This is a genomic window from Methylobacterium sp. Gmos3 (assembly GCF_056430985.1).
The window spans coordinates 55,298-108,622 of record NZ_JBWJYL010000004.1 but is presented as its reverse complement, the minus strand read 5'-3'; the positions used below and the strand labels follow the sequence as shown (position 1 = coordinate 108,622).

General features: G+C 68.8%; 60 protein-coding genes (2 of these 60 only partly in view). 38 read left to right on the top strand and 22 right to left on the bottom strand.

What is annotated here, in order from left to right; translation table 11 throughout:
- A protein-coding gene (locus ACS5Q7_RS09460) for an alpha/beta fold hydrolase (RefSeq protein ID WP_478339076.1) crosses the window boundary here: on the bottom strand, positions 1-908 show its 5' portion. Its footprint begins 91 nt before the window's first position; the window shows 908 of its 999 coding nt (coding positions 1-908); its start codon is at positions 906-908; its stop codon lies beyond the left edge, outside the window.
- Positions 909-982: 74 nt separating this feature from the next.
- On the opposite strand from ACS5Q7_RS09460, the gene ACS5Q7_RS09455 reads away from it, so the two are divergent.
- Positions 983-1,453, top strand: coding sequence for a hypothetical protein (locus tag ACS5Q7_RS09455; protein WP_478339075.1), 471 nt, complete (start codon positions 983-985; stop codon positions 1,451-1,453).
- 9 nt (positions 1,454-1,462) lie between these two features.
- A complete protein-coding gene (kdsA, locus tag ACS5Q7_RS09450) occupies positions 1,463-2,308 on the top strand; it encodes a 3-deoxy-8-phosphooctulonate synthase (RefSeq protein WP_478339074.1) in 846 nt (281 codons plus the stop codon).
- Between the two features lie 206 nt (positions 2,309-2,514).
- On the opposite strand, the gene ACS5Q7_RS09445 is transcribed toward kdsA, so the two are convergent.
- Positions 2,515-3,186 (bottom strand): class I SAM-dependent methyltransferase, encoded by a 672-nt coding sequence (locus ACS5Q7_RS09445; RefSeq protein ID WP_478339073.1) that lies wholly within the window; start codon positions 3,184-3,186, stop codon positions 2,515-2,517.
- A 75-nt stretch (positions 3,187-3,261) separates the two neighbouring features.
- Entirely contained in the window at positions 3,262-3,519 is a 258-nt protein-coding gene (locus ACS5Q7_RS09440) for a hypothetical protein (protein ID WP_478339072.1), read from the bottom strand.
- 296 nt (positions 3,520-3,815) lie between these two features.
- Between ACS5Q7_RS09440 and ACS5Q7_RS09435 the strand changes: the two genes are divergently transcribed.
- Positions 3,816-4,124: a hypothetical protein gene (locus tag ACS5Q7_RS09435; protein ID WP_478339071.1), complete on the top strand. Its 309-nt coding sequence runs from the start codon at positions 3,816-3,818 to the stop codon at positions 4,122-4,124.
- 63 nt (positions 4,125-4,187) lie between these two features.
- Here the strand turns inward: ACS5Q7_RS09435 and queF are convergent, their stop codons facing one another.
- A complete protein-coding gene (queF, locus tag ACS5Q7_RS09430) occupies positions 4,188-4,640 on the bottom strand; it encodes a preQ(1) synthase (protein ID WP_478339070.1) in 453 nt (150 codons plus the stop codon).
- Between the two features lie 202 nt (positions 4,641-4,842).
- On the opposite strand from queF, the gene eno reads away from it, so the two are divergent.
- The 8 genes from eno (at position 4,843) to lpdA (ending at position 13,096) form a co-directional block, all read left to right on the top strand.
- The gene (gene eno / locus ACS5Q7_RS09425; protein WP_478339069.1) at positions 4,843-6,132 is read left to right on the top strand and encodes a phosphopyruvate hydratase; all 1,290 of its coding nucleotides are present in this window, start codon (positions 4,843-4,845) and stop codon (positions 6,130-6,132) included.
- A 104-nt stretch (positions 6,133-6,236) separates the two neighbouring features.
- Positions 6,237-6,548 (top strand): FtsB family cell division protein, encoded by a 312-nt coding sequence (locus ACS5Q7_RS09420; RefSeq protein WP_478339068.1) that lies wholly within the window; start codon positions 6,237-6,239, stop codon positions 6,546-6,548.
- Between the two features lie 167 nt (positions 6,549-6,715).
- Positions 6,716-7,780, top strand: coding sequence for a pyruvate dehydrogenase (acetyl-transferring) E1 component subunit alpha (gene pdhA / locus ACS5Q7_RS09415; RefSeq protein WP_478339067.1), 1,065 nt, complete (start codon positions 6,716-6,718; stop codon positions 7,778-7,780).
- 56 nt (positions 7,781-7,836) lie between these two features.
- Positions 7,837-9,276 (top strand): pyruvate dehydrogenase complex E1 component subunit beta, encoded by a 1,440-nt coding sequence (locus ACS5Q7_RS09410; RefSeq protein WP_478339066.1) that lies wholly within the window; start codon positions 7,837-7,839, stop codon positions 9,274-9,276.
- 69 nt (positions 9,277-9,345) lie between these two features.
- Positions 9,346-9,621 carry a DUF5076 domain-containing protein gene (locus ACS5Q7_RS09405; protein ID WP_342164985.1) on the top strand — a complete coding sequence of 92 codons (276 nt, stop codon included), beginning with the start codon at positions 9,346-9,348 and terminating at the stop codon, positions 9,619-9,621.
- Between the two features lie 11 nt (positions 9,622-9,632).
- Positions 9,633-10,217: a Uma2 family endonuclease gene (locus ACS5Q7_RS09400; protein ID WP_478339065.1), complete on the top strand. Its 585-nt coding sequence runs from the start codon at positions 9,633-9,635 to the stop codon at positions 10,215-10,217.
- 2 nt (positions 10,218-10,219) lie between these two features.
- Positions 10,220-11,644, top strand: a complete 1,425-nt coding sequence (locus ACS5Q7_RS09395) for a pyruvate dehydrogenase complex dihydrolipoamide acetyltransferase (RefSeq protein WP_478339064.1) — start codon at positions 10,220-10,222, stop codon at positions 11,642-11,644.
- A 12-nt stretch (positions 11,645-11,656) separates the two neighbouring features.
- Positions 11,657-13,096 (top strand): dihydrolipoyl dehydrogenase, encoded by a 1,440-nt coding sequence (gene lpdA, locus ACS5Q7_RS09390; protein WP_478339063.1) that lies wholly within the window; start codon positions 11,657-11,659, stop codon positions 13,094-13,096.
- 56 nt (positions 13,097-13,152) lie between these two features.
- Here lpdA and ACS5Q7_RS09385 read toward each other — a convergent pair whose 3' ends face one another.
- Together ACS5Q7_RS09385 and ACS5Q7_RS09380 are read right to left on the bottom strand one after the other, a co-directional pair.
- On the bottom strand, positions 13,153-13,431 hold the full coding sequence (locus ACS5Q7_RS09385; RefSeq protein ID WP_478339062.1) for a hypothetical protein: 279 nt from the start codon (positions 13,429-13,431) through the stop codon (positions 13,153-13,155).
- A gap of 75 nt (positions 13,432-13,506) precedes the next feature.
- Entirely contained in the window at positions 13,507-13,710 is a 204-nt protein-coding gene (locus ACS5Q7_RS09380) for a hypothetical protein (protein WP_478339061.1), read from the bottom strand.
- 137 nt (positions 13,711-13,847) lie between these two features.
- Here ACS5Q7_RS09380 and ACS5Q7_RS09375 point away from each other — a divergent pair, with 137 nt between their 5' ends.
- Complete coding sequence (locus ACS5Q7_RS09375) at positions 13,848-14,807, top strand: threo-3-hydroxy-L-aspartate ammonia-lyase (RefSeq protein WP_478339060.1); 960 nt, start codon at positions 13,848-13,850, stop codon at positions 14,805-14,807.
- A 100-nt stretch (positions 14,808-14,907) separates the two neighbouring features.
- Positions 14,908-15,285 carry a HesB/IscA family protein gene (locus ACS5Q7_RS09370; RefSeq protein WP_478339059.1) on the top strand — a complete coding sequence of 126 codons (378 nt, stop codon included), beginning with the start codon at positions 14,908-14,910 and terminating at the stop codon, positions 15,283-15,285.
- 16 nt (positions 15,286-15,301) lie between these two features.
- On the opposite strand, the gene ACS5Q7_RS09365 is transcribed toward ACS5Q7_RS09370, so the two are convergent.
- Positions 15,302-16,360, bottom strand: coding sequence for a GGDEF domain-containing protein (locus ACS5Q7_RS09365; protein ID WP_478339058.1), 1,059 nt, complete (start codon positions 16,358-16,360; stop codon positions 15,302-15,304).
- A gap of 208 nt (positions 16,361-16,568) precedes the next feature.
- The gene (locus tag ACS5Q7_RS09360) at positions 16,569-18,083 is read right to left on the bottom strand and encodes a DEAD/DEAH box helicase (protein WP_478339057.1); all 1,515 of its coding nucleotides are present in this window, start codon (positions 18,081-18,083) and stop codon (positions 16,569-16,571) included.
- Between the two features lie 586 nt (positions 18,084-18,669).
- On the opposite strand from ACS5Q7_RS09360, the gene ACS5Q7_RS09355 reads away from it, so the two are divergent.
- Both ACS5Q7_RS09355 and ACS5Q7_RS09350 read left to right on the top strand, forming a co-directional pair.
- Positions 18,670-19,563: an outer membrane protein gene (locus ACS5Q7_RS09355; RefSeq protein ID WP_478339056.1), complete on the top strand. Its 894-nt coding sequence runs from the start codon at positions 18,670-18,672 to the stop codon at positions 19,561-19,563.
- Positions 19,564-19,737: 174 nt separating this feature from the next.
- Positions 19,738-20,229, top strand: coding sequence for a PRC-barrel domain-containing protein (locus ACS5Q7_RS09350; RefSeq protein WP_478339055.1), 492 nt, complete (start codon positions 19,738-19,740; stop codon positions 20,227-20,229).
- 60 nt (positions 20,230-20,289) lie between these two features.
- Here the strand turns inward: ACS5Q7_RS09350 and parE are convergent, their stop codons facing one another.
- A complete protein-coding gene (gene parE / locus ACS5Q7_RS09345) occupies positions 20,290-22,344 on the bottom strand; it encodes a DNA topoisomerase IV subunit B (RefSeq protein WP_478339054.1) in 2,055 nt (684 codons plus the stop codon).
- Positions 22,345-22,632: 288 nt separating this feature from the next.
- On the opposite strand from parE, the gene ACS5Q7_RS09340 reads away from it, so the two are divergent.
- Positions 22,633-22,818, top strand: a complete 186-nt coding sequence (locus ACS5Q7_RS09340; protein ID WP_478339053.1) for a hypothetical protein — start codon at positions 22,633-22,635, stop codon at positions 22,816-22,818.
- 19 nt (positions 22,819-22,837) lie between these two features.
- Here ACS5Q7_RS09340 and topA read toward each other — a convergent pair whose 3' ends face one another.
- From topA to ACS5Q7_RS09325, 3 genes are all read right to left on the bottom strand, one after another.
- Positions 22,838-25,507, bottom strand: coding sequence for a type I DNA topoisomerase (topA, locus tag ACS5Q7_RS09335; RefSeq protein WP_478339052.1), 2,670 nt, complete (start codon positions 25,505-25,507; stop codon positions 22,838-22,840).
- Between the two features lie 303 nt (positions 25,508-25,810).
- On the bottom strand, positions 25,811-26,731 hold the full coding sequence (locus ACS5Q7_RS09330; RefSeq protein ID WP_478339051.1) for a molybdopterin-dependent oxidoreductase: 921 nt from the start codon (positions 26,729-26,731) through the stop codon (positions 25,811-25,813).
- Positions 26,728-27,609, bottom strand: coding sequence for a cytochrome b/b6 domain-containing protein (locus ACS5Q7_RS09325; protein ID WP_478339050.1), 882 nt, complete (start codon positions 27,607-27,609; stop codon positions 26,728-26,730). Before ACS5Q7_RS09325 ends, ACS5Q7_RS09330 begins: the two co-directional genes overlap by 4 nt.
- A 153-nt stretch (positions 27,610-27,762) precedes the next feature.
- On the opposite strand from ACS5Q7_RS09325, the gene ACS5Q7_RS09320 reads away from it, so the two are divergent.
- The 4 genes from ACS5Q7_RS09320 to ACS5Q7_RS09305 all read left to right on the top strand — a co-directional run bounded on the left by ACS5Q7_RS09320 (position 27,763) and on the right by ACS5Q7_RS09305 (position 30,577).
- Complete coding sequence (locus tag ACS5Q7_RS09320) at positions 27,763-28,716, top strand: aspartate carbamoyltransferase catalytic subunit (RefSeq protein WP_478339049.1); 954 nt, start codon at positions 27,763-27,765, stop codon at positions 28,714-28,716.
- A 132-nt stretch (positions 28,717-28,848) separates the two neighbouring features.
- Entirely contained in the window at positions 28,849-29,172 is a 324-nt protein-coding gene (locus ACS5Q7_RS09315; protein ID WP_478339048.1) for a phosphoribosyl-ATP diphosphatase, read from the top strand.
- The gene (gene coaA / locus ACS5Q7_RS09310; protein WP_478339047.1) at positions 29,169-30,140 is read left to right on the top strand and encodes a type I pantothenate kinase; all 972 of its coding nucleotides are present in this window, start codon (positions 29,169-29,171) and stop codon (positions 30,138-30,140) included. The genes ACS5Q7_RS09315 and coaA overlap by 4 nt, the downstream gene beginning before the upstream one ends.
- A 113-nt stretch (positions 30,141-30,253) precedes the next feature.
- Entirely contained in the window at positions 30,254-30,577 is a 324-nt protein-coding gene (locus tag ACS5Q7_RS09305) for a hypothetical protein (RefSeq protein ID WP_478339046.1), read from the top strand.
- A gap of 15 nt (positions 30,578-30,592) precedes the next feature.
- Here the strand turns inward: ACS5Q7_RS09305 and ACS5Q7_RS09300 are convergent, their stop codons facing one another.
- A complete protein-coding gene (locus ACS5Q7_RS09300; protein ID WP_478339045.1) occupies positions 30,593-30,808 on the bottom strand; it encodes a hypothetical protein in 216 nt (71 codons plus the stop codon).
- 229 nt (positions 30,809-31,037) lie between these two features.
- Between ACS5Q7_RS09300 and ACS5Q7_RS09295 the strand changes: the two genes are divergently transcribed.
- Positions 31,038-31,181 carry a hypothetical protein gene (locus tag ACS5Q7_RS09295; protein WP_478339044.1) on the top strand — a complete coding sequence of 48 codons (144 nt, stop codon included), beginning with the start codon at positions 31,038-31,040 and terminating at the stop codon, positions 31,179-31,181.
- A 39-nt stretch (positions 31,182-31,220) separates the two neighbouring features.
- Here the strand turns inward: ACS5Q7_RS09295 and ACS5Q7_RS09290 are convergent, their stop codons facing one another.
- Together ACS5Q7_RS09290 and serA are read right to left on the bottom strand one after the other, a co-directional pair.
- Complete coding sequence (locus tag ACS5Q7_RS09290; RefSeq protein WP_478339388.1) at positions 31,221-31,652, bottom strand: hypothetical protein; 432 nt, start codon at positions 31,650-31,652, stop codon at positions 31,221-31,223.
- A gap of 130 nt (positions 31,653-31,782) precedes the next feature.
- On the bottom strand, positions 31,783-33,048 hold the full coding sequence (serA, locus tag ACS5Q7_RS09285) for a phosphoglycerate dehydrogenase (protein WP_478339043.1): 1,266 nt from the start codon (positions 33,046-33,048) through the stop codon (positions 31,783-31,785).
- Between the two features lie 250 nt (positions 33,049-33,298).
- Here serA and ACS5Q7_RS09280 point away from each other — a divergent pair, with 250 nt between their 5' ends.
- From ACS5Q7_RS09280 to trpB, 9 genes are all read left to right on the top strand, one after another.
- Complete coding sequence (locus tag ACS5Q7_RS09280; RefSeq protein ID WP_478339042.1) at positions 33,299-34,147, top strand: transglutaminase-like domain-containing protein; 849 nt, start codon at positions 33,299-33,301, stop codon at positions 34,145-34,147.
- A 271-nt stretch (positions 34,148-34,418) separates the two neighbouring features.
- A complete protein-coding gene (rpsA, locus tag ACS5Q7_RS09275) occupies positions 34,419-36,134 on the top strand; it encodes a 30S ribosomal protein S1 (protein WP_478339041.1) in 1,716 nt (571 codons plus the stop codon).
- Positions 36,135-36,285: 151 nt separating this feature from the next.
- The gene (locus tag ACS5Q7_RS09270; protein ID WP_478339040.1) at positions 36,286-36,564 is read left to right on the top strand and encodes a type II toxin-antitoxin system RelE/ParE family toxin; all 279 of its coding nucleotides are present in this window, start codon (positions 36,286-36,288) and stop codon (positions 36,562-36,564) included.
- Positions 36,564-36,875: a HigA family addiction module antitoxin gene (locus tag ACS5Q7_RS09265; RefSeq protein ID WP_463849683.1), complete on the top strand. Its 312-nt coding sequence runs from the start codon at positions 36,564-36,566 to the stop codon at positions 36,873-36,875. Before ACS5Q7_RS09270 ends, ACS5Q7_RS09265 begins: the two co-directional genes overlap by 1 nt.
- 207 nt (positions 36,876-37,082) lie before the next feature.
- Positions 37,083-38,048, top strand: coding sequence for a signal peptide peptidase SppA (sppA, locus tag ACS5Q7_RS09260; RefSeq protein WP_478339039.1), 966 nt, complete (start codon positions 37,083-37,085; stop codon positions 38,046-38,048).
- Positions 38,049-38,105: 57 nt separating this feature from the next.
- On the top strand, positions 38,106-38,414 hold the full coding sequence (locus ACS5Q7_RS09255; protein WP_478339038.1) for an integration host factor subunit beta: 309 nt from the start codon (positions 38,106-38,108) through the stop codon (positions 38,412-38,414).
- Positions 38,415-38,431: 17 nt separating this feature from the next.
- Positions 38,432-38,800: a LapA family protein gene (locus tag ACS5Q7_RS09250; RefSeq protein WP_478339037.1), complete on the top strand. Its 369-nt coding sequence runs from the start codon at positions 38,432-38,434 to the stop codon at positions 38,798-38,800.
- A gap of 33 nt (positions 38,801-38,833) precedes the next feature.
- Complete coding sequence (locus tag ACS5Q7_RS09245; RefSeq protein WP_478339036.1) at positions 38,834-39,475, top strand: phosphoribosylanthranilate isomerase; 642 nt, start codon at positions 38,834-38,836, stop codon at positions 39,473-39,475.
- A gap of 164 nt (positions 39,476-39,639) precedes the next feature.
- Complete coding sequence (trpB, locus tag ACS5Q7_RS09240) at positions 39,640-40,881, top strand: tryptophan synthase subunit beta (RefSeq protein ID WP_478339035.1); 1,242 nt, start codon at positions 39,640-39,642, stop codon at positions 40,879-40,881.
- Between the two features lie 88 nt (positions 40,882-40,969).
- Here the strand turns inward: trpB and ACS5Q7_RS09235 are convergent, their stop codons facing one another.
- The 4 genes from ACS5Q7_RS09235 to ACS5Q7_RS09220 form a co-directional block, all read right to left on the bottom strand.
- Positions 40,970-41,506 carry a ComEA family DNA-binding protein gene (locus tag ACS5Q7_RS09235; protein WP_478339034.1) on the bottom strand — a complete coding sequence of 179 codons (537 nt, stop codon included), beginning with the start codon at positions 41,504-41,506 and terminating at the stop codon, positions 40,970-40,972.
- Between the two features lie 359 nt (positions 41,507-41,865).
- On the bottom strand, positions 41,866-42,588 hold the full coding sequence (locus ACS5Q7_RS09230) for an RlmE family RNA methyltransferase (RefSeq protein ID WP_478339033.1): 723 nt from the start codon (positions 42,586-42,588) through the stop codon (positions 41,866-41,868).
- Positions 42,589-42,609: 21 nt separating this feature from the next.
- Positions 42,610-43,689: a Ppx/GppA phosphatase family protein gene (locus tag ACS5Q7_RS09225; protein ID WP_478339032.1), complete on the bottom strand. Its 1,080-nt coding sequence runs from the start codon at positions 43,687-43,689 to the stop codon at positions 42,610-42,612.
- A 107-nt stretch (positions 43,690-43,796) separates the two neighbouring features.
- Positions 43,797-44,270: a response regulator gene (locus ACS5Q7_RS09220; protein WP_243954585.1), complete on the bottom strand. Its 474-nt coding sequence runs from the start codon at positions 44,268-44,270 to the stop codon at positions 43,797-43,799.
- A 272-nt stretch (positions 44,271-44,542) separates the two neighbouring features.
- On the opposite strand from ACS5Q7_RS09220, the gene ACS5Q7_RS09215 reads away from it, so the two are divergent.
- From ACS5Q7_RS09215 to ACS5Q7_RS09180, 8 genes are all read left to right on the top strand, one after another.
- On the top strand, positions 44,543-45,328 hold the full coding sequence (locus tag ACS5Q7_RS09215) for a cold-shock protein (RefSeq protein ID WP_478339031.1): 786 nt from the start codon (positions 44,543-44,545) through the stop codon (positions 45,326-45,328).
- A gap of 101 nt (positions 45,329-45,429) precedes the next feature.
- On the top strand, positions 45,430-45,678 hold the full coding sequence (locus ACS5Q7_RS09210; RefSeq protein ID WP_478339030.1) for a hypothetical protein: 249 nt from the start codon (positions 45,430-45,432) through the stop codon (positions 45,676-45,678).
- 105 nt (positions 45,679-45,783) lie between these two features.
- Positions 45,784-46,134: an iron transporter gene (locus ACS5Q7_RS09205; RefSeq protein WP_478339029.1), complete on the top strand. Its 351-nt coding sequence runs from the start codon at positions 45,784-45,786 to the stop codon at positions 46,132-46,134.
- Positions 46,131-47,645: a PepSY-associated TM helix domain-containing protein gene (locus tag ACS5Q7_RS09200; protein ID WP_478339028.1), complete on the top strand. Its 1,515-nt coding sequence runs from the start codon at positions 46,131-46,133 to the stop codon at positions 47,643-47,645. The genes ACS5Q7_RS09205 and ACS5Q7_RS09200 overlap by 4 nt, the downstream gene beginning before the upstream one ends.
- Positions 47,642-47,989: a DUF3325 domain-containing protein gene (locus tag ACS5Q7_RS09195; protein ID WP_478339027.1), complete on the top strand. Its 348-nt coding sequence runs from the start codon at positions 47,642-47,644 to the stop codon at positions 47,987-47,989. Before ACS5Q7_RS09200 ends, ACS5Q7_RS09195 begins: the two co-directional genes overlap by 4 nt.
- 194 nt (positions 47,990-48,183) lie before the next feature.
- Positions 48,184-49,707, top strand: a complete 1,524-nt coding sequence (gene adh / locus ACS5Q7_RS09190; protein WP_243954577.1) for an aldehyde dehydrogenase — start codon at positions 48,184-48,186, stop codon at positions 49,705-49,707.
- Between the two features lie 130 nt (positions 49,708-49,837).
- Positions 49,838-50,263, top strand: coding sequence for a DUF779 domain-containing protein (locus tag ACS5Q7_RS09185; protein WP_478339026.1), 426 nt, complete (start codon positions 49,838-49,840; stop codon positions 50,261-50,263).
- Positions 50,264-50,395: 132 nt separating this feature from the next.
- A complete protein-coding gene (locus tag ACS5Q7_RS09180; protein WP_478339025.1) occupies positions 50,396-50,821 on the top strand; it encodes a cupin domain-containing protein in 426 nt (141 codons plus the stop codon).
- 1 nt (position 50,822) lies between these two features.
- Here the strand turns inward: ACS5Q7_RS09180 and ACS5Q7_RS09175 are convergent, their stop codons facing one another.
- The 3 genes in view from ACS5Q7_RS09175 to fba are tightly spaced (at most 33 nt apart) and all read right to left on the bottom strand, a layout consistent with a single transcriptional unit that may run on beyond the window.
- The gene (locus ACS5Q7_RS09175) at positions 50,823-51,845 is read right to left on the bottom strand and encodes a tetratricopeptide repeat protein (protein WP_478339024.1); all 1,023 of its coding nucleotides are present in this window, start codon (positions 51,843-51,845) and stop codon (positions 50,823-50,825) included.
- A gap of 2 nt (positions 51,846-51,847) precedes the next feature.
- A complete protein-coding gene (locus ACS5Q7_RS09170) occupies positions 51,848-52,501 on the bottom strand; it encodes a thiamine phosphate synthase (RefSeq protein ID WP_478339023.1) in 654 nt (217 codons plus the stop codon).
- A gap of 33 nt (positions 52,502-52,534) precedes the next feature.
- Positions 52,535-53,325 carry the 3' portion of a class II fructose-bisphosphate aldolase gene (fba, locus tag ACS5Q7_RS09165; RefSeq protein ID WP_478339022.1) on the bottom strand. 280 nt of this gene lie beyond the right edge of the window, so 791 of the gene's 1,071 nt are visible here — the last part of the coding sequence; its start codon lies off the right edge, out of view; the stop codon is at positions 52,535-52,537.

Sequence of the window (53,325 nt, the reverse complement as noted above, 5' to 3'; positions counted from 1 at the left end):
CGGGCGCCGGGGATGGCCTTGGCGGCCGCGCGGCCGAGTTCGGGGTAATGCCCGAGCGTCGGCCGCACCTCCGGCGGGGCGAGGTCCTTGCCGATGGCGGTGTTGTCCTTCTGGCCGATCATCAGCAGCGTCGGCACCGCGATCTGCGGGAAGCGATAGACCACCGGCTGCGTGACGATCATGTCGTAGAGCAGTGCCGAGTCCCAGGCGACGGCCTCCTTGCCGGGACCCGCGTAGAGCCCGGCCAGCATCTGAACCCAGGGCTCGTAGCGCTCCTCCCAGTGGCCTGAGTAGTAAGTCGCGGTCTCGTACTTGCGGATCGACTCTGCGCTCGTCTTCAGTTCGCGCTCGTACCAGCGGGCGATGGAGACGGGCGGGAGGCCCTTGGCGCTCCAATCCTCCAGGCCGACCGGATTGACCATGACCAGCCGCGCGACCTCCTTCGGGTAGAGCAGGGCGTAGTGGGCGGCGAGCATCCCGCCGGTCGAGTGCCCGACGATGACCGGGTGCTCGATACCGAGCTTCTCGAGCAGGGCGTGGGTGTTCTCGGCGAGTTGCCGGAAGGTGAACTGATAGGCGCCCGGCTTGCTCGACTTGCAGAATCCGATCTGGTCCGGCGCGACGACCCGATAGCCGGCCGCCGTCAGGGCACGGATCTGCCCCTCCCAAGTCGCGGCGCAGAAATTCTTGCCGTGCAGCAGCACCACCGTCCGCCCGTTCGGCTTGTCCGGCTTCACGTCGAGATAGGCCATCTGCAGGGGCTGGCGCTGCGAGGTGAAGGCGAAGCGCTCGACCGGGAAGGGGTAATCGAACCCTTCGAGTTCCGGCCCATAAGCGGTTTCGGCCCGGCAGGGCAGGGCGGCGAGGCTCAGCACGAGGAGAGCCGGGGCGAGGGCGAAACGGGGCATGAGCACTCCGGATGGGACCGGCCCCAGACATCGCCCTATAATCGCGGGAGGAAAGCCCCCTCCGGACAGACCCGATGCTCCGTTTTCTCATGATCGCCGGCGTCTTCGCCGCCACGCCGGCTGCGGCGGCCGATGCCTGCGATGTCCTGACGGCCAAGGTCATCCGCGTGACCGGCGCCTCGCTCGCGGGACGAACCGGCGACTACGCGGTGTTCCGGGCACAGGATGCCGAACGGATGAGCCTCGATTGCCGGGCCCCGGCGCGGATCACCCTCGCCTCCCTCGATCGCGAGCCGGACAAGGCGTATTTTGCCTTGGTCGGCCTCGCCGCGCGGGCGCTGACCGGCGCCGACGCGGAGCGCGCCGAGGTGCTGGCGCTCAACCTCCACCAGGATAGCCTGCTCGCCGACGCCCCCCGCCGGGGCGCCACCGGCCGGGCGCTGATGCTGTGCGAGACCGGCCCCCGCCAGGATGCGCTCGCCGGGGACCTCACCGTCTGCCGGATCGCTCCCGCGGCTCTTTCCCGGCGGCGCCATGCCGGCTAGACCCGCGCCATGTCGAACATTCAGCCCGGCACCGTCGTCCGCGCCCGCGACGCCGCCTTCGCCAATCACCTGCCCCTGTCGCTGATCGCGGGGCCCTGCCAGCTCGAAGGCCGCCAGCACGGCCTGGAGATCGCCGCCGCCCTCAAGGAGCTGGCGGCGCGGCTCGGAATCGGTCTCGTGTTCAAGGCCTCGTTCGACAAGGCGAACCGCACCTCCGGCGGCGCCGCGCGCGGGATGGGGCTGGACGGCGCCCTGCCGGTCTTCGCCGAGATCCGCGAGACTCTGGGGCTCCCGGTCCTCACCGACGTGCACGATGCCGCCCAATGCGCCCCCGTGGCCGAGGCGGTGGACATCCTGCAGATCCCCGCCTTCCTCTGCCGCCAGACCGACCTTCTCCTCGCGGCCGCCGCCACGGGGCGGGTGGTGAACGTGAAGAAGGGCCAGTTCCTCGCCCCCTGGGACATGAAGCACGTCGCCGCCAAGATCACCCAGGCCGGCAACCCGAACGTCATCGTCACCGAGCGCGGCGCCTCCTTCGGCTACAACACCCTCGTCTCGGACATGCGCAGCCTGCCGATCATGGCCGAGGTCACCGGCGGCGCGCCCGTGGTGTTCGACGCGACCCATTCCGTGCAGCAGCCGGGTGGCCAGGGCGGCAGTTCCGGCGGGCAGCGGGAATTCGTGGCCGTGCTCGCCCGCGCGGCGGTGGCGGTCGGCGTGGCGGGCGTCTTCATCGAGACCCACCCCGACCCGGACCGCGCGCCCTCGGACGGGCCCAACATGGTCGCCCTGAAGGACATGCCGGCCCTGCTCGAACAGCTCGTCGCCTTCGACCGGCTCGCGAAGGGCCTCTGAGCTAGCGCAGCGACCGATCATGGTGAGGCGGCCCCAACCCGCTCACCTCATCCTGAGGTGCCCGCGTCAGCGGGCCTCGAAGGAGGGCTCCAGCCTGCCGCGCGATCCCTGGAGCCCTCCTTCGAGGCCGCCGCTTCGCGACGGCACCTCAGGATGAGGAGACGATCCGGAGAAGGCTGGCTGAACCAACTCGTTCGGGTGCGGCTCTAGGCCCTCGGCGTCAGGACGTGGATCCGCAGGGGCTGGACCAGGGCGAAGCGCCCGTCCGCCACCTGCTCGGCCGCTCCGCCGAAGGCAGCTTCGGCTTCCGTGCGGCGCTCACGGATCGACTCGGCGCGAGCGGGATCGACCGACACGACGCGGACGAAGAACGCCGCGATATCTGAGAAGGTCTCCCGCCGATCCAGGGTGACGTCGCGCTCGCAGGCGAATCGCCCCTCCGCGACAGCGCCCGCGATGGCCGCCTGCGCCGCCGCGCGGATCTCGGTCTCGTCCTCGATGGGCTTCAGTGCATCGAAGAACGTGCCCGAGGCCAGCGGCTCTATCACCACGAGCCGGCCTTCCCGGCGCAGCACCCGCGCGGCCTCGCCCAGGGCCTTCACCGGGTCGGGGACGTGGTGCAGGGAGTTCATCATCACCGCCCCGTCGAATTGACCGTCCGGGAAGGGCAGGGCCTCGGCGGATGCCGCCTCGAACCGCGCGGCGGGGACGAGGCTCCGCGCCTTGGCGAGGGCTTCGGGGCCAGGGTCGATGCCTGTCACGACGGCGCCGTCCTCGGTCAGCGCGCGGGTGAGGGTGCCCGTCCCGCACCCGATATCGAGCATCGCTTTCCCCGCAAGCGGCGCGAAGGTTTCACGGATGAGCGTAAGGGCGTCCATCGAACCAGGGCTCCGGCGCGCCGCGTTTCGGCGTCTCCCCTGTATGCGCCGGTTCCCTCGCTGGTGCATCCCGGTTCAGGGCGTCGCGCACTTTCGCGTCGGCGGGGCGACGGCGCAGTTCAGAACGCATTGCTGCCGTTCGGAGCAGAACCACGACAGCGTTCCGCTCTTCAGGCACTCCCCGCCACAATGGCGATACGGCCCGCCGTAGAGCGGCCGGACATAGACCGCATCGGTGAGGACATGCGCGGTGGGGGACGGGCCGTTCAGGGCCTGAGCCGGGGCGGACAATCCGGCGAAGAACAGGAGCAGACAGGTCAGGACGGATCGCATGGCCGGGATCGTGGCACGACGGGCCTCGATCAAATGGCCGTGTGGAGGGATCCGTCGATTAAATTGCGTTTCAGCAATGGCCGGCGCCACCAACTCGCCGGCAAGTTCCCGAGGGAAACGGCAGAGCTTCCAGTGGCCACGGCGCAGGCAACTGGCCACGATTTCGAAAGCCATCGCCTGATGAACAGGCGTTCACGAACCTGGATCATCAAGAATCGCGATGTGAATCCTTTGGAACCCAGGCGGTAGCCCCACGTTATTGGAACATGATCGATCAGTGATCGAGAAAGGATATCATGCGCAAGTTCGCTCTTCTGACCGCCGCCGCCACGATGGCCCTGGGTAGCGTTGCTGCCACGACTGGCGCCGAAGCCCGTCCCTACGGCTTCCACGGTGGTGGCTACGGTCATCACGGCTACTACGGCGGCCGTCGCGGCATCGGGACCGGCGCCGCTGTCGGCCTCGGCATCGCTGGCCTCGCGGCCGGTGCGATCGCCGCCGGTGCGGCCCGTGACGCCTACGGCTATGGCCGTCCGGCCTATGGCTACGGCTATGGCGCCCCGGGTTACGGCTATGGTGCGCCGGCCTACGGCTACGGCTACTAAGTCCTAGCAGTTGAGTTTAAGGGGCGGTCGGCGCGAGCCGGCCGCCCTTTTTCGTGCGTGACGTCAACGCCCGCGATAGGGCGCGACGCCAGTCTCGGGGAGCCAGATATTGGCCGGGGGCGTCCCCGTCTGCCAGAACACGTCGATGGGGATGCCGCCGCGCGGATACCAATAGCCGCCGATCCGCAGGTAGCGCGGCGCGAGCAGCTCCACGAGGCGCTTGCCGATGGTGACGGTGCAATCCTCGTGGAAGGCGCCGTGGTTGCGGAACGACCCGAGGTAGAGCTTCAGCGACTTCGACTCGACGAGCCATTCGCCCGGCACGTAGTCGATCACGAGGATCGCGAAATCGGGCTGGCCGGTGACAGGACAGATCGAGGTGAATTCCGGCGCCGTGAAGCGGGCGACGTAATCCGTGTCCGCATGGGGATTCGGCACCCGGTCGAGCCGGGCTTCCTCGGGGTTCTGGGGGAGGGGGGTCGCCTGCCCCAGCTGAAGGTGCGATGTGCTGGTCATGCCGCTCCTATAGCGCGGCCCGCGCGCGTCCGCACGAGCGGAGGCCGGCGTAGGAACGCCTTGAGCGGCATTCGCAAAGATTTCGCCGGGATGCCGGCCGGCGCCGGGTTGCCGGGGGGCCGAGCATGGCGGATAAGCCGCCCGCGATGCACGGCCGAGCGGCCGGCGCGACGAACGGCCCGCGGCCCTCGGGGAGACAACCATGACCGCGATCACCAATATCAGCGCCCGTGAAATCCTCGACAGCCGCGGCAATCCGACCGTCGAGGTCGATGTGCTGCTGGAGGACGGCTCCTTCGGCCGCGCGGCGGTTCCCTCCGGCGCCTCGACCGGCGCCCACGAGGCGGTCGAGCTGCGCGACGGCGACAAGTCCCGCTTCCTCGGCAAGGGCGTCCTGAAGGCGGTCGAGGCCGCGCAGACCGAGATCCTCGACGCCATCGGCGGCATGGATGCGGAGGATCAGGTCGCCGTCGACGAGGCAATGATCGAACTCGACGGCACCCCGAACAAGGCCCGGCTCGGCGCCAACGCTATCCTCGGCGTGTCGCTCGCCGTGGCGAAGGCGGCGGCGGAGGCCTCCGGCCTGCCGCTCTACCGCTATGTCGGCGGCGTCCAGGGCCGCGTCCTGCCGGTGCCGATGATGAACATCATCAACGGCGGCGCCCATGCGGACAACCCGATCGACTTCCAGGAATTCATGATCATGCCGGTCGGCGCCGACTCGATCGCCGAGGCGGTGAGGATGGGCTCCGAGGTGTTTCACACCCTCAAGAGCGCCCTGAAGAAGGCCGGTCACAACACCAATGTCGGCGACGAGGGCGGCTTCGCCCCGAACCTCCCCTCCGCCGAGGCGGCCCTCGATTTCGTCATGCAGGCGATCCAGTCGGCCGGCTTCAAGCCGGGCTCCGAGATCGCCCTGGCGCTCGATTGCGCGGCCACCGAGTTCTTCAAGAACGGCGCCTACCATTACGAGGGCGAGGGCAAGACCCGGGACATCGCCGCCCAGGTCGATTACCTCGCCGAGCTCGTCGGCAAGTACCCGATCGTCTCCATCGAGGACGGCATGTCCGAGGACGATTGGGAGGGCTGGAAGCTGCTCACCGACAAGGTCGGCTCCCGCTGCCAGCTGGTGGGTGACGATCTGTTCGTGACCAATGTCGAGCGCCTGTCGCGCGGCATCGCCGAGGGCACCGCCAACTCGATCCTCATCAAGGTGAACCAGATCGGCTCGCTCACCGAGACCCTGGCCGCCGTCGATATGGCCCAGCGCGCCGGTTACACGGCGGTGATGTCCCACCGCTCGGGCGAGACCGAGGATTCGACCATCGCCGACCTCGCGGTCGCGACGAATTGCGGGCAGATCAAGACCGGCTCGCTCGCCCGCTCGGACAGACTGGCGAAGTACAACCAGCTGATCCGCATCGAGGAGGGCCTCGGCCCGCAGGCGCTCTATGCCGGGCACGGCGCGATCAAGCAGATCGCGCGGGCCTGAGGCGTAAATCCCCTCTCCCCGCATCCGGGGAGAGGGGCGATATCCACGTCGCGTCAGCCCGCTCTCTAAACCCTCCGTTAACCCTCCATAGTCAAGGTCGCGGCATGGTTGTCCGCCGCCGCGTCAGAATGATCGTGCTGCCGCTGGGTCTCTGGACCCTGTCGGCCCTGGTGTGCGGCTATTTCATCGTCCAGGCCGAGAGCGGCAATCGCGGCCTCGAAGCCAAGCGGACGCTGAAGATCAAGGCATTCGGCCTCAATCAGGAATTGGCGGCCGTGAAGGCTGAGCGCGCCGTGTGGGAACACCGAGTCGCGCTGCTGAAGAGCGACCAGATCGACCGCGATCTCCTCGAAGAGCGCGCCAGGATCGTGCTGGGCCGCGTCCACGCCAACGACGTGGTCATCATCGATCCTTGAGAGTTCTTGCCGCACGTGCGGCTGTAGCCGGCAATCCGCTACAGACCTGTGGATTTGCTGCGCCGCGTTCTGACATCGGCGCTTGCCTGTCAGAGGGGCGGGCCTCGCTTTCGGTCTGTTCCTAGCCTACACCCGCCTCACGACAGCGAGAGTGCGGGAGAGACGACATGGAAGCTGGCAAGACGGCCGAGACCGAGCCCGCTGCCGGCTCGTCGTCGGCCTCGGCGGCCGAGGCCCATAAGCCGGCTCCGAACATGCCGCAGTTCACGCGCGAACAAGACCTCCACGCCTACCACGAGATGCTGCTGATCCGCCGCTTCGAGGAGAAGGCGGGCCAGCTCTACGGCATGGGTCTGATCGGCGGTTTCTGCCACCTCTATATCGGCCAGGAGGCCGTGGTGGTCGGGATGCAGATGGCGTCCGAGGACGGCGATCAGGTCATCACCGGCTACCGCGACCACGGCCACATGCTGGCCACGGGCATGGACCCGAAGGGCGTGATGGCCGAGCTGACCGGCCGGCGCGGCGGCTACAGCCGCGGCAAGGGCGGCTCGATGCACATGTTCAGCCGCGAGAAGCAGTTCTTCGGCGGCCACGGCATCGTCGGCGCGCAGGTCTCGCTGGGCACCGGCCTCGGCTTCGCGGACCATTACCGCGGCAACGGCAAGGTGAGCCTCACCTACATGGGTGACGGCGCCGCCAACCAGGGCCAGGTCTACGAGAGCTTCAACATGGCGGCGCTCTGGAAGCTGCCGGTCGTCTACGTGATCGAGAACAACCGCTACGCGATGGGCACCTCGGTCGCCCGCGCCTCGGCGCAGACCGACTTCTCGAAGCGCGGCCTGTCCTTCGGCATCCCCGGCGAGTCCGTGGACGGCATGGATGTCCGCACGGTGCACGAGGCCGCCAGCCGCGCCATCGAGCACGCCCGCTCGGGCCAGGGTCCCTTCATCCTCGAGATGCAGACCTACCGCTATCGCGGCCACTCCATGTCCGACCCGGCTAAGTACCGGACGAAGGACGAGGTCTCGAAGATGCGGGACGAGCACGACCCGATCGAGATGGTGCGCAAGCGCCTGCTCGAACTGCACGGCGTGCCGGAGGCCGACATCAAGGCGACGGATGCCAAGGTCCGCGAGACCGTGAACGCGTCGGCCGAGTTCGCCACCAACGATCCCGAGCCGGATCCGTCCGAGCTGTGGACCGACATCCTGCTCGAAGTCGGCGCCTGACCGCGCCGCCGAACCCCTAGGCCGCCCCCGTACGAGAGCGACGCGAAGAACTCACCATGGCGACCGATATCCTCATGCCCGCCCTGTCTCCGACCATGGAGGAGGGCAAGCTCTCGAAATGGCTCAAGAAGGTCGGCGATCCGATCAAGTCCGGCGACGTGCTGGCCGAGATCGAGACCGACAAGGCGACCATGGAGGTCGAGGCGGTGGACGAGGGCGTCCTCGCCAAGATCCTCGTGGACGAGGGCACCGAGGGCGTCGCCGTCAACACCCCCATCGCGATCATCGCGGACGAGGGCGAGGACGTCGAAAGCGCAGCCTCGTCGGGCGGCAAGCCGAAGGCCGAGGCACCGAAGGCGAACGGCCACGACACCACCGTCGAGGCCGGCGGCGACAAGCCCGCCACGACCGCCAAGACCGCCGACGACGCCCCCCGCGCTCCGGCCGCTCCGGCGAAGATCTCCGCCAAGGCGAACGACCCGGTGATGGAGGAATTCCCGGCCGGCACCGAGATGGTCACGATGACCGTCCGCGAGGCCCTGCGGGATGCCATGGCCGAGGAGATGCGCCGCGACGGCGACGTCTTCGTGATGGGCGAGGAGGTCGCCGAGTACCAGGGCGCCTACAAGGTCACGCAGGGCCTGCTGCAGGAATTCGGCGCCAAGCGCGTGGTCGATACCCCGATCACCGAGCACGGCTTCGCCGGCATCGGCGTCGGCGCGGCGCTGGCCGGGCTGAAGCCCATCGTCGAGTTCATGACCTTCAACTTCGCCATGCAGGCGATCGACCAGATCATTAACTCGGCGGCCAAGACCCTTTACATGTCCGGCGGCCAGCTCGGCTGCCCTATCGTGTTCCGCGGCCCCAACGGCGCGGCGGCCCGCGTCGCCGCCCAGCACAGCCACGACTATGCCGCGTGGTACTCCAACGTGCCAGGCCTCAAGGTCATCGCGCCCTACACGGCCGCCGATGCCAAGGGCCTGCTGAAGGCCGCGATCCGCGATCCGAACCCGGTGATCTTCCTCGAGAACGAGATCCTCTACGGGCAGACCTTCCCGGTGCCGAAGCTCGACGACTTCGTGCTGCCGATCGGCAAGGCGCGGGTCCACCGCCAGGGCACGGACGTCACCATCGTGTCCTTCGCCATCGGCATGACCTACGCCCTGAAGGCGGCGCAGGCGCTGGCCGAGCAGGGCATCGAGGCGGAGGTCATCGACCTGCGCACGATCCGCCCGATGGACACCGAGACGGTGCTCGAATCGGTGAAGAAGACCGGCCGCTGCATCACCGTCGAGGAAGGCTTCCCGCAATCCGGCGTCGGCGCCGAGATCTCGGCGCGGCTCATGGTCGATGCCTTCGACTACCTCGACGCCCCCGTCCTGCGGGTGACCGGCAAGGACGTGCCGATGCCCTACGCCGCCAACCTCGAAAAGCTCGCCCTGCCGAACGTGGCCGAGGTGATCGAGGCGGCCAAGGCCGTCTGCTACAAGTCGTAGGGTCCATTAAGCCCACCCTGGCCTATCCTCCCGTCGCTCCGGCGGGGCAACGCAACCCGGTCCCGTTCGATGAGCGCGAACTTCGCCGAACTCGCCGCACCGCCCGACGCCCTGGAACAGGGCGGCGTCGAGGTCCTGCGCGCGGCGGTGGTGGACGGCGCCGTGAGCGTCGCCCTGCGGCGTTCCTTCGACGACCCGGCGACCTGGGGCCGGCTGCTGGTCGATCTCGCCCGGCAGGCGGCGCACGCCTACGCGGTCGATACCGACATGTCGGAGGATGAGGCGTTCGAGCGGATCCGCGCCGCGATCGAGGCGGAATGCCTCGCTCCGGGCGAGTTCAACTGACGGGGGCCCGCATGGCCCAGGCGGCTCCGCGCCTCGCCACCTATGCCGATCTCGCAGCGGTGCCGCCGCATCTCGTCGCCGAGATCGTGGACGGAACGCTGGAGACGCATCCGCGTCCGAGGCCGAGGCACGCGTCACTGTCCGTGAGTCTCGGCGCCGAGTTGCAGATGCCCTTCGGCCGTGGCCGTGGCGGGCCGGGCGGCTGGGTCTTCATGGCCGAGCCGGAACTGCATCTCGGTCCGCATGTCGTCGTCCCGGACCTCGCCGGGTGGCGCCGGGAGCGGATGCCCACCGAACCGGAGGGCGCCTTCATCGCGACCCCGCCGGACTGGGCCTGCGAGATCCTCTCGCCCTCGACGTTCCGGCTCGACCGTGGGCCGAAGCGCCGGATCTATGCCGAGGCCGGCATCGGCCATCTCTGGCTGCTCGACCCCGACCAGCGCACCCTCGAAGGGTTCGCGTTGACCGGCGGCCGGTGGCTCCTGCTCGGAACGGTGGTCGGCGGCGAGCCCGTCTCGCTGGCGCCCTTCGACGCCGTGTCATTCCCCTTCGACGATCTCTTCCCCTTCGCCGATCCGGCCACGCCCGAGACCTGACCATGCCGATCAACGTCCTGATGCCCGCCCTGTCCCCGACGATGGAGAAGGGCAACCTCGCCAAGTGGCTCAAGAAGGAAGGCGATCCGATCAAGTCCGGCGATGTGCTGGCCGAGATCGAGACCGACAAGGCAACCATGGAGGTCGAGGCGATCGACGAGGGCATCCTCGCCAAGATCGTCGTGCCGGAGGGCACCGCCGATGTGCCGGTGAACGATCTCATCGCGGTGATCGCGAGCGAGGGCGAGGATCCCGGCAGCATCCAGGCGCCGGCCGGCGGCGGCAAGGCGGAAGCCCCGAAGGCGGCCTCCGCCGAGGCGCCGAAGGCCGACGCCGAGACGTCGGGCGATGCGCAGATGTCCTACGCGCGCTCGAACGAGGCGCCCGATGCCGCCAAGGCCGTGAACCCGGCCGCAGGGCAGCCCGCCGCGCCGCCGGCGTCCGGCGGGGAGGGGAGCCGCGTGTTCTCCTCGCCGCTCGCCCGGCGCCTCGCCAAGATGGACGGCATCGATATCGGCGCCATCCAGGGCACCGGTCCCCATGGCCGCGTGATCGCCCGCGACGTGCAGGCGGCGAAGGCCGGCGGCGGGCTGAAGGCACCCGCGCCCCAGGCCGCCGCTGCCGAGGCCCCGAAGGCGGCTGCCCCCGCGCCGAAGGCCGCTCCCGCAGGCGGCGCGCCCGCCGGGCTCACGACCGATCAGGTCAAGGGCTTCTACGCCAAGGACGCCTACGAGGAGGTGCCCCTCGACGGCATGCGCAAGACCATCGCCAAGCGCCTCACCGAGGCGATGCAGGTGGCGCCGCACTTCTACCTGACCGTCGATTGCGAACTCGACGCACTGATGACGCTGCGCGAGACGCTGAACGGCTCGGCCGGCAAGGACAAGGACGGCAAGCCGGCCTTCAAGCTCTCGGTGAACGACTTCGTCATCAAGGCGATGGGCCTCGCCCTCACCCGCGTTCCGGCCGCCAACGCGGTCTGGGCCGAGGACCGGATCCTGCGCTTCAAGCACGCCGAAGTCGGTGTCGCGGTGGCCATCGACGGTGGCCTGTTTACGCCGGTGATCCGCCGCGCCGACGAGAAGACGCTTTCCACCATCTCGAAGGAGATGAAGGATTTCGCGGCCCGCGCGCGCGCCAAGAAGCTGAAGCCCGAGGAGTACCAGGGCGGCGTCACCTCGGTGTCGAACCTCGGCATGTTCGGCATCAAGCACTTCACGGCGGTGATCAACCCGCCGCAATCGAGCATCCTGGCGGTGGGCGCGGGCGAGAAGCGCGTCGTCGTGAAGGACGGGGCGCCGGCCGTCGTGCAGGTGATGACCTGCACCCTCTCCTGCGACCATCGCGTCCTCGACGGGGCGCTCGGCGCGGAGCTGGTCTCGGCCTTCAAGGGGCTGATCGAGAACCCGATGGGAATGCTCGTCTGAGGAGAGCCCTTCATGTCTGAGACCTACGACGTCCTCATCATCGGGGCCGGACCCGGCGGCTACGTCACCGCCATCCGCGCCGCGCAGCTCGGCTTCAAGACCGCCGTAGTGGATCGCGAGCACCTGGGCGGCATCTGCCTGAATTGGGGCTGCATCCCCACCAAGGCGCTGCTGCGCTCGGCCGAGATCTTCCACTACTTCCAGCATCCGGGCGAATACGGCCTGACGGCGGAGAAGGTCGGGTTCGACACCGCCGCCATCGTGAAGCGCTCACGCGGCGTCTCGGCCCGCCTCAACGGCGGCGTCGGGATGCTGCTCAAAAAGAACAAGGTCGACGTGATCTGGGGCGAGGCCACGGTCGAGTCCGTCGCCAAGGGCAACCAGCCCGGCCAGGTCGCGGTGAAGGAGAGCAAGCGCGCCGAGCCGCCGAAGGGCGCCAAGGGCGCGGGCTCCTATCAGGCCAAGCACATCATCGTCGCGACCGGCGCCCGGCCCCGCGCCCTGCCGGGCATCGAGCCCGATAAGAAGCAGATCTGGACCTATTACGAGGCCATGGTCCCCGAGACGATGCCCAAGAGCCTGCTGGTGATGGGCTCCGGCGCCATCGGCATCGAGTTCGCCTCATTCTACAGGACGATGGGCGCCGAGGTGACGGTGGTCGAGGTCCTGCCGCAGATCCTGCCGGTGGAGGATGCCGAGATCGCCGCCATGGCGCGCAAGCGGTTCGAGAAGCAGGGCATCAAGATCCTCACCGGCGCCAAGGTGACGAAGGTCGAGAAGGCGTCCGACTCGATCACCGCCACCATCGAGGGCGGGGACGGCAAGACCCAGCAGATCAAGGCCGAGAAGATGATCTCGGCGGTGGGCGTCGTCGGCAACACCGAAAATCTCGGCCTGGAGAAGCTCGGGGTGAAGACCGACCGGGGCTGCATCGTCACGGACGGGCTCGGGCGGACCAACGTGCCGGGCCTCTACGCCATCGGCGACGTCGCCGGCCCGCCGATGCTGGCGCACAAGGCCGAGCACGAGGGCGTCATCTGCATCGAGACCATCAAGGGCCTGCACACACACCCGATGGACAAGGGCAAGATCCCCGGCTGCACCTATTGCCAGCCGCAGATCGCCAGCGTCGGCCTGACCGAGGCCAAGGCGAAGGAGCAGGGCTTTGCCGTGAAGGTCGGCCGCTTCCCCTTCGCGGGCAACGGCAAGGCCATCGCGCTGGGTGAACCGGACGGGATGATCAAGACCGTGTTCGACGCCAAGACCGGCCAGCTCCTCGGCGCGCACATGGTCGGGGCCGAGGTGACGGAGCTGATCCAGGGCTACGTCGTCGCCATGAACCTCGAGAGCACCGAGGAAGAGCTGATGCACACGGTGTTCCCGCACCCGACGCTCAGCGAGATGATGCACGAGAGCGTGCTCGACGCTTACGGCAAGGTGATCCACACCTGAGCATCGCACACGACAACGACCGCCCGATCCGGGCGGTCGCTCTCGGTGTCAGTCGATCAGCGGCCGGTGGTGCCGGAGGTGCCTTCGCCGCCCTTGAACCCGGCGGCGTTCGGCGAGCCGTGCATCTTGCCGTCGCTCTTCATGCCGGAATCCGGCGTGGTGGTGGTGCTGCCGGTGGTCTCGCCCTTGCCGAAACCCGCCGCGTTCGGCGAGCCCTGCATCCGGGCCGCCGCGTTGCCGGACGTGCTCTGTGTCGCCGGGCCGCTTTCGGCCGCGAAGGCGGCGGTGCCGAACGTCAGCAGGCTGGCGGCGGCAAGGATCATGGTCGTCTTCATGGCTGCGTCTCCTCAGACTTATTCCGGACCCTCGGTGGAGGGCTCTCGAAACCAACGCCCACGGCGCAAGGCTGTTCATTTCCTCGCCGGATGCTCGTCCTTTTCGGAGGGGACATAGGCGCACCATTCGCAGATCCCCCGCTCGGCGCCGCGGGTCGCGTTGCGCTGCGAGCACAACGGACAGACGATCACGAGGAGCCGCGAGCCGAGGCGCAGGCCCAATCCACGACCCTGGAAAGTGACGGGAGTACCGGACGGGCGGATCTCGTCCCGCGTCATACCGCCATCCGTGGAACTGCCGCTGTTGCCTGCAAACGTGCCATTGTGTGTTCCCCCTTGCGAGGGATAATCCCCGGCGACGCCAATGGCTCCGCTCGGGGTCCGAAGTCGGCAAGATGGTTCACGAGAGATCTGGAATGCTCGCCCTGCCGACTTTCGCGGATGTAAAACGCGCCGCCGACCGCATCGCGGGCACCGCCCACCGCACCCCCGTTCTCACCTCCCGCACCGCCGATGCGATGAGCGGGGCACGCCTCTTCTTCAAGGCCGAGAACCTGCAGCGGGGTGGGGCCTTCAAGTTCAGGGGCGCCTACAACGCGATCAGCGCCCTGCCGGAGGAGGTGCGCCGACGCGGCGTCATCGCCTTCTCCTCGGGGAACCACGCCCAGGCCATCGCCCTGGCGAGCCGCCTGCTCGACATACCGGCCGTGATCGTGATGCCCGAGGACGCGCCACGGGTGAAGGTGGAGGCGACGCGCGGCTACGGCGCGGAGGTCGTCTCCTACGATCGCTACAGCCAGGATCGCGAGGTGCTGGGCCGCGAGATCGCCTCGGCGCGCGGCCTGACGCTGATCCCACCCTACGACCATCCCGACGTCATCGCGGGGCAGGGCACCCTCGCCCTGGAACTGATCGAGGAAACCGGCCCCCTCGACATGCTGGTCGCCTGCCTCGGCGGCGGCGGGCAACTCGCGGGCTGCGCGCTGGCGGCGGCAGCGCTCTCGCCCGGAATCGCGATCTACGGCGTCGAGCCGGAGGCGGGCGATGACGGACGGCGTTCGTTCCACGAGGGGAGGGTGGTGACGATCCCCGTTCCACGCACCATCGCGGATGGGGCTCAGACGACCTATCTCGGCGCCCTCACCTTCCCGATCATCCGCGAGCGCGTCACCGACATCGTCACCGTCAGCGACGACGAGCTCGTCGAGACGATGCGGTTCTTCGCGGCCCGCATGAAGATGGTGGTCGAACCCACCGGTTGCCTCGCGGCGGCGGCGGTGCTGCACGGCAAGCTCGACGTCGCGGGCAAGCGCGTCGGCGTCGTCATCAGCGGAGGCAATGTCGACATCGCCGCGTTCGCGCGGCTCGTCGCGTGACGCCCCGATCCGTGTGGACCCGGACGGCCGGCATGCTTATCTTGAACGCGGACACCCCACGTCCCACGGGCCTTGAACCCGTTCGGGCCGGAGACACACGATGACTGCGAGCTTCAAGGTTCTTTCGCTGACCGATCGCGCCGCCGATCGGATCAAGGCGATCATGGCGCAGGCCGATAAGCCGGTGGCGGGCTTGCGCGTCGGCGTGAAGAACGGCGGCTGCGCCGGGATGACCTACACGATGGAATATGCCGAGGCGCGCAAGCCCGGTGAGGACGTGGTGGAAGACCGCGGCGTTCAGGTCTTCATCGATCCGAAGGCCGTGCTGTTCCTGCTCGGCACCGAGATGGATTTCACCACCAGCAAGCTCGCCTCGCAGTTCGTGTTCAACAACCCGAACCAGACCTCGGCCTGCGGCTGCGGCGAGTCCGTCGCCATCACCCCCGCCTCGCCGGAACTGGTGCCAGCTTCGGCCTGAGGGCGGCTCCTCGTCGTCAGGCGGCCTGGGACGGCGCCGAGATCGAGGCGTCGTCCACGACCTTGTTCCGGCCGCCGCGCTTGGCGGCGAACATGCACAGGTCGGCGCGCTCCAACAGCGAGGCCGGCGTATCGCCGGAGCGATGCTCGGCGACACCGAGCGACACCGTGACCTTCCCCAGGGATTCACCGGTCGAGCGCTTCACGAGTTCACGCCCGATCATGCTGGAGCGGATCGTCTCGGCGATCTGCACGGCATCGTGCCGGTTGGCGCCGGGCAGGATGATGCCGAATTCTTCGCCGCCGAAGCGGGCGAGGCGGGCATTGGCCTGAACGCTTTCGCGCATCACCACGGCCACCAGGCGAAGCACCTGATCGCCGGTGAGGTGGCCGAACTGGTCGTTGAAGCGCTTGAAGTAATCGATATCGACGACGATCACGCTGAGCCGGCCACCGGCGCGGACCTCAGCCACCGCCGCCTGCATCATCTCTTCGAAATGCTTGCGGTTCGACAGGCCGCTCAGCGGATCCGTCAGGCTCTCGGTGCGGGTGGTCTCGAGCTTCTCGCGAAGGCTTTCGACCTCGCTCCGGCTCTCGCGGATACGGGCCTCAAGAACGCGATTGTCGGCCACGACCTCCCGGGTCGCGGCGGCCAGGGAGGCGACCATCTCGGCGAGGCGCGCCCGGCTCAACTGCGCTTGCGCGAGGTCGTGCGTCAGCGTCGAAAGCGATTCACCGTATTGCTGCGTCGAGCCGAGCGAGAGATCGAGCACCTCGCTGACCGCCGCCAGTTCACTCAACACCCGCTTGCTGACGAGGCTCGCATCGGACGACGGCTGCTGCCCGTCGAGATAAGCTTCGTGAAGGTGGCTGATGTCGACTTCGGAGAGCTGACCCCTTTCGGCCGTCAGGCGTTTGACCGCGTCGTTGAGGAGCGGCACCTCTCCCGAAACATAAGTGTACCACACGGCATAGGCTCTCGGCGTGGCCGAGGGCCCGTAGTCGCGCATCAGCTCGTTCGTCCGCTTCGCCAAGGCGAAAGATCGGTCACGATCGGGGAAAGAGTCCTGGCTCATCCTCAACCCGCTTCGGGGCGAGCTTGCCCGTCCTGGCACAGCCGCATGAGCGCGGTTGTAGCAAGACTTTGTACACGCGCAGTTAAGGGCGCGCGGCCGCGCAGACTTTAATCGAGGGCCCCCGTTTTAGAGGCTTGGACTGATCCGAGCGCTGAACGTCGAAAATTGACCGGCGCTCAAAACAATCTCCGCTGCCCCCGACTCTGTGTCACTGTTCCCGCTTTCCGCTGGGCGCGCGGAGCAGGAAGGCGGGCACATGCGAGCCCAGCCCGACCGGTGTATCGTGGTCGACATCCTCACGGGGCCCGCGCCGAGTCTCGCGCCGGGGCGCTTCCCGGCTCTCGCGGCGGGGTGCTTCCCGGCGGCTCTGCTCCGGTGTCGGCGCCGCAGCCTCGGAACGCGGGGCCGAACGCTCGCGCGGTTCCGCCGACCGCTCGCGCGGCTCACGCGCCTCCCGGCGTGGACGTTCTTCGCGCGGTCGCTCTTCGCGCGGCCGTTCTTCCCGGCCGCCGCGCTCGCCGCCTCGGCTCCGGCGCCCCTCGCTCGAGCGGCCGCGATGACGGCTGCGCGGCTCGGAATCGGACGGGGTAACGGTCGTGAGGTCGCCGTCGAACCACGGGATCGGCTGCCCGATCAGCGCCTCGATGGCGCTGAGCGAGCGGTCGTCCTCGGGGCTCACGAGGGTGAAGGCGGCGCCGGCGCGCCCGGCCCGGCCGGTGCGGCCGATGCGGTGGACGTAATCCTCCGGGTGCCGGGGAATGTCGAAGTTGAAGACGTGGCTCACGGCCGGGATGTCGAGGCCGCGCGCGGCCACGTCGCTGGCCACGAGCAGGGCCGTCTCGCCATTGCGGAACGCGTCGAGGGCGGCGGTGCGGGATCGCTGGTCCATGTCGCCGTGGAGGGCGGCGGCATCGAAGCCGTGGCTGACCAGGGATTTCTGCAGGATCGCGACATCCCGCTTCCGGTTGCAGAAGATGATGCCGTTGGTCAGCCCATCCTCGGCGCGGATCAGGCGGCGAAGCCGGTCGCGCTTGGCGTGGTCTTCGCCGGAGGTCGCGACGAGGCGCTGGGTGATGGTGGTCGCGGTGGAGGAGGCGCGCGCCACCTCGATCCGCTGCGGGTTGTGCAGGAACATGTCCGCCAACCGCTCGATCTCCGGCGGCATGGTCGCGGAGAAGAACAGGGTCTGCCGGGTGAACGGCACCATCTTCACGATGCGCTCGATATCCGGGATGAAGCCCATGTCGAGCATCCGGTCTGCCTCGTCGATGACGAGGAGTTCGACGCCCGTGAGCAGAAGCTTGCCGCGCTCGAAATGGTCGAGCAGCCGACCGGGCGTGGCGATGAGCACATCGGTGCCACGCGTCAGCTTCGCGTCCTGGTCGGCGAAGGACACGCCGCCGATGATCAACGCCACATTGAGCTTGTGGTTGGTGCCGTAGCGCTCGAAGCTCTCCTCAACCTGGGCCGCGAGTTCGCGGGTCGGTTCGAGGATGAGGGTGCGCGGCATCCGGGCGCGGGCGCGGCCGGTTTCCAGCAGGGTCAGCATCGGCAGCGTGAACGCCGCCGTCTTACCGGTGCCTGTCTGGGCGATGCCCAGAACGTCGCGGCGCGCCAGCACATGGGGGATGGCCTGCGCCTGGATCGGCGTTGGCTCGGTGTACCCGGCCGAGGTGACGGCCTGTAGGACTTTCTCACTCAGTCCCAGATCGGAGAACGGCATTTCGTGTCGGCAACATTCACGCACCCGGCCGGCGCGAAGGACATCGTCGCGGCAACGATCCGGGATTCAGCGGACGCGCGGACGCATCCGCGCCCGCCGAGCGATTACTGCATCACCTAGAGCCTTGCGGCGACTTGTCAATCTTGGTGCCGCCGGAAGGGCGGGATGACGGGGGATCGCACGCCCGTTTGCACGGTGGGAGCGGCGTCTCCGTTCGACACGCCGGGACCATGGTTAATCAAGCGCAAGCGCCGCATGCGAGGCTCCGGCGCGGGGCGTCCTAAAATAAAACGCCGCCCCTGCGACGCGGCGGCGCGCCCGTATGAAATGTTCAATACGCCACGCCGCGCTTTCGCCGCATTTTCGACAGGCGCGGAACGATAGTTCAGGCGCCATCACTTACCGCGCTACCACTGTGCGATAGAGCACATCGTTCCTCTGCCCCTGTTACGCGCGCATAACCTTCACCTTTCGTTGACCCGACATGGCTAATCTGACCCTGCTTGTTGCAGGAAAGCGACAGACCCTATCGCCGCAAGCGCCTAGAAGGCCGCTGGCCTAAGCCAACCCAGGATTCAGTACCCCGATGAAAAAGCTTCTCCTTGCATCGACCGTTCTTGCCGGCCTGACCGCCACTGCCTCGGCCGCCGATCTGCCGCGCCGCGCTGCTCCGCCGCCGGTCTTCACCCCGGTTCCGGTCTTCACCTGGACGGGCTTCTACGCCGGTTTCAACGCCGGCTACGGCTTCGACGCCTCGTCCAGCCGCGCCCCGACCGTCGTCGGCGTCTCCCCCGGCAACGCGATCTTCGCCGCCGGCAACGTCCCGACCACCGGCGTCCTCGCCTTCTCCAACCGCAACAACAACGAAGGCTTCGTTGGCGGCGGCCAGATCGGCTACAACTACCAGTTCACCCCGGGTTCGGGTGTGGTCGTCGGTATCGAAGCTGACGCCCAGTACGCCGACTTCGGCGCCCAGCGGAACCGCTTCTCGGCCGCCGCTCCGGCCGGCTCGGCCATCATCCCGGGCACCCTCGTCTACAACCCGAACGGCCTCTCGGGCCTCGACTACTTCGGCACCGTCCGCGGTCGCCTCGGCTACGCCTTCGACCGCACCCTCGTGTACGGCACCGGCGGCTTCGCCTACGGCTCCGGCGGCGGCCGTCAGTTCGGCACCGGCGTGCGCTCCGACGACTTCCAGACCGGCTACGCTGTCGGCGGCGGTGTCGAGTACGCTCTCCCGACCGACTCGTTCCTGAACTTCTTCCGCTCCTCGGCCGTCACGCTGAAGGTCGAAGGCCTGTACGTGAACCTGGACCGCAGCCGCAACGCGGCCGGCGCCTTCGCCACGAACAACTTCGGTCAGACCATCACCACGACCTCCCCGGGCGTGACGCTGATCTCCGGCCCGGCCAACACCCGCGCCTCCACCGAGTTCGCCGTCGTCCGCGCCGGCGTGAACTACAAGTTCGGCTCGTACTAAGCCGAACACCGCCGCAGCCTCACCGCTGCGGCCCCCTCGAAGCCCGGCCGAAAGGCCGGGCTTCTTTCGTTTCGGGACATGCCCGTGCGACGTGACGTTCAGGAACCCGGCTCCCGATCGGCCGATTGACGGGCGCCCGCGCTCAGACGGGTATCCTGCCTGGAAGATCGCCGAATGTCGCGCCCGTCCCGCCTGATCCTGCTGCCCCTCCTCTGCGCCCTCGGCGTCTCACCGGCCCTTGCGCAAGACGCCACCGTGATCGGGAAGGACACGATCCTGCCCGGCACCGGCCCCGGCACCAGCACAGGCGGCGCGGGTGGCGGCGGCCTGATGCGCGCCGCGAATGCCGAGGAGGCGGCCAAGCGCCAGAACCTCAAGCCGGCGATCTTCCTGTCCTCGCGCATGATCGGCGTCGAGGTGCGCAATCCGGCCGGCGACAGCATCGGCAAGATCGACGACCTGCTCCTGGATGGCGGAGCGCTGAAGGCCGTCATCATCGATGTCGGCGGGTTTCTCGGGATCGGCAGCAAGCGGATCGCCGTGGAGCCGGACGCGCTCGTGCTGCGTCCCGGCGGGGACCGCTTCTCCGCGATCCTCCAGATGAGCAAGGACACGATCTCGGCCGCTCAAGCCTTCGATCCGGCCAAGGCGATTCCGGCGCAATAACCGGGATCCCGAAGGACGAGTCCTTCGGCGGGGTCCAGGGGCAGCGCCCCTGGCCACCCCTCAGATGTCGAGGTCGGCGCCTTCCGCGAAGGCGGCCCGCTCGGTGATGAAGGTGAAGCGGGCCTCGGGCTTGTTGCCCATCAGCCGCTCCACCGTATCGCCGGTCGATTCCCGTGCCTCGTCCAGGATCGCGACGCGCAGCAGCGTGCGCTTCTTCGGATCCATTGTGGTCTCCTTCAACTGCGCCGGCATCATCTCGCCGAGGCCCTTGAAGCGCCCGATCTCGACCTTGCCGCCCTTGAAGAGGCTCTTGACGATCCGCTCACGGTCGGCGTCATCACGGGCATAGGCGACCTTCGAACCCTGCTGGAGCCGGTAAAGCGGCGGGATCGCGAGGTAGAGGTGCCCCTTGTCGATGAGCTTGGGCATCTGCCGGTAGAAGAACGTGATCAGCAGCGAGGCGATGTGGGCGCCGTCCACGTCGGCGTCCGTCATGATGATCACCTTGTCGTAGCGAAGGTCCGCCTCGCGGAAATTCGCCCCCGTGCCGCAGCCGAGCGCCAGCGTCAGGTCGCCGATCAGCTGGTTGGCGCCGAGCTTGTCGCGGCTCGCCGAGGCGACGTTCAGGATCTTGCCCCGCAGCGGCAGGATCGCCTGCGTCGCCCGGTCCCGCGCCTGCTTGGCCGAGCCGCCGGCGGAATCGCCCTCGACGATGAAGATCTCGGAGCCCGCCGTGCCGGCCGCCGAGCAATCCGCGAGCTTGCCCGGCAGGCGCAGCTTGCGGGTGGCGCTCTTGCGGGCGACCTCCTTCTCCTGGCGGCGGCGCAGGCGCTCCTCCGCCCGGTCGATCACCCAATCGAGGAGCTTGTTCGCCTGGGCCGGGGAGGCGGCGAGCCAGTGGTCGAAGGCATCGCGCACCGCCGTCTCGACGATGCGCTGCGCCTCGACGGTGGCGAGCTTGTCCTTGGTCTGGCCCTGGAATTCCGGCTCGCGGATGAAGACCGACAGCATGGAGGCGCAGGTCGCCATCACGTCGTCGGTGGTGACGGCCGTCATGCGCTTCGCCTGGTTCACCCGCTCGGCATGTTCGCGCAGGCCCCGGAGCAGGGCGACCCGCAGGCCCGCCTCGTGGGTGCCGCCCTCCGGCGTCGGGATCGTGTTGCAGTACGAATGCGAGACGCCGTCATCGGCGACCGTCCAGGCCACGGCCCATTCGAGGGAGCCGTGCGAACCGGGCTTCGTCACCTTGCCGGCGAACACCTTGTCGAGGACGAGTTCCTTCCCCTCGATGTCCCGGGCGAGATAGTCCGACAGGCCGCCGGGGAAGCGGTGCACCGCCTCGGCGGGCACATCCTCCATGCCCTCGACCAGGGAGGGGGCACATTTCCAGCGGATTTCGACGCCGCCGAACAGGTAGGCCTTCGAGCGGGCCATCTTGAACAGGCGGCGGGGGTCGAACTTCAGCGAGCCGAAGATCTGCGCGTCCGGGTGGAAGCGCACCCGCGTCCCGCGCCGGTTCTGCACCCGCCCGACGATTTCCAGCGCACCCTGCGAATGCCCGCGCGAGAAGCACTGGCGGTAGAGAGTCTGGTTGCGGGCGACCTCGACCTCCAGCACGTCCGAGAGGGCGTTCACCACCGAGATGCCGACGCCGTGCAGGCCGCCGGAGGTCTCGTAGACCTTCGAATCGAACTTACCGCCCGCGTGCAGGGTGGTCATGATGACTTCGAGGGCCGACTTGCCCGGAAACTTCGGGTGCGGGTCGACGGGGATGCCGCGCCCGTTATCGGTCACGACGAGGAAACCGCCCTCCTCGAGCTCCACCTCGATGAAGCTCGCATGGCCGGCGACCGCCTCGTCCATGGAATTGTCGATCACCTCCGCAAAGAGGTGGTGCAGGGCGCGCTCGTCCGTGCCGCCGATATACATGCCCGGCCGGCGCCGGACCGGCTCCAGGCCTTCCAGCACCTCGATGTCGGAGGCGGTGTAGCCCGCCTCCGGGGAGGCCGCCGCCAGCGTGACGGGCGAGGCGGCTTCGGTCAGCCGACGCTTGGGCTCGGCGACGGGCAAGGGCTTGCCCTTGCCGGCGAAGAGATCGCGGGCCGGATCGCTCACGCGGCCACTCCCACGCGCAGCAGGAGCGACCGAACCGGGGGAAGCTTTGCGTCTGGGAGCATGCGCCTTCATCTCGCCAGCATAACGGAACAAAACATAAACATCAAAGCCACCGTAGCGGGATCGGCGGCCTTTCTGACATGCTGCGGTGCGGCGCGCGAGCACCCCACGCATCCGAAGCGAGCCCGACAGGGTGGACCGCCAAGGTTAACGTTCCGGGAACGCCGGAACCTGAATGGACACAAGGCGTTACCTGGGGTGATCACCCTCCGACCCTGGAGTGCGCCGATGCCGAGCGACGCGACTGAAGCCCGTCACCTCGACCTCATTCGATTCGAGCACGCGGCAGGCACTGCTTTCGGTTGCCTCGACGAGGACGAGGGCCGACCCGCCCCGTTCGTCATCGCTCCCGCCGCCATCGCCGTCGCCACCCTTGCGACGGCTTTCGCCGCCACGATCTCGTACCTGATCTGAGCCCTGTGGGTGGCGGGCCTCAGCCCGCCGCCTTCTTCTTCGGCGCGGCCTTCTTGACGGCCGGCTTCTTGGCCGGCGCCTTCGCCTTCTCGCCATCGGGCTTGCGCGGCGTCGCCTTCTTGCGGGCGGGCGCCTTCTTGCCGCCGCCCGCCTCGCGCTTCGCCGCGATCAGCTTCAGCGCCTCCTCTAAGGTCAGGGCCTCGGCATTCGCGCTCTTGGGCAGGGTCGCGTTCACATTGCCATCGGTGACGTAGGGTCCGTAGCGGCCCGCCTTCACCACGATGTCCTTGCCGCTCTCCGCGTCCTTGCCGAGCGAACGGCCGGGATCGCCCGCCGGGCGACCGCGCCCGCCGCCCTGCTCCTTGGCGACGATGAGGTCGATGGCCCGGTTGCCGCCGATCTCGAGCACGTCGTCGTCTCGGCCGAGATTGGCGTAGGTCCGCCCGTGCTGCACGTAAGGCCCGAACCGCCCGATGCCCGCCAGGATCGGCTCACCGGTCTCCGGGTGCCGCGCGATCTCACGGGGCAGCGAGAGCAGGGCCAGCGCCTTCTCCAGCGTCACATCCCCGGGGGAGAGCCCCTTCGGCAGGGAGGAGCGCTTCGGCTTCTCCGCGCCCTTCTCGGCGCTGGCCTCACCGAGCTGGATGAACGGCCCGAACCGGCCGTCACGCACCGTCACCGGCAGGTTGGTGGCGGGGTCGTTGCCGAGCACCCGCACCCCCGGCTGGCCGCCGTCGGTGGAGGAGCCGTCGCCCTCACCGTTGACGCCCGTGGCCGACAATTGCCGCGTGTAGGTGCATTCGGGATAGTTCGAGCAGCCGACGAAGGCGCCGAACTTGCCGAGCTTCAGCGAGAGTTGGCCCTCGCCGCAATTCGGGCAGGCGCGGGGGTCCTTGCCCTCGCCCCGGTCGGGGAAGATGTGCGGCCCGAGCAGACCGTTCAGGGCTTCCAGCACCTCCGCGACGCGCAACTCCTTCGTCTCGCCGATGGCGGCCGAGAAGTCGCGCCAGAAGTCGCGCAGCACCTGCCGCCAGTCGATCTCGGCGTTCGAGACGCGGTCGAGCTGCTCTTCGAGGTCGGCGGTGAAATCGTACTCGACGTAGCGGCGGAAGAAGCTTTCGAGGAAGCCCGTCACGAGCCGCCCCTTGTCCTCCGGCTGAAGCCGCTTCTTCTCGATCTTGACGTATTCGCGGTCGCGCAGGGTCTGCAACACCGCCGCGTAGGTGGACGGGCGGCCGATGCCGAGCTCCTCCATGCGCTTCACGAGGCTCGCCTCGGAATAGCGCGGCGGCGGCTCGGTGAAGTGCTGCGTGGAGGCGATCTTCTCGCGGCGCAGGGAATCGCCCGCCTCCATCTTCGGCAGGCGGCGGCTCTCCTCGTCCTCCTCGTCGTCCTTGCCCTCTTGATAAAGCGCGAGGAAGCCGTCGAACTTCACCACCTGCCCGGTGGCGCGCAGCTCGATCCGGCGCCCGCCCGCAATGGCGTGGACATCGACCGTGGTGCGCTCCAGCTCGGCCGATTCCATCTGGCTCGCCATGGTGCGGGTCCAGATCAGGTCGTAGAGCTTGGCCTGCTCCGGTTCGAGGTAGCGGGCGACGTCCTTCGGCCGACGCCCCATGTCGGTGGGGCGCACCGCCTCGTGCGCCTCCTGGGCGTTCTTCGCCTTCACGCTGTACTTGCGCGGGGCGCCGGGCACGTAGCGATCACCGAACTCGCGAGCGATCACCTTCCGGGCATCGGCGATGGCCTCCGGCGCCATGTCGACGCCGTCCGTCCGCATGTAGGTGATGATGCCGACCGTCTCGCCGCCGACATCGACGCCCTCGTAGAGGCGCTGGGCGACGCGCATCGTCTGGGCCGGCGCCATCCCGAGCTTGCGGGAGGCCTCCTGCTGCAACGTGGAGGTGGTGAAGGGCGGCTGCGGATGGCGCTTGGCCGGCTTGGCCTCGATGCTCGCCACCTGGAACGTGGCCGCTTCGAGGGCGGCCTTGAAGGCGGCGGCCTCCTCGGCATTGCCGACGTCGAGGCGCTGGATGCGCTTCCCGTCCGCGCCGACGAGCCTTGCCTCGAAGGTCGCGCCGTCCTTGGTCGCGAGCGTCGCGATGATGGACCAATATTCGCGGGGCTTGAACGCCTCGATCTCCATCTCCCGCTCGACCACGAGGCGCAGGGCGACCGACTGCACCCGGCCCGCCGACTTGGCGCCGGGGAGCTTGCGCCAGAGGACCGGCGAGAGATTGAAGCCGACGAGGTAATCGAGGGCGCGGCGGGCGAGATAGGCATCGACCAACGCCTGATCGATCTGGCGCGGCTTGCGCATCGCCTGCTCGACGGAGGATTTGGTGATGGCGTTGAAGGTCACGCGCTCGACCGGCACGCCCTTCAGCACCTTGCGGGCGTTCAGCGCTTCCAGGACGTGCCAGGAGATCGCCTCGCCCTCGCGATCCGGGTCGGTGGCGAGGATCAGCTTCTCGGCGCCCTTGACCGCCTTGGCGATCTCGCTGACCCGCTTCGAGCCGCGATCCTCCAACTCCCAGACCATGTGGAAGTCCTGCTCGGGATCGACCGAGCCGTCCTTCGCGGGAAGGTCGCGGATATGGCCGAAGGAGGCGATCACCTCGTAGTCGCGGCCGAGATACTTGTTGATCGTCTTGGCCTTGGCCGGCGACTCGACGACGACGACTTTCATCCAGAACCCTCTGCCCCCTCGAAGGGGCCGCGGCGCGACGGATTGTTCGGAATGCGAACGAACCCGCCGCCGGCCGGGACCTCGCGGGGCGGAGAAGTGGGTGAGCGGCGGCGGGTTGTCAAATGACGGCGCCTGCGCACTCTGCCGCCGACCGTTGCGCCAGCCATTTCCTCCGCCGTCATCGCGAGGCGGAGCCGAAGCAATCCAGAGCGCGACTCCTCAGGATCAGGCGGAGCCGACTGGATTGCTTCGCTCCGCTCGCAATGACGGCGCGTTACCTGAGGCAGTCGAACGGAAACGGAATCAGATCCCCGCGTACCATTCGTAGCCGCGATCCTCCCAATAGCCGCCCTTGCCGTCGCCGAAGCCGGCGAGCGACGAGACCATCTCGACCCGCATCACGTATTTGGCGTTCTTGTAGCCGAGCTGGCGCTCCACCCGCAGGCGCAGCGGTGCGCCGTTGGAGACGGGCAGCGCCTTCCCGTTGAGGTCGTAGGCGAGAATCGTCTGCGGGTTGAACGCATCGAACAGGTCGATGCTCTCGTAGTAGCGGATCGGGCGGCGCCCATCCGTGGCGTCGGGGTCTTTCTCGCCGTCGGAAGCGGCGCCGGTCGGCGAGCCGCCCCAATCGTCCGCCGCCGCGAGCTGGACATAGGCGGCATGCGCCTCGCGCACCGTGTTCGGGTGGCTCGGCTGCACCCAGGCCCCATCGTCGCTGGCATATTCGAGGGTGTCGGCGCAGTGCAGCACCGCGTAGCGGGCCTGCGGCTTCAGTCCGGCCCGCTTCAGCACCTCGGACAGGGGCACGCCCGACCATTTGCCGATGCAGCTCCATCCCTCGACGCAATCGTGCCGGGTGATCTGCGTCCGAGAGGGCAGGGCGCGCAGGTCCGCGAGGCTCAAGGAGAGCGGCGTGTCCACGAGCCCGTCGACCTTCAGCTTGAACTCGGAAAAGTTCTTCGCGGCCAGCGTCTTGTAGGCGGTGTCCGGCGGATCGATCGAGCCGTTCGGCTTGAACCAGGGCGAGATCATCGATTCGGGGAATTCCCGCGCCGTGGTCATGCCCGACATCAGCAGGCGCTGGACGTAGAGGTTCGCATCCTCCCCGATGGAGAGGGTGCGGCGGCCCGTGTCGGTCCCGGCGAAGCGGTCGCAGCCGCCGAGCAGGGAGGCCCCGGCGAGGCCGGCGGTTGCGGTGAGGAGGCGTCGGCGGTGCAGAATCATCGGGCTTCCTCCCCGGCAGGGCGAACCTTGCCGATGCTGAACCAGCCGGTGATCATCCCGCGCAGGTTGTTGACGACGCCCGAGACCAGCACGAGCACGAGGTGGACCACCACGAACAGGACGAGCAGCCCCGCCGCGATGAAGTGGACGCTGCGGGCCGATTGCCGGCCTCCGAACAGTTCCGTCAGCCAGGGCCAGGCCGCGTCGACGCCCGGCGACATGGCGAGGCCGGCGAGCACCATCGCGGGCAGCAGCACGAGCACCACGCCGAGATAGGTGAGCTTCTGGATGACGTTGTAGCGCTTGGCTTCCTCGCCCTCGGGGAACTTCAGGAGCAGGTGCTCCTTCACCGAGCCGCCGAAATCGCGGATCTGATCGCCCTCGGGAACCAGGCGCCGGCGCAACTGGCCCGAGAACAGCCCGTAGAGCAGGTAGATCGCCCCGTTGATGACGAGGCACCACGCGAACAGGAAGTGCCAGCGGCGGCCGGTGGCGAGGTCCTGGCTCGACGGCAGGGTGATCCAGGACGGGAAGGCCCGCTCGGTCTCGACACCCCGATCCTTCGACAGGCCGAGCACCCCGGTCGTGTCGAACTTGTGGTCCCCCAGATAGACGACGCCGCGGTTGGCGCCGCCGCTCTCCTCGCTGGTGATGGCCAGGGCGGGCGTGTCGAAGGTCGAGACCGCGCCCCAGTAGAGGGCCGGATGGGCGTTGAAGATCTGAAGGCCGCTCATCAGCAGGACCAGCAGCACGGCCGCATTGATCCAGTGGGTCAGGCGGATCACCAGCGGATGGCGGTAGATCAGCCGGCTGCCGTTCGGGCCGATGCGCTCGGGCGCGGCCTTGTCCGGGGCATTGAGGGCGGGCGAGGCGTCCAAGGGGCCATCTCCGAGGCGGGAGTCATTGCGCGCAATACGTGTAGCGCGGCCTTGCGGTTACCAGCCGCGACGAAAACGCCGCACGGTGGCCGGTGCACGGATCGCGGCGACGCTTGCAGGACTCGCCGCCGGCACCTACACCCGGCTCCCGTCATGACAGCCCCGACGCACGCGCCCGCATTGTTCCCGCACCGGCACCTGCTGGGGATCGAGGGGCTGAGCCGGCCCGACATCGAGACCCTGCTCGATGCCGCCGATGCCGCCGTGGACATCTCCCGTCAGGTCGAGAAGAAGCGCACGACCCTGCGCGGGCGCACGCAGATCAACCTGTTCTTCGAGCCCTCGACGCGGACGCAATCCTCGTTCGAGCTCGCCGGCAAGCGCCTCGGCGCCGACGTCATGAACATGTCGGTCGCCTCGTCCTCGGTGAAGAAGGGCGAGACCCTGATCGACACCGCCGCGACGCTGAACGCGATGCGGCCGGACATCATCGTCGTGCGCCATCAGGCGGCCGGCGCGGTGCATCTCCTGGCGCGCAAGGTCGATTGCGCCGTGGTCAATGCCGGCGACGGCGCGCACGAGCACCCGACCCAGGCGCTCCTCGACGCCCTGACCATCCGCCGCAACAAGGGCCGCATCGAGGGGCTGCAAGTCGCGATCTGCGGCGACGTCCTGCATTCGCGGGTGGCGCGCTCCAACCTGATCCTGCTCCAGGCGATGGGCGCGCGGGTGCGCCTCATCGCGCCCTCGACGCTGCTGCCGGCGGGCATCGAGCGCTTCGGGGTCGAGACCTTCACCGACATGCGCAAGGGCCTGGAAGGCTGCGACATCGTGATGATGCTGCGCCTCCAGCGCGAGCGCATGAACGGCTCCTTCGTGCCCTCGGTGAAGGAGTATTTCCGCTACTACGGCCTCGACGCCGACAAGCTGGCGCTCGCCAAGCCCGACGCCCTGGTGATGCATCCCGGCCCGATGAATCGCGGGGTCGAAATCTCCTCCGAGATCGCGGACGGGGCGCAATCGCTGATCCGCGAGCAGGTCGAGATGGGCGTGGCCGTGCGCATGGCCGTGCTCGACGCCCTGGCGCGCCACCTGCCGAACGGATGACGATCCCCGGATAAACGACGACCCAACAAAGCGGCTCGCCTCTCAAGCGCGGGCGCTTGCCCCCGCGCGCGCCCTGGCGCAGTTTCCTGCCGGAATTTGGCCCATGACGGGTCTGACACTGCAAGACCATTCATGAGCACCTACACCCTCGCCGACCTCGCCCGCCTCGTGGCGAGCCGCGCCGGCACAGACCCCTCCTCCTCCTACACCGCGAAGCTGTTGGCCGACGGCCCGGCCAAGGCCGCCAAGAAGCTCGGCGAGGAAGCGGTGGAGGCGGCCATCGCCGCCGTGCAGGGCGACAGCGAGGGCCTGAAGAACGAGGCGGCGGACGTCCTCTACCACCTCATGGTGCTGCTCAAGGCCGGCAATGTCGAACTCGACGCCGTGATGGCCGAGCTGGAGAGGCGCACCGCCCAGAGCGGCCTCGCCGAGAAGGCATCGAGGCGCCACGCGTGAACCCGCCGCCCGCGCTCTCGGACGGCACGGACAGCCTCTCGCCCTACCGCCACTTCAGCCGGGAGGAATGGGCGCGTCTGCGCGCGGACGCCCCCCTCACGCTCAACGCGGACGACCTCGAGCGGCTGAGATCCCTGAACGACCCGATCTCGATCGAGGAAGTCGTGGAGATCTACCTGCCCCTGTCGCGGCTGCTCTCCTTCTACGTCGCGGCGACGCAGGGCCTGTTCAAGGCGACGCAGCGCTTCCTCACCGCCGAGCGCGAGACCAAGCTGCCCTACATCATCGGGCTCGCCGGATCCGTGGCGGTGGGCAAGTCCACCACCGCGCGCATCCTCGCGGCGCTCCTCGCCCGCTGGCCGAACACGCCGAGGGTCGACCTCGTCACCACGGACGGGTTCCTGCTCCCGAATGCCGAGCTTGCCGCCAACGGGCTGATGGAGCGCAAGGGATTCCCCGAGAGCTACGATACCGCCGCGCTGCTGCGGTTCCTGCACGAGGTGAAATCCGGCCAGAGGCGGGTGACGGCGCCGCTCTACTCGCACCTCGTCTACGACAGGGTGCCGGGGGAGGAGCGCGTGGTGGAGAGCCCCGACATCCTCATCGTCGAGGGCCTGAACGTCCTCCAGCCCGCGCGCCTGCCGCGCGACGGCACGGCCGTCCCCTTCGTGTCCGACTTCTTCGACTTCTCGATCTACCTCGACGGCCACGAGGACGACCTGCACCGCTGGTACGTGACCCGCTTCATGCGCCTGCGCCAGACCGCGTTTCGCGATCCGCGCTCCTATTTCCGCAAGTACGCGGAGATCCCCGAGGCCGAGGCCCTGAACATCGCCGATCATCTCTGGACGACGATCAACCTGCCGAACCTGCGCGAGAACATCCTGCCGACGCGGCAGCGGGCGAGCCTCATCCTCACCAAGGGGGCGAGCCACCGGATCGAGGGTGTGGCGCTCAGGCGCTTGTGATCGACGAAAACGCCGGTCACGGCACGGGGAGGGGCCGTGTTGCACGGAAAGCGCTGTTTCAAGTGCGCCCCGATGCCACAGTGATGGGGCAACCCGAATCGGCGAACGGCCCCATGACGCTCCACGAGAGAGCCCTCCTTCAGGAACGGGTGAAGACCCTCGTCCTGGGCCACGCGCTGGAAGCGGTGCTGGCGCAATTCGCAAAGGCGGACCTGGCCGCCGGCCGCGATGCCGAGGCAGACCTGACGCGGCTCGAAGCGATGCTCCTGAACGCCGCCCAGGGTCTCGCCGACCGGGCGACCGCTCAGAGGCTCTCGGTCCTCGTCGCGGTCGAGGACGTGTCAACCAGTCTGCGAGCGGCCTTCGATGCCGCCCGCCAGACGATCGAGCGGATCCGTCCGGCGGACGAGGCGGTCCAGACCGCCATCGCCGCCTGACCGGCGCCTCCGCGCCTATTGCTTGGCGCGGTTGATGATTTCCCAGAGGACGCGTGCCACGGGCTCCGTGACCGTGCGCCGATACTTGCGATGGACCAATTGTCCGTTGTGATAGACGTCCTGCTCGACATAGAGCCGGTCTCCGTCCCACCGGACGATGTTGTCGGATTCGACCGTTTCCTCGACCCCAAGCTCGTTGCGCAGGATCGTGCTGCCGGTGTGTGTCAGCATACGCGCGTCCTCAGTCACGCCGGGCTTGACCAGGTCCCGGCTCGGCTCCGCCACCTTATTCGGCGCTCACGCCCCACGCCAGACGGAAGGGGTGTTTCACCCCGTCAGTCTTCGCGCAAAGATCGAGAAACGAAACCATGTGCGCTCCGGCACAGCCTTGGCCGTTCGGCTTCGGCATGGTGAAGGAACGCGGGAAGGGCGTGTCGCTCCGGCCGCGGCGGAGGCGTCCATGATCCCGCGCCACATCTCGACCGTCGACAACGCGCTTGCCACCCTGCTCCGGACCATCGAGCGTCTGGCGCGCCGCCTTGTCCCGGCCACGCCCGCAGGCCGCCCGGCAGGCGGCCCGGTCGTCTTCCGGCATTACCTCTGAAACGCCGCTCACGCTCGGAAGGGCGGCGGCGAAGGCCTGCTAACCGCCCCGGCTGAGGATGGCGGGCGCCGGGCAGGCCTCGGAGGGGAAGGGGCCGAGGACGACGTCGCCCTGGCGGGGGTTGTTCACCGTGAACGGCGCCGTGCCCTGAAGGCCGATGAAGCCGCGCCCGAGTTGCGGGATGAAGGCTTGCCCGCCGAAGCGGATGAAGCAGCGATCGATCACCGCCTCATAGTCGAAGCTCGCCTCGGTGATCGGGCGCAGGGCGCCATCGGGTCCGGGGACGGCGCAATAGGCGGCGAAATCCAGTTGTCCCGGATGCGAGAGACGGATCTGCACCGAATGGCCCGGCAGGATCGTCACCGGGGGACCGCCGTCCCGCCGGGCCGTCAGCACATAGGCCGAGCGGTTCACGATCTGGCGCAGGCATTCCGCCGACGCCAGCGAGGCGGTGCAGGCCGTGCCGAGCATTGCGAGGGCGAGGGCTGCGGCCCCGCGCGAAGATTGTGCCGTCCAGCCACGCTTGCCCACTGACCGCTCCCGTTCCGCTCGATCGCTGGACTTGAACAGCGCCGACGCCTCGCGCGCAAGGTGCAATCGTTCAGCGACGTTCGTAGAGCAGGCGGGCGCGGATCGTGCCGGGGATCGAGCGGATCTCGCCGAGCAGCGCCTCGGCGTCGGCGTCGGTGGCGTCCGTCTCGAGGACGACGTAACCGACCTCGCCATCGGTCTGATAGAACTGGGCGGCGATGTTGACGTGGCTGCGGGCGAACACCTCGTTGAGGCGCCCGAGCATCCCCGGCAGGTTGCGCTGAACGTGGATGAAGCGGGTGCCGGTGGCGCGGGTCGGCAGTTGCACCTGCGGGAAATTCACCGCGCCGACCGTCGAGCCGATGTCGGAATAATCGACCAGCTTCTTGGCGACCTCGGCGCCGATGCGCTCCTGCGCCTCCTCGGTGGAGCCGCCGACATGCGGGGTGAGGATCACGTTGTCGAGGCCCTGGAGGGGGCTGACGAAGCGCTCGGAATTCGACCCCGGCTCCTTGGGGAAGACGTCCACCGCCGCGCCGCGCAGGTGGCCGTCGCGCAGGGCCGAGGCGAGGGCATCGAGGTCCACGACGGTGCCGCGGGCGTTGTTGATCAGGAAGCTGCCCGGCTTCATCGCACGGATCTCGGCCTCGCCGATCATGTTGAAGGTCGCCTCGGTTTCCGGCACGTGCAGCGACACCACATCGCTCTGCCCGAGCAGGTCCTTCAGCGAATCGGTCGGCTCGGTGTTGCCGTGGCGCAGGCGGTCGGTGTGATCGTAGAACAGCACACGCATGCCCATGGCCTCGGCCAGCGTCGAGAGCTGCGTGCCGATATTGCCGTAGCCGACGATGCCGAGCGTCTTGCCGCGCACTTCCATGGAGCCCACGGCGGACTTGTCCCACTGGCCGGCATGGGCGCCGACCGAGCGCGGCACGATCCGCCGGAGCAGCATCACGATCTCGCCGATCGTCAGCTCGGCCACCGAGCGGGTGTTGGAGAAGGGCGCGTTGAAGACCGGGACGCCCCGGTGCCGCGCGGCTTCGAGATCGACCTGGTTGGTGCCCACCGAGAAGCAGCCCACCGCCAGCAGCCGGTCCGCCGCCTCGAACGCCGCCGCATCCATCTGCGTGCGCGAGCGGATGCCGAGCATGTGAACGCCCTGGAGCGCCTCGTGCAGCGCCTCCTTGTCGAGCGCCTTCGGCAGGCGAGTGAGGTTGGTGTAGCCGGCCGCCTGCATCAGGGCGACGGCGCTGTCGTTGATCCCCTCCAGGAGCAGGATGCGGATCTTGTCCTTGGGGAGCGAGAGCTTCTCGGCGGTCTGGAAGTCGGCGGCCATGGGATCGGATCGACAGAGAAAAGGTGGCGCAGCGTTAGGCAGGCCGTCATCGCGATGCAACATCGGCGGTAACAGCCCAGCCCTGCGTGTTCGCGCGGTCACCGCCGAGCTTGCATGATCTTTGTGCATTCACGGATGCGTTGAACAGCAAGACGGACGGAACAAGCCATTCGGTCTGCGGTTGTGGAGCCTATCGTAAGTCTTCGCGGCGCCACGAGAGTGTAAGCCGCCTCGCATTCCGGCCCAGACCATGCACATCCGCACCGGCTTCACCATCGCGTTCGATACCCTGGGTCCGACGCCGATGAACCTGCTCCTCAACATCCGGCCCGAGCGCCGGAACGACCTGATCACCCCGGAGGTGATCACGTTCGATCCGCCGGTCGCCGCGCGGCAGCATGTGGACGGGTTCGGCAATGTCTGCACCCGGATCGTCGCGCCGGGCGGCCGGATCACCCTCTCCGCCGACTTCATCGTGGCCGACAGCGGCCAGCCGGACGAGATCGCCCCGGAGGCGCGCGAGATCCCGGTGCAGGACCTGCCGGACGACGTGCTCGCCTACCTCCTCGGCTCTCGCTATTGCGACACGGACAAGCTCTCGGCCACCGCGTGGAACCTGTTCGGTGGCGTGGCGCCGGGCTGGGGCCGCGTCCAAGCCATCGTGGATTACGCCCACAACAGGCTGCGCTTCGACTATCAGCAGGCCGACGCGACCCGCACCGCCCATGACGGGCACGGCCAGCAGGTCGGCGTCTGCCGCGACTTCGCCCATCTGGCGATCACCCTGTGCCGGTGCATGAACATCCCGGCCCGCTACGCCACCGGCTATCTCGGGGATATCGGCGTGCCGAAGGACCCGGCGCCGATGGACTTCTCCGCGTGGTTCGAGGTGTTCCTCGAAGGTCCCGAGGGCCCGCGCTGGTACACGTTCGACGCCCGGCACAACCGCCCGCGGATCGGCCGCATCGTCATGGCGCGCGGGCGCGACGCCACCGATTGCGCCCTGACCACCAGCTTCGGCACGGCCTACCTCGCCCGGTTCGACGTGCATACGGACGATGTACCGGAAGCGGCGGGGAGCTTCGCGCAGGCGGCGTGAAACCGGCCCCTGCCACCCTCTGTTGAACAGACTTCGCGAATGGAGTATGTGACAGGCGCCTCGCCGTCCGTCGTGATGCCTGCCTTCAGGGCGGCATGCCCGGGCGAGTCGGCCGGGCCGCCCTCGTCATCCGTATCGACGCGTCGGCAAACCGGTCTCCGAATGGAGGCGGTCGCTTCTCCATAGGGAAGCTGCGGCGGCTGGGGGCGTTTGCAACGCATGCCGCCGACGCACCCGGTCCGTCCCAGGACGTGACCGCCCAGGAGAGAGAATGACCGCAGGGACAGCCGTGGCGCGGGATCAGTACCGCGATGATTTCGCCGCGCTTTTGGAGGAGAGCTTCCTCCAACACGAGATTACCGAAGGGTCCGTCGTCAAGGGTCGCGTCGTCGCGATCGAGAAGGACGTGGCCGTCATCGACATCGGCGCCAAGACGGAAGGCCGTGTCGCGCTGAAGGAATTCGCCGGCCCCGGCCGGGAAGGCGAGCTGAACGTCGGCGACGAGGTCGAGGTCTATGTCGACCGGATCGAGAACGCGCTGGGCGAAGCCGTCATCTCGCGCGACAAGGCTCGCCGCGAGGAGAGCTGGGTCAAGCTCGAGAAGGCCTTCGAGGCCAACGAGCGTGTCACCGGCACGATCTTCAACCAGGTCAAGGGCGGCTACACCGTCGACCTCGACGGCGCCGTGGCGTTCCTGCCGCGCTCGCAGGTCGACATCCGTCCGGTCCGCGACGTCACCCCGCTGCTGGGCACGCCGCAGCCGTTCCAGATCCTCAAGATGGATCGCCGCCGGGGCAACATCGTCGTCTCGCGCCGCACGGTCCTCGAAGAGAGCCGCGCCGAGCAGCGCAGCGAGCTGGTGGCCAACCTCGAGGAAGGTCAGGTCATCGACGGCGTGGTCAAGAACATCACCGAATACGGTGCGTTCGTGGACCTCGGCGGCATCGACGGCCTGCTGCACGTCACCGACATGGCGTGGCGCCGCGTGAACCACCCGTCCGAGGTCGTGACCATCGGCCAGACGGTGAAGGTCAAGATCATCAAGATCAACCACGAGACGCACCGCATCTCGCTCGGCATCAAGCAGCTGCTCGCCGATCCGTGGGAGGGCATCGCCGCCCGCTACCCGGAGGGCGCCAAGCTCAAGGGCCGCGTGACCAACATCACCGATTACGGCGCCTTCGTGGAGCTGGAGCCAGGGATCGAGGGCCTGATCCACGTCTCCGAGATGAGCTGGACCAAGAAGAACGTCCATCCGGGCAAGATCGTCTCCACCTCCCAGGAGGTCGAGGTGCAGATCCTGGAAGTCGATCAGGTCAAGCGCCGCATCTCGCTCGGCCTCAAGCAGACCCTGCAGAACCCGTGGGAGGGCTTCGCCGAGAAGCATCCGGTGGGCTCCGAGGTCGAGGGCGAGGTCAAGAACAAGACCGAGTTCGGCCTGTTCATCGGCCTCGAGGGCGATGTCGACGGCATGGTCCACCTGTCGGATCTCGACTGGAACCGTCCCGGCGAGCAGGTCATCGACGAGTTCAAGAAGGGCGACATGGTCCGCGCCCAGGTGCTCGACGTCGATGTCGAGAAGGAGCGCATCTCGCTCGGGATCAAGCAGCTGGCCGGCGATCCCTTCGCCGACGGCGGCGAGATCAAGAAGGGTCAGATCGTGACCTGCGAGATCGTCGAGGTGAAGGATTCCGGCCTGGAGGTGCGCATCGCCGACACCGACATGCAGACCTTCATCCGCCGCGCCGAGCTCGCCCGCGACCGTGCCGACCAGCGCCCCGAGCGCTTCGCCGCCGGCGAGAAGGTCGATGCCCGCGTGGTGCAGTTCGACCGCAAGGCCCGCCGCGTCCAAGTCTCGATCAAGGCCCTGGAAGTGGCCGAGGAGAAGGAGGCCATGGCCCAGTTCGGCTCGGCCGATTCGGGCGCCTCTCTCGGCGACATCCTCGGCGCCGCCTTCAAGAAGGCGAAGCCCGAGGACGAGGAATAGTCTGCAGTGACAGCCGCCCGGTTCGCCGGGCGGCACGCCATCGAAAAGCCGCGCGGAGCACCCTCCGCGCGGCTTTTCTTTTGCGCCACAGGAGGATACAACTGTAAGGTGGCGGTTGACACTCGCGGGCCTGGGCCGTCAATTCCGGCGCATGATCCGCTCGTTCCGCAGCAAGGCGTTGCGCCTATTCGTTGAGACCGGAGACGCGAGGAAGTTGAGCGTAACGAACGTCAAACGCGTGAGGCAGATTCTTCTGGCTCTCGACTCCGCGACATCGCCGGAGGTGATGAACCAGCCCGGCCTCCGTTTTCACGGCCTACGCGGAACCTCCTTGGGTCGTTACGCCGTCGATGCCAGTGCAAACTATCGAATCACGTTCGGCTGGGACGGGCAGGATGCGATCGACGTCGATCTGGAGGATTATCACTGATGGTCAGCAAGTCTCTCCTGACCGGCCTCGAGCCGATGCACCCCGGCGAATGGCTTCGCGAAATGATCATCCCTGCCACCGGCCTGACCAAGACCGAGATCGCCCGTAAGCTCGGCGTGTCGCGGCAGACGCTGCATGATCTCGTGGCCGAGCGGCAGCCCGTCACGGTCGCGATGGCGTTGCGGTTGGGGAAGCTGTTCGGCAATTCGGCCGAGTTCTGGCTGAACCTTCAGCGCAATTACGACCTGCGCATCCTGGAGCGGGAAATGGCCGACGAACTCGCCGCCATCCCGACCCTCGACGCGGCCTGATCGCAGCGAGCGACCTGCGCGCAAATTCTTCGTCGCGCCCCGTATCCACGTCGGCGAAAAATGCTCTAGAACACGGCCTCCCGTGGGCGAAGCCCGGCGGGATGCCAAGGACGCCAAGGACTTGGGCGCCGCGAGGCGGAGCCCCGGCGTCTTCGGGCAGGTGGGCCGCCCACGGCGCTCGGCCGGGGATGCAAGGGAACGGATCGCATGGCAGCCGACGCCGAACTGCTGATCGACAGGCGGCGCCTTCGCCGCAGGCTCGGCCTCTGGCGCGTGCTCGGGATCGGTGGCCTCATCGTGGCGGTCGGCGCGGTCGGCTACCGCGTCCGGGCCGGCGATACGGGCGGTTTCGCCGCGCGCCCGCAGATCGCACGCATCTCCGTCTCCGGCTTCATCGCCGGCAGCGAAGCCACCGCCAAGCTGATGAAGCGCGTCGGTGATTCGGATGCCGTGAAGGGAGTCGTCGTCTCGATCAACTCGCCGGGCGGCACCACCACGGGCTCGGAGGAGATCTTCCGCAACCTGCGCGCGCTCGCCGCCAAGAAGCCCATCGTCGCCTTCGTGGACGGCACGGCGGCCTCCGGTGCCTACATCACCGCCATCGCCGCCGATCATATCGTCGCCCGCGAGACCAGCCTCGTCGGCTCGATCGGCGTGCTGTTCCAGTATCCGGACGTGTCCGGCCTCCTCGACAAGGTCGGCGTGAAGGTCGAATCGGTGAAGTCCTCGCCGCTCAAGGCCGAGCCCTCGGGCTTCACCCCGACCTCGCCCGAGGCGCGAGCCGCGCTCGCGGCCGTGGTCGGCGACACCTACGCGTGGTTCAAGGGCCTCGTGGCCGACCGCCGGGGCATGGATGCCGGGCAGCTCGCCGCCGTTTCGGACGGGCGGGTGTTCAGCGGCCGGCAGAGCATCCCGCTCAAGCTCGTGGATGAACTCGGCAGCGAGCGGCAGGCCGTAGCTTGGCTGGAAAGCGCCCGGGGCGTGCCGAAGGACCTGCCGATCACCGATTGGAAGCCGCGCTCCGACAGCGATTTCTCCCTGTGGTCCGCCGCCGGCACGGGCGCGGGGCTCCTCGGCCTCGAAGGCTTCGCGCGCCAGATCCGGGCCCTCGGCGCCGAGGCGCAGGCCGGCGCGCAGGGCGGGCTCCTCGTCCTGTGGCGGCCGGAGCCCTGAGCGAAAAGGCTCTCGCGACCTCCGAACAAAGCCGAACGAACGGGAATACGAAACGCCATGATCAAGTCGGAGCTTGTTCTCAAGATCGCCGAACAGAACCCGCATCTCTACCAGCGGGACGTGGAGATCCTGGTCAACGCCATCCTCGACACGATCGCCGATGCCCTGGCGCGGGGTGACCGGGTGGAACTGCGCGGCTTCGGCGCCTTTTCGGTGAAGCGCCGGGAAGCGCGCAAGGGACGCAACCCACGCACGGGCGCGGCCGTTGCCGTGTCCGAAAAGGCGATCCCCGTGTTCAAGACGGGCAAGGAGATGCGCTTGCGTCTCAACGCGGCCGACATCGGCGAAGGCGTCGCGGCGGAATAGGCGGGAGTCACACAACGATGATCCGGTTCCTGAAGAGCCTTGTCCTCCTGCCGGTCGCGGCGGTGGTGGTCCTGCTCGCCGTCGCCAACCGGGCGCCGGTGCAATTGTCGTTCGATCCGGTGAACGTCGATGCGCCGGTCTTCAGCGTGAACCTGCCGCTCTACGCGATCCTGTTCGGCGCCGTAGCGCTCGGCATCGTCATCGGCGGCATCTTCACCTGGCTCGGCCAGGGCCGGGTCCGCGCGAATGCCCGCCACCACCGCCGGGAGGCCACCCGCTACGAGCGCGAGGTCAACCGCCTGCGCCCCTACGCCCCCGATGCGCCGGGCCAGACCTATCCCGGCACCTCCGTCCCCGTCCGCACGGCGCTGCCCGCGCCGCGCTGAGGCTATCCTGCGCGGATCGCCGCGCCGCTCCCGATGACCGAGATCAAGATCTGCGGCCTCAGTACGCCCGAAACCCTCGACGCCGCCCTCGGCGCGGGGGCCGATTGGGTCGGTTTCGTGCGCTTCCCCCGCAGCCCGCGCCATGTGGAGCTCGAGGTCGCACGCATCCTGTCGCGGCAAGCGAAGGGGAGGGCGGGACGTGTCGTGCTGCTGGTCGATCCCGACGACGATGCCCTCGCCGCCGCCGTCGCGGCGATCGCGCCGGACCTGATCCAGCTCCACGGCCGGGAGAGCCCGGAGCGGGTCGCCGCCATCCGCGCCGCCACGGGCCTGCCGGTGATGAAGGCGCTCGGCATCGCCGGATCGGCCGACCTCGCCGCGATCCCGGCCTACGCGGCGGTCGCCGACCGCATCCTCCTCGATGCCAAGGCGCCGCCCGGCGCCGCGCTGCCCGGTGGCAACGGCGTCAGCTTCGACTGGTCGCTGCTCGCGGGCTCCGCTCTCCCGCCCGCCACCATGCTCTCCGGCGGCCTCGGACCCGAAAACGTGGCCGAAGCCCTGGCGCGGACGGGCCTCACGGCGGTCGATGTCTCCTCGGGGGTCGAGCATGCCCCCGGCGTGAAGGATCCCGCCCGGATCGCCGCCTTCATCGCGGCGGCGCGCGCCCGCACCTGACCGCGCCGTCCGCCCGCCTCGGCGGTCGGGGACGCGGTGCCCCGTAACGGCAAACCCTGCGCCGATGCGCCTGGCCTACCCAGCATTGCAGCGGCGGTCACATGGGTCTAGGCAACGCGGAACCCGACAACCGGCAAAACGATCAGGCCCCGAAGGATCCGCCCGTGACCATCGCCCCCGCCCCGAACTCCTTCCGCACCGGACCCGACGAGCGCGGGCGCTTCGGCATCTTCGGCGGTCGCTTCGTGGCCGAGACGCTGATGCCGCTGATCCTCGACCTGGAGAAGGCCTACGAGGACGCGAAGCAGGACCCCGCCTTCAAGGCGGACATGGAGAGCTACGGCACGCACTACATCGGCCGTCCGAGCCCGCTCTATTATGCCGAGCGTCTGACGGAGCATTTCCGCAGCCAAGCCCCCGCCGGCAACGGGGCGAAGGTCTATTTCAAGCGTGAGGAGCTGAACCACACCGGCTCGCACAAGGTGAACAACGTGCTCGGGCAGATCCTGCTCGCGCGCCGCATGGGCAAGCCGCGGATCATCGCTGAGACCGGCGCCGGGCAGCACGGCGTCGCCACCGCCACCCTCTGCGCCCGCTTCGGCCTGAAATGCGTCGTCTACATGGGCGCCGTGGACGTCGCCCGGCAGGCCCCGAACGTCTTCCGCATGAAGATGCTCGGCGCCGAGGTCATCCCGGTGGAATCCGGCACGAAGACCCTCAAGGACGCGATGAACGAGGCCCTGCGCGACTGGGTGACGAACGTCGCGGACACGTTCTACTGCATCGGCACGGTCGCCGGCCCGCATCCGTACCCGGCCATGGTCCGCGACTTCCAGTCGGTGATCGGCCGCGAGACCCGCGAGCAGATGCTCGCCCAGGAGGGGCGGCTGCCCGATTCGCTGATCGCCTGCATCGGCGGCGGTTCGAACGCGATGGGCCTGTTCCACCCGTTCCTCGATGACCGCGAGGTGGAGATCTTCGGTGTCGAAGCCGCCGGCCATGGCGTCAAGAGCGGCCTGCACGCCGCCTCCCTCACGGGCGGCAAGCCCGGCGTGCTGCACGGCAACCGCACCTACCTGCTGATGAACGAGGACGGCCAGATCGCCGACGCGCACTCGATCTCCGCCGGCCTCGACTATCCCGGCATCGGGCCGGAGCATGCGTGGCTGCACGAGATGGGCCGCGTCACCTACCTCTCGGCGACCGATGAGGAGACCCTGGAGGCGTTCAAGCTCTGCTCGATGCTCGAGGGCATCATTCCCGCCCTGGAGCCGGCGCACGCCCTCTCCAAGGTCGCGGAATTGGCGACCCAGCGCCCGGCCGATCACCTGATGGTGCTCAACATGTCCGGCAGGGGTGACAAGGACATCCCGCAGGTGGCGGAACTGTTCGGCACGAAGATCTGAAGCAAGCCGGGCAGCGCCACGTTCCAGCACGTCCCGCCGCCCAGGTTTGCCTCGCTGCGCCCGCAAGGACGGCGGACGCGGTGAAGTCTCACCGCACGGTCACTTGCTCCTTGATCCGCTCGTAGACCGCCCGGCTGAGCACCCGCTTGGTGAGAAGGTCGCTCACCTGCGTGTAGGGCCGCTTGGACACGATGGCCCGGCCGATGGCACCGCCGCCACGCAGGCGGTTCAGGTCGGCCACGCTCGCCGTGTTGAGGTCGACCAGGGAAACGGCGGGCGGCCCCTCCGTGGTCTCGGCCTCGCTCACCTCGGCCTTGCCCTCCGGCGCGGCCGAGGGCGGCGGCGCCGGGAAGGCGAGGGCGTCGCTCGGCACGTCCGTCGGCGGGGTCGGCGCCGCGCGAGGCTTGGGGGGAGCCGGTGGAGGGGCCGCGATCACCGTATCGGGCGGGGCGGCCGAGGGGATCTTACGGACCGGGGGCTCGCTCGGAGCCGGCGCAGGCGTCGCCACAGCCGTCTTGGCGGGCGGCTGCGGCTGGGCCGGCATCAGGTATTGTACGAGTGCGGCCAGGGCTCCGGCGAGGAGCAGCAACACCGAGATGCGAAGAATTGCTGGACCGCTGAGCACGCGCTGACTGTCGATACTATTTCCGTAAAATTAACCCATTCCGCGATGCTGGCCTACCTGCACGGCCGCGCTGCGCCGATCTGTCCCCAGAGGAACGCGCCGCGCCTCGACCGGGAACGAACGTTTTCTCCGTCGTCGCGGAGGCCCGAGCCCGGCACCCGCCAAGTGGGGCATTCGCAGGCCGACCGTGCCACTCGGGCGGCCTCTGCTCGATCTGGATCGCCTGCTCAACCGTCTTCGCGAGCGACAGCATTGCTTCGCTTCGCTTGCAAAGAGCGACGCGCGGCGTGGGCCGAGTTTCCCCGGAAAGGCCCCAACTGCCGCGCCCTGGCGAGAGGCACGGCGAGGATCGTGCCCGTCTATTCCTCCGCGGCCACGCCCTTGCCGGGCGCGCCGCGATAGCCTGTGGCGAGCACGTAGAGTTCGCTCGAATCGGCCCGGCTGGCGGAGGGCTTCACGTGGCGGACGACGGCGAAGTCGCGCTTCAGGTTGGCGAGCAACTCCCCCTCGGTGCCGCCCTGAAGCACCTTGGCGAGATAGGCGCCGCCGGGCGCCAGCACCTCGCGGGCGAACTCGGCGGCGGTCTCGGCGAGGCCGATGATGCGCAGGTGGTCGGTCTTCTTGTGGCCCGTCGTGTTGGCGGCCATGTCGGACATCACGAAATCGGCCGGGCCGCCGAGCAGGTCGATGAGCTGCCGGGGGGCGTCGTCGTCCAGGAAGTCGAGGGTGATGAACTCCACCCCGGCCATGGGCTCGATGGGCAGGAGGTCGATGCCCACCACCTTGCCGGTCGGTCCGACGACGCGGGCCGCCACCTGCGACCAGCCGCCGGGGGCCGCGCCCAGGTCCACGATCCGCTGGCCGGGCTTCAGGAGCTTGAACCGCTCGTCGATCTCGATGAGCTTGAACGCCGCGCGGGAGCGATAGCCCTCGCGCTTGGCGCGGGCCACGTAGGGATCGTTGAGCTGCCGTTCGAGCCAGCGCGTCTGCGAGACGGTGCGCTTGCGCGCGGTCTTCACCCGCTGCTTGAGATCCCCGCGCACGCCCCCGGTGGAGCCCGCGCCGCCGCGCCTGTCAGTCATGAACCCTGTGTCCGTCGCCCGTTACCGCACGGGCTTGCGCGACCATACCCCATCTTCGCGCATCATGTTCACGAGGAGCCCCTCGCGCAGGCCACGGTCGGCGATGCGCAGGCGCTCGGAGGGAAAGGCCCGGCGCAGGGCTTCGAGGATCGCGCAGCCGGCGAGGACGAGGTCCGCCCGGTCGCGGCCGATGCAGGGGTTGTCGACCCGCTGCTCCAGCCGCGTGTCCAGCAGGTCGTCGATGGCGGCCGAGACCTCGTCGTCGCGCATCCACAGGCCGTCGACCCGGCGGCGCTCGTAGCGGGCGAGGCGCAGGTGCATCGCCGCGATGGTGGTGACGGTGCCCGACGTGCCGAGCAGGTGAAAGCTCTTGGCCGTGGCGGCCGGGGCGGCGCGCAGGGCGAAGGCGGCGAGTTTCTCCGCCACCTCCTCGACCATGCCCTCGAACATCCGCCGCGTGACATCCGCGCCGCCATGGCGCTCGGCGAGCGTCACGACGCCGACGGGGAGGGAGTCCCATGCGCGGATGCGCAGGGTCGGATCGGTGGAGGGGTTCGTCGCCGCGCCGTCGAGCCACGCCACCTCGGTGGAGCCGCCGCCGATGTCGAAGATCACGACCGACTCGGCCCTCGGATCGGCCAGGGCCGCGCAGCCGGTGACGGCGAGGTAGGCCTCGGTCTGCCGGTCCACGATCTCGAGGTCGAGCCCGACCGACTGGCGCACGCGCTCGACGAAATCGGCGCCGTTCACGGCGAGCCGGCAGGCCTCGGTGGCGATGATCTTCGCGCGACGGACCCGGCGGGCCTGCATCTTGGTGCGGCAGATGCGCAGGGCCTCGACCGTGCGCTCGATGGCGGCCTCGCTCAGCCGGTCCGATGACCCCAGCCCCTCGCCCAGCCGCACGATGCGCGAGAAGGCATCGATCACCCGAAAGCCGCCATAGGTCGGCTCGGCGATCAAAAGCCGGCAATTGTTCGTGCCGAGATCGAGGGCCGCATAGCTCTGCCGACGCTCGCGGCCCGCATACAGGGTCGGCGTCGGGAGCGGCACGATGCCGGCTGCAGGCCGGGCCGGCGCGGCCGCGGCGGTCTCGTCCCTCATCGGCGCGGCCGTCGAATCCTCATCGGCCCGGCTGACAGCCAGACCTCACTTGCCCGCGAGCCTACAGGCTCGGGCGGGAACTGCAACGGGCGAACGTCGACCGGGGGTCAGGCGAACACTTTTGCGACGCCGGCGGCACGGGGGATCGGCCGCAGCAGACTCTTCACCTGCGAGTAGGGGCGGGGCCTGTTGATGATCTCGTCGAGCCGCGACCAGAGGGTCTTGGGCGAGAACGGCTTGGCGATGATCTCATTGACGCCGAGCCCGACCGCCCGGTCCACCACGTTCCGGCGGGGCTGGGCGAGCATCAGGATGATCGGCAGGGTGGGGCAGGGGGAGGTCGAGGGCGTGCGCGCCAGCCGGATGAACTCCTCGCCCGACAGGATCGAGAGATCCCAATCAATAATGGCGATGTCGGGCTTGCTCTCGGCCAAGACGCCGAGCGCCTCGGCGCCGTCGGGCGCTTCGAGGACGCGCTTGATGCCCACGCGCATCAGCATGTCCCGGACGATGCGCCGGATATAAAGGCTCTCGTCGACGACGAGGGCGGAGAGGTCGGGGAAGGTCGGTGTGGCAATCATCGGGTGCGTCGTCCCGTCGCGAACGTAGCCGACCGGACTTTGCATTTCGCTAACGCCACTCACCCTCCGCGTGATGCTTGCGGCAGGAAAGTGATTGAACCGCCGCGTTTCGGCCTTAAAGGACCTTGCGGTCAAGGCCCGATTGCGTCAGGACTGAGCCATTATTCTTGGTTAGCGTAACCTGGGGTAATGCGCAGTGCGAGCCGCCGATCCTCCGCAATGATCGGCGTGTATTTTGAATACGGGCGGCGGACGGTTTTTGCGAGCTTCTAATGGGACGTGGTCGTGATTTCAGGGGGCCGCAGAAGCGCGGCTTCGACGAGAGCGGTGAGCCGAGATGGCCTGATCAGGCTCCCTCGGGCGGCTTTGGCGGGGGCTACGGCGGCGGCGCCGGTGGCGGCGGTTATGGCGGCGGCGGCGGTTACGGCGGGGGCGGCTTCGACCGTGGTCCGGCCCGCGGCGCGGCGCCGGCTCCGACGGGCCCTGAGCGCGATGCCACTGTAAAGTGGTTCAACAAGGAGAAGGGCTTCGGCTTCGTCGAACTCGGCGACGGTTCGGGCGATGCCTTCCTCCACATCCGGGCCGTCGAGGCCGCCGGCCATGACGACCTCATGCCCGGCACCAAGCTGATGGTGACGACGGCGCAGGGCCAGAAGGGTCCGCAGGTCACGAGCGTGACCAGCGTCGACACCTCCACGGCCGAGGCTCCGGCGCCCCGTCGCGAGTTCCGTCCGCGCACCGAAGGCTTCGGCGGCGGTGGCGATCGCTTCGGCGGTGGCGGCAGCCGTGGCGGCGACCGATTCGGTGGCGGCGGCGGTGGTGGCGGACGCGCTCCGTCCGGCCCGTCGACCGAGATGGTCGGCACCGTGAAGTGGTACGACCCGGCCAAGGGCTTCGGCTTCGTCTCGGTGAACGATGGCGGCAAGGACGTATTCGTCCACCGCTCCGCGCTCGCCCGCGCCGGCCTCGACTCCCTGGCCGAGGGCCAGCAGGTCACGCTCGGCGTCGTCGAGGGCATGAAGGGCCGCGAGGCCTCCTCGATCAGCGTCGACGGCTGAGTTCGGGTTTCGCGGCGCCTCTCTGTCGCCGCGATGCCACGACAGATTCGAAACGGCGGCCCCAGCGGGCCGCCGTTCTCGTTTCACGCGCTGGGTTCCGCATGATTCGTCGCCTGCCGCTCCTGCTCCTCCTCGCCGCCCCGCCGGCCCAGGCCGAGGATTTCACGGGTTTCTACGCGGGCGTGAATGCCGGCTATGGCTGGAGCCGCGAGAAAGACACGGGCGTCGGCCCTGCGGTCTCGCAAGGCGCCCCCTCCGGCGAGAACGGACCCGCGAGCGCCCTTCCGCCCAGCGCCTCGGCCGCCGCCGCCGAGATCCGGCGCACGGGGCGCGGCACCAGCGGCCGCTGAGCGCGAAACGATTCCTTCGAGATGCGCCAAGTGCTTGGCGTCTTGTTGGAATCGTTCCGAAAGATAGCGATTGCGGAGCGCCGCCGGCCGCTGCTACCCGACGCCATGGCCAGTGACCCGCCACCCATCGACGCTTCGCGCGATCCGACCGTCCGAATCGGACCGGGCTGGCGCGAGCGCTTCGCCGTCGCGGGCCGGGTCGCCCTCGCGGCATTCGGCGGCTACGCGGTGGCCGCCCTCGCGACCGCTCTGGCCGCCGTGGTGCTGCCGCTGTCGCGGCCCGAGGCGGTGTCGACGGCGATGCTGGCGAGCTTCGCGGTGATGGCCGGGGCCGTGGTGTTCGTCTTCGTCGCCGCGACGCTGCGCCGGGCCGCCCTCGGCCTTGCCGGGACGGCGGCCCTCCTCACGGCAGGGCTGTGGCTTGCGGGCGGCTTCTCGGCGGGGGTGCCGGCATGAGCGAACCCAAGCGCTTCCGCCCCGCCATGGCGTGGCTGCACACCTGGGCCGGGCTCATCGTCGGCTGGGTGCTGTTCGCGGTCTTCGTCACCGGCACGGCAAGCTACTACAAGGACGACATCACCCGCTGGATGCGCCCGGAATTGTCCGAGACCGCCGTCGATCCGGCGGCGGCGGCCACCTTGGCCGGTCAGTATCTCGCCCGGCAGATGCCGGATGCGGGCGGCTGGTATATCGGCCTGCCGAAGCCGGACAATCCGGTGACGGAGGTCTATTGGTGGAAGAGCTTCGACGGGCCGTTCCACCACGCGCTGCTCGATCCCGCCACCGGCGAGCCGACCCGCGCCCGCGACACCAGGGCCGGTGACTTCCTCTACCGCTTTCATTTCGAACTGGCGCTGCCGCCGCTCTGGGGGCGCTGGATCGTCGGCGCCTGCGCGATGGTCCTGCTGATCGCGCTGATCTCCGGCATCGTCACCCATCGCCGGATCTTCGCCGACTTCTTCACCTTCCGGCCGGATCGGTCACGGCAGAGGGCGTGGCTCGATGCGCACAACCTGTTCGGCGTGCTGGCGCTGCCGTTCCATCTGATGATCACCTATACGGGCCTCGTCACCTTGGGACCGATGCTGATGCCCTGGGGCATGAAGGCGGCCTACCACGACGCGGCGCCGACTTTCTTCGTCGAGGCCGGCCTGATGCCCAAGGGCCGGATGCCGGCGGGCCGGGCCGCCGAAGGGCGTCCCCTCGGGGAGATCGTCCGCACCGCCGAGAAGGACGGCGGCGAATCGCCGGAGGGGCTGACGGTCTCGTCACCGGGCAACGCTGCCGCAACGGTGAGCGCCGTGTTCGAGGAGCCGCACGGCCTCGCCCATCTCCACCCGCAGATCGCCTACGATGCGGTGACGGGCGCCGAACTCGGCCGCAACCTGCCGGCCGGGCCGGCGACGCGCACCGCAACCGTGATGTACGGCCTGCACGAGGCGCAATTCGCCTCGCACGCCCTGCGGGTGCTGTTCTTCCTGTGCGGGGCGCTCGGCGCCGCGACGGTGGCCTCGGGCCTCGTGCTCTGGACGGTGGCGCGGGCGCCGAAGGGCGCGGTCCCGGAGGGGTTCGGCCTGCGCCTCGTGCGGATCCTGAACATCGGGACGATTGCCGGATTGCCGGCCGGAATCGGCGCCTTCTTCCTCGCCAACCGGCTGCTGCCCCTTTACCTCGCGGAGCGCGCTTCCTGGGAGGTCGGGCTGTTCTTCGGCGCCTGGATCCTCGTGGCGCTGGTGGGCGCCCTGGCGCCGCGCCGGCGTGCATGGCCCTGGACGCTCGGACTGGCCGCGACGGTGTTCCTCGCCGTGGTCCCGGCCGACCTCGCGCTGATCGGCGAGCCGCGCTTCGTGCCCTTCGACATCGCGATGCTGGTTGCGGCGTTGCTGCTGATTCTCGCCGCGCGGATGGCCGCGCGAGCCCCGGCGGCCCTGTCCCGCAGGGCCACGGCACGGGTGGCCGAGGCATGAGCGCGGCGGGGCTGCTGTTCTGCGCCGCCCTGGCCTTCACCGGGATGGCGGCCTTGGCCCTCAGCCTCGACAGGCACCACCGCGTCGCCCTGCTCGGGCCGGTGCCGCGCGGGCGTGTCGGCGCCCTGCGCGCGGCGGGCTGGGCCGGGCTCGCCCTGTCCTTCGGGGCATCGATCGCCCTGGACGGCTGGAATTTCGGGCCGGTCCAGGCCACGGGCGCCGTCACCGCCGCGGCCTTGGCGGTGGCCCTGTGCCTGACCTACCGGCCGACATGGCTGCGGCCGGCGGCGCTCGCCGCGCTGCCCCTCGCGGCGGCTTGCCTTCCCTTCGTGATCGCGGCCTGAACGGCGGGGTCGCCAAGGCCCGCGAGCGGGCGTAAGCTCGCTCCGGGAGCATCGGCCAAAAGTCCACCTTGCTTCGGCCGGCCATCTGACATTGGCTAGAGCCCGGAGCCGAGGGAAGCGGCACGGATCCCCGATGGGGGCCGAATCAACGAGCCGCGGTCCGCGAGGCCGGGCCCAACCCAGGGAGTACGCCCATGAACAAGCCCGAATTCTTCGGCGACAGCCGCACGAAGTCGCCGTTCTCGTCGCGCTACGAGAACTTCATCGGCGGCCAGTGGGTCGCCCCCAATGCCGGCCGCTATTTCGAGAACACCTCGCCCATCACCGGCAAGGTCGTCTGCGAAGTGGCCCGCTCCGATTCGACCGACATCGACCGGGCGCTCGACGCCGCCCACGCGGCCAAGGAGGCCTGGGGCCGCACCGCGCCGGGCGAGCGCGCCCGCATCCTGAACAAGATGGCCGACCGGATGGAGGAGAACCTCGACCTCCTCGCCCTGGCCGAGACCTGGGACAACGGCAAGCCGATCCGCGAGACGACGCACGCCGACATCCCCCTCGCCATCGACCATTTCCGCTACTTCGCCGGCTGCGTGCGGGCGCAGGAAGGCTCGATCTCCGAGATCGACCACGACACCGTCGCCTACCACTTCCACGAGCCGCTGGGCGTCGTCGGCCAGATCATCCCGTGGAACTTCCCCATCCTGATGGCGGTGTGGAAGCTCGCTCCGGCGCTGGCCGCCGGCAATTGCGTGGTGCTGAAGCCCGCCGAGCAGACCCCGGCCTCCGTGCTGGTGCTGATGGAAGTCATCGGCGACCTGCTCCCGCCGGGCGTGCTGAACATCGTCAACGGCTTCGGCCTGGAAGCCGGCAAGCCGCTGGCCTCCTCGCCGCGCATCGCGAAGATCGCCTTCACGGGTGAGACGACCACCGGCCGCCTCATCATGCAGTACGCCTCGCAGAACCTGATCCCAGTGACGCTGGAACTGGGCGGCAAGTCGCCGAACATCTTCTTCGCCGACGTGGCGAACGAGGACGACGACTTCTTCGACAAGGCGCTGGAAGGCTTCACGATGTTCGCCCTCAACCAGGGCGAAGTCTGCACCTGCCCGAGCCGCGCCCTCGTCCACGAATCGATCTACGACCGGTTCATGGAGCGGGCGATCAAGCGCGTCGAGGCGATCACGCAGGGCTCGCCCCTCGACCCGGCCACGATGATCGGCGCGCAGGCGTCGAGCGAGCAGCTGGAAAAGATCCTCAGCTACGTCGACATCGGCAAGCAGGAGGGCGCGGAGTGCCTCACCGGCGGTGAGCGCGGCGTGCGCGAGGGCGAATTGGCCGAGGGCTTCTACATGAAGCCCACCGTGTTCCGCGGCCACAACAAGATGCGGATCTTCCAAGAAGAGATCTTCGGCCCGGTCCTGTCGGTCACGACCTTCAAGGACGACGCCGACGCCCTCTCCATCGCCAACGACACGCTCTACGGCCTCGGCGCCGGCGTCTGGACCCGCGACGGGACCCGCGCCTATCGCTTCGGCCGGGCGATCCAGGCGGGCCGCGTCTGGACGAACTGCTATCACGCCTACCCGGCCCACGCGGCCTTCGGCGGGTACAAGCAGTCCGGCATCGGCCGCGAGACGCACAAGATGATGCTCGACCACTACCAGCAGACGAAGAACATGCTGGTTAGCTACTCGGCCAAGAAGCTCGGATTCTTCTGAGCCTCGCCGAGTCTCCCCCCGAGACTGCCTTGGGCCCCGGTCATCTGGCCGGGGCCTCTTTGCGTCCGGGGCTCGCCACCCCCACCTGACGGCCATAGATCCCACCGGAACCAACGAACGGGAGGAGCACATGAGCGCCACGGAGACGGTCGAGGCCACCACCGCCGAGCAGACCGGCGCGGACGGGACGCCGCTGCGGGTCACCGCGACGCCTGTGGCCCTGGCGCTGATCGAGGAACTGAAGGCCGAATACGGGCCGGTGATGTTCCACCAATCCGGCGGCTGCTGCGACGGCTCCTCGCCGATGTGTTACCCGGTCGGCGACTTCATCGTCGGCGACGGCGACGTCCATCTCGGCCAGGTCGGCGGGGCGGATTTCTTCATCTCCCGCTCGCAGTTCGAGGTCTGGAAGCACACCCACATCATGCTCGACGTGGTGCCCGGCCGGGGCGGCATGTTCTCCCTGGAGAACGGCCGCGAGAAGCGCTTCCACATCCGCTCGCGGCTCTTCACCCAAGCCGAGAACGACGCGCTTGGCGGCGCGTGCCGGTTGTGATGTCCTCACGCCACTCCGTCATTGCGAGCGGAGCGAAGCAATCCAGGGCGGCGGGTCGTTTCCGGACGTGGCGGATCCCTGGATTGCTTCGCTTGCGCTCGCAATGACGGTTTGGATCGTTGGGGGGATGGGATGACCGAACGAGCCGGCCTCATGGTGGTGCGGGAGGGCGCGCCCTTCCGGGGGAAGCAGGGGCACATGTACCGCCACGCCATCTCGGCGGAGGCGGTGGGCGCCACGGCGCTGCACATGCAGCTTCTTGAGATCGCCCCCGGCGAGCGCGCCCATGCCCACAAGCACGAGGCGCACGAGACCGCGATTCACGTCCTGAAAGGCGTGTCGGGCTGCTTCTGGGGCGAGCGGCTGGAACACCACGCCATCGCGGGGGCGGGGGAGTTCGTCTACATCGCCGCGAACGTCCCGCACCTGCCCTACAACCGCAGCGCGACCGAACCGGTGGTGGCAGTGATCGCCCGCACCGATCCGAACGAGCAGGAGAGCGTCGTCCTCCTGCCGGAATTGGAAGCGGGGGTGGATTGGTCGAAGGCCGAAGCCTGACCTACTGGGCCTCGATCCGGTCGTTGCCGAGCCGTTCCGCCCGCGCCTTCTCGTCGTTGGAAAGCCCGGCGACGGCTTGGTCGAGCCACGCATCGGACAGGCCCTGCCCGGCGGCGGCGAGGTTCCAGGCCGCCGCCTCGACAAGGTTCTTCGGCAGCCCGCGCCCGGAGGCGTAGAGCCGGGCGACCCGGTTCTGCGCGATGGCGTTGCCGCGCTTGGCCGCGTGCAGGAAGTAGCGGGCCGCCGCCCGCTCGTCCTTCGGCACGCCCGTCCCGTTGAACAGCAGGATCGCGAACTCGACCTCACCCGCGAGGTCGCCGTTATCGGCCGAGCGGCGGAACCACGAGGCCGCCTCGGTCGGGTCCTTCGGCACGCCTCGGCCCTGCAAATAGAGCACCCCGAGATCGTGCTGCGCCGGTCCGAGTTCGGCATCGGCGGCCTTGCAGAACTGCTTGGCGGCCTCGGCCTCGTCGGCGGGAAGCCCCGTGCCGATCAGGATCAGGCCGAGATTGTAGGAGGCCGTGGGCGAGCCGAGGGCCGCCGCCTGTTCGAGCCAGCGCCGCCCGGCCTTGGGATCGCGCGGCACGCCGCGCCCGTCGAGCGCCATCAGCCCCAGCGAGGACATCGCCGCCGGGTCCTTTTGCGCGGCGGCGAGCTTGTACCACTCGGCCGCCTTCAGCGGGTTCTGCGGCACGCCGAGGCCCTGATTGTAGAGCTCACCGAGCAAGGTCATCGCTGGCGCGTCCTTGGGGTCGGCCTCGATGCGCTTCGTCGCCTCGCGGAACGCGGTGACGTATTGCCCGCGCTGGTAGGCGCCATAGGCGAAATCCGGCGTCTGGCCGGTCGCCGGGGGGATGGCGCCGCCGCTGTAGTTCGGCGTGTAGGGCGTCGGCAATTCCCGGGACGGCTTCTTCTCGGGAGGGGGGACGGCGGTCGCGTTCGGATCGGCGATCGAGGCGGCTTGAACCGCCCCTTGCGACGCCCCTTGGACGATCAGAAGGGCGGCGAGGGCGAGGGCGCGCATCCTCATCCGGCCCGCGCCCCGATCAGCGCCTGAGCGCGTCCCACGGCCTCGGGATCGCTGGTCCAGATCGCGCTTTCCAGGCCGACGAACTCGGCGCCGGTCTCCACGAGGGCAGGTAGCTCGGCCTCCGTCGCGGCGACGGCGATGCAGGGCGTTTCGAAGATCTCGGCCCACCAGCCGGCCCGCGCCAGCACGCCGTCCGCGTCCGGCGCGGCGCCGTCCGGGTAGAGGCCGCCGAACATGAGGTAATCGACGCCCGCCTCGCCGGCTTCCATGGCGATGTGCTTCGATTCGAGGCCGCCGGTCCCGAGGATGCGCCCGTCCTTCAGGCGGGATCGCAGGTCGCCGAGGTCGCTGGCGGGGTCGCGGGGCTTGTCGAGATGGAGGCCATCCGCGCCGCCCCGCGCGGCGACCTGCACGAGGTCTCCCGCGAAGCCGGGGCAGGCGATGACCAGGGCGGCCTCCCGCGCCTGGGTGATGGCGGAGGCGCGCTTCACGAGGGCGGTCAGCGCGCGCTCGTCGGCGGGGGCGAGCCGCAGGATCACCGCCGCGACGTCGCCTGCGGCGCAGGCGGCCTCAAGGGCGGGCAGAAGAGCCTCGGCCCCCGTGGCGTCGAGGCCGTGGGGACCGAGGAGAGCGAGACGTTGATCGACCATGGGCCCTGGCTGCGAGGCTGAAACCGCCTTCGCTTACTGCGCCCCGATCTTCGGGTCGAGGGAGCCGTTGGCATAACGCTTGGCCATTTCGGCCACGGAGATCGGACGGATCTTCGAGCCCTGGCCCGCCGTGTTGAACTCCTCGAAGCGCTGCTTGCAGAGCTTCGTCATCGCGTCCATGGCGGGCTTGAGGTACTTGCGCGGATCGAACTCCGAGGGGTTCTCGGTGAGTACCTTGCGGATCTGGCCGGTCATGGCCATCCGGTTGTCGGTGTCGATGTTGATCTTGCGCACGCCGTGCTTGATCCCGCGCTGAATCTCCTCGACCGGCACGCCCCAGGTCGGCTTCATCTGGCCGCCGTACTGGTTGATGATGTCCTGCAGGTCCTGCGGCACCGAGGACGAGCCATGCATGACGAGGTGGGTCGTCGGCAGGCGGCGGTGGATCTCCTCGATCACGTTCATGGCGAGCACGTCGCCGTCGGGCTGGCGGGTGAACTTGTAGGCGCCGTGGCTGGTGCCCATGGCCACGGCCAGCGCATCGACCTTGGTCGCCTGGACGAACTTCACCGCCTCCTCGGGATCGGTGAGGAGCTGGTCGTGGGAGAGGGTGCCCTCTGCGCCGTGGCCGTCCTCGGCCTCGCCCTGGCCGCTCTCCAGCGAGCCGAGCACGCCGAGTTCGCCTTCCACCGAGACGCCGGCCCAATGGGCCATCTGGGTGACGTTGCGGGTGATCTCGACGTTGTAATTGTAGTCGGCCGGGGTCTTGCCGTCGGCCTTGAGCGAGCCGTCCATCATCACGGAGGTGAAGCCGTACTGGATGG

Coding starts and splice junctions, on each gene's coding strand:
- ACS5Q7_RS09455 (WP_478339075.1), top strand. CDS start 983: ATGCTCCGTTTTCTCATGATCGCCGGCGTCTTCGCCGCCACGCCGGCT.
- kdsA (WP_478339074.1), top strand. CDS start 1,463: ATGTCGAACATTCAGCCCGGCACCGTCGTCCGCGCCCGCGACGCCGCC.
- ACS5Q7_RS09445 (WP_478339073.1), bottom strand. CDS start 3,186: ATGGACGCCCTTACGCTCATCCGTGAAACCTTCGCGCCGCTTGCGGGG.
- ACS5Q7_RS09440 (WP_478339072.1), bottom strand. CDS start 3,519: ATGCGATCCGTCCTGACCTGTCTGCTCCTGTTCTTCGCCGGATTGTCC.
- ACS5Q7_RS09435 (WP_478339071.1), top strand. CDS start 3,816: ATGCGCAAGTTCGCTCTTCTGACCGCCGCCGCCACGATGGCCCTGGGT.
- queF (WP_478339070.1), bottom strand. CDS start 4,640: ATGACCAGCACATCGCACCTTCAGCTGGGGCAGGCGACCCCCCTCCCC.
- eno (WP_478339069.1), top strand. CDS start 4,843: ATGACCGCGATCACCAATATCAGCGCCCGTGAAATCCTCGACAGCCGC.
- ACS5Q7_RS09420 (WP_478339068.1), top strand. CDS start 6,237: ATGGTTGTCCGCCGCCGCGTCAGAATGATCGTGCTGCCGCTGGGTCTC.
- pdhA (WP_478339067.1), top strand. CDS start 6,716: ATGGAAGCTGGCAAGACGGCCGAGACCGAGCCCGCTGCCGGCTCGTCG.
- ACS5Q7_RS09410 (WP_478339066.1), top strand. CDS start 7,837: ATGGCGACCGATATCCTCATGCCCGCCCTGTCTCCGACCATGGAGGAG.
- ACS5Q7_RS09405 (WP_342164985.1), top strand. CDS start 9,346: ATGAGCGCGAACTTCGCCGAACTCGCCGCACCGCCCGACGCCCTGGAA.
- ACS5Q7_RS09400 (WP_478339065.1), top strand. CDS start 9,633: ATGGCCCAGGCGGCTCCGCGCCTCGCCACCTATGCCGATCTCGCAGCG.
- ACS5Q7_RS09395 (WP_478339064.1), top strand. CDS start 10,220: ATGCCGATCAACGTCCTGATGCCCGCCCTGTCCCCGACGATGGAGAAG.
- lpdA (WP_478339063.1), top strand. CDS start 11,657: ATGTCTGAGACCTACGACGTCCTCATCATCGGGGCCGGACCCGGCGGC.
- ACS5Q7_RS09385 (WP_478339062.1), bottom strand. CDS start 13,431: ATGAAGACGACCATGATCCTTGCCGCCGCCAGCCTGCTGACGTTCGGC.
- ACS5Q7_RS09380 (WP_478339061.1), bottom strand. CDS start 13,710: ATGACGCGGGACGAGATCCGCCCGTCCGGTACTCCCGTCACTTTCCAG.
- ACS5Q7_RS09375 (WP_478339060.1), top strand. CDS start 13,848: ATGCTCGCCCTGCCGACTTTCGCGGATGTAAAACGCGCCGCCGACCGC.
- ACS5Q7_RS09370 (WP_478339059.1), top strand. CDS start 14,908: ATGACTGCGAGCTTCAAGGTTCTTTCGCTGACCGATCGCGCCGCCGAT.
- ACS5Q7_RS09365 (WP_478339058.1), bottom strand. CDS start 16,360: ATGAGCCAGGACTCTTTCCCCGATCGTGACCGATCTTTCGCCTTGGCG.
- ACS5Q7_RS09360 (WP_478339057.1), bottom strand. CDS start 18,083: ATGCCGTTCTCCGATCTGGGACTGAGTGAGAAAGTCCTACAGGCCGTC.
- ACS5Q7_RS09355 (WP_478339056.1), top strand. CDS start 18,670: ATGAAAAAGCTTCTCCTTGCATCGACCGTTCTTGCCGGCCTGACCGCC.
- ACS5Q7_RS09350 (WP_478339055.1), top strand. CDS start 19,738: ATGTCGCGCCCGTCCCGCCTGATCCTGCTGCCCCTCCTCTGCGCCCTC.
- ACS5Q7_RS09340 (WP_478339053.1), top strand. CDS start 22,633: ATGCCGAGCGACGCGACTGAAGCCCGTCACCTCGACCTCATTCGATTC.
- topA (WP_478339052.1), bottom strand. CDS start 25,507: ATGAAAGTCGTCGTCGTCGAGTCGCCGGCCAAGGCCAAGACGATCAAC.
- ACS5Q7_RS09330 (WP_478339051.1), bottom strand. CDS start 26,731: ATGATTCTGCACCGCCGACGCCTCCTCACCGCAACCGCCGGCCTCGCC.
- ACS5Q7_RS09320 (WP_478339049.1), top strand. CDS start 27,763: ATGACAGCCCCGACGCACGCGCCCGCATTGTTCCCGCACCGGCACCTG.
- ACS5Q7_RS09315 (WP_478339048.1), top strand. CDS start 28,849: ATGAGCACCTACACCCTCGCCGACCTCGCCCGCCTCGTGGCGAGCCGC.
- ACS5Q7_RS09305 (WP_478339046.1), top strand. CDS start 30,254: ATGACGCTCCACGAGAGAGCCCTCCTTCAGGAACGGGTGAAGACCCTC.
- ACS5Q7_RS09300 (WP_478339045.1), bottom strand. CDS start 30,808: ATGCTGACACACACCGGCAGCACGATCCTGCGCAACGAGCTTGGGGTC.
- ACS5Q7_RS09295 (WP_478339044.1), top strand. CDS start 31,038: ATGATCCCGCGCCACATCTCGACCGTCGACAACGCGCTTGCCACCCTG.
- ACS5Q7_RS09290 (WP_478339388.1), bottom strand. CDS start 31,652: ATGCTCGGCACGGCCTGCACCGCCTCGCTGGCGTCGGCGGAATGCCTG.
- serA (WP_478339043.1), bottom strand. CDS start 33,048: ATGGCCGCCGACTTCCAGACCGCCGAGAAGCTCTCGCTCCCCAAGGAC.
- ACS5Q7_RS09280 (WP_478339042.1), top strand. CDS start 33,299: ATGCACATCCGCACCGGCTTCACCATCGCGTTCGATACCCTGGGTCCG.
- rpsA (WP_478339041.1), top strand. CDS start 34,419: ATGACCGCAGGGACAGCCGTGGCGCGGGATCAGTACCGCGATGATTTC.
- ACS5Q7_RS09270 (WP_478339040.1), top strand. CDS start 36,286: ATGATCCGCTCGTTCCGCAGCAAGGCGTTGCGCCTATTCGTTGAGACC.
- ACS5Q7_RS09265 (WP_463849683.1), top strand. CDS start 36,564: ATGGTCAGCAAGTCTCTCCTGACCGGCCTCGAGCCGATGCACCCCGGC.
- sppA (WP_478339039.1), top strand. CDS start 37,083: ATGGCAGCCGACGCCGAACTGCTGATCGACAGGCGGCGCCTTCGCCGC.
- ACS5Q7_RS09255 (WP_478339038.1), top strand. CDS start 38,106: ATGATCAAGTCGGAGCTTGTTCTCAAGATCGCCGAACAGAACCCGCAT.
- ACS5Q7_RS09250 (WP_478339037.1), top strand. CDS start 38,432: ATGATCCGGTTCCTGAAGAGCCTTGTCCTCCTGCCGGTCGCGGCGGTG.
- ACS5Q7_RS09245 (WP_478339036.1), top strand. CDS start 38,834: ATGACCGAGATCAAGATCTGCGGCCTCAGTACGCCCGAAACCCTCGAC.
- ACS5Q7_RS09230 (WP_478339033.1), bottom strand. CDS start 42,588: ATGACTGACAGGCGCGGCGGCGCGGGCTCCACCGGGGGCGTGCGCGGG.
- ACS5Q7_RS09225 (WP_478339032.1), bottom strand. CDS start 43,689: ATGAGGGACGAGACCGCCGCGGCCGCGCCGGCCCGGCCTGCAGCCGGC.
- ACS5Q7_RS09220 (WP_243954585.1), bottom strand. CDS start 44,270: ATGATTGCCACACCGACCTTCCCCGACCTCTCCGCCCTCGTCGTCGAC.
- ACS5Q7_RS09215 (WP_478339031.1), top strand. CDS start 44,543: ATGGGACGTGGTCGTGATTTCAGGGGGCCGCAGAAGCGCGGCTTCGAC.
- ACS5Q7_RS09210 (WP_478339030.1), top strand. CDS start 45,430: ATGATTCGTCGCCTGCCGCTCCTGCTCCTCCTCGCCGCCCCGCCGGCC.
- ACS5Q7_RS09205 (WP_478339029.1), top strand. CDS start 45,784: ATGGCCAGTGACCCGCCACCCATCGACGCTTCGCGCGATCCGACCGTC.
- ACS5Q7_RS09200 (WP_478339028.1), top strand. CDS start 46,131: ATGAGCGAACCCAAGCGCTTCCGCCCCGCCATGGCGTGGCTGCACACC.
- ACS5Q7_RS09195 (WP_478339027.1), top strand. CDS start 47,642: ATGAGCGCGGCGGGGCTGCTGTTCTGCGCCGCCCTGGCCTTCACCGGG.
- adh (WP_243954577.1), top strand. CDS start 48,184: ATGAACAAGCCCGAATTCTTCGGCGACAGCCGCACGAAGTCGCCGTTC.
- ACS5Q7_RS09185 (WP_478339026.1), top strand. CDS start 49,838: ATGAGCGCCACGGAGACGGTCGAGGCCACCACCGCCGAGCAGACCGGC.
- ACS5Q7_RS09180 (WP_478339025.1), top strand. CDS start 50,396: ATGACCGAACGAGCCGGCCTCATGGTGGTGCGGGAGGGCGCGCCCTTC.
- ACS5Q7_RS09175 (WP_478339024.1), bottom strand. CDS start 51,845: ATGCGCGCCCTCGCCCTCGCCGCCCTTCTGATCGTCCAAGGGGCGTCG.
- ACS5Q7_RS09170 (WP_478339023.1), bottom strand. CDS start 52,501: ATGGTCGATCAACGTCTCGCTCTCCTCGGTCCCCACGGCCTCGACGCC.